The sequence below is a fragment of the Vibrio sp. LB10LO1 genome, from assembly GCF_010092875.1.
In the GTDB taxonomy this organism is placed as follows: Bacteria; Pseudomonadota; Gammaproteobacteria; order Enterobacterales; family Vibrionaceae; genus Vibrio; species Vibrio campbellii.
The window spans coordinates 57,672-114,495 of the sequence record NZ_JAADJW010000007.1 but is presented as its reverse complement, the minus strand read 5'-3'; the positions used below and the strand labels follow the sequence as shown (position 1 = coordinate 114,495).

At 44.8% G+C, this 56,824-nt stretch carries 59 protein-coding genes, 1 pseudogene and 1 riboswitch (2 of these 61 only partly in view); of the genes and pseudogenes, 27 read left to right on the top strand and 33 right to left on the bottom strand.

The genetic code is table 11. The features are described 5' to 3' along the window. The 5 genes from GXP65_RS07200 to GXP65_RS07180 form a co-directional block, all read right to left on the bottom strand. Positions 1-2,207, bottom strand: partial view of a carboxypeptidase-like regulatory domain-containing protein gene (locus tag GXP65_RS07200; protein WP_240334977.1) — the 5' portion only. 190 nt of this gene lie to the left of the window's left edge; 2,207 of the gene's 2,397 nt are visible here — the first part of the coding sequence; its start codon is at positions 2,205-2,207; its stop codon lies beyond the left edge, outside the window. 76 nt (positions 2,208-2,283) lie between these two features. Continuing rightward, on the bottom strand, positions 2,284-2,976 hold the full coding sequence (locus GXP65_RS07195; RefSeq protein WP_162092390.1) for a molecular chaperone: 693 nt from the start codon (positions 2,974-2,976) through the stop codon (positions 2,284-2,286). Further along, a complete protein-coding gene (locus tag GXP65_RS07190; RefSeq protein WP_162092389.1) occupies positions 2,973-3,407 on the bottom strand; it encodes a DUF4402 domain-containing protein in 435 nt (144 codons plus the stop codon). Before GXP65_RS07190 ends, GXP65_RS07195 begins: the two co-directional genes overlap by 4 nt. Positions 3,408-3,473: 66 nt before the next feature. Continuing rightward, positions 3,474-3,908: a DUF4402 domain-containing protein gene (locus GXP65_RS07185; RefSeq protein WP_005429677.1), complete on the bottom strand. Its 435-nt coding sequence runs from the start codon at positions 3,906-3,908 to the stop codon at positions 3,474-3,476. Between the two features lie 537 nt (positions 3,909-4,445). Then, positions 4,446-5,156 (bottom strand): lipoate--protein ligase, encoded by a 711-nt coding sequence (locus GXP65_RS07180; protein ID WP_162092388.1) that lies wholly within the window; start codon positions 5,154-5,156, stop codon positions 4,446-4,448. A 242-nt stretch (positions 5,157-5,398) separates the two neighbouring features. On the opposite strand from GXP65_RS07180, the gene GXP65_RS07175 reads away from it, so the two are divergent. Beyond that, a complete protein-coding gene (locus GXP65_RS07175) occupies positions 5,399-5,863 on the top strand; it encodes a hypothetical protein (RefSeq protein ID WP_047476321.1) in 465 nt (154 codons plus the stop codon). Between the two features lie 79 nt (positions 5,864-5,942). Beyond that, a complete protein-coding gene (locus GXP65_RS07170; protein WP_038890766.1) occupies positions 5,943-6,269 on the top strand; it encodes a DUF4156 domain-containing protein in 327 nt (108 codons plus the stop codon). 104 nt (positions 6,270-6,373) lie between these two features. Here the strand turns inward: GXP65_RS07170 and GXP65_RS07165 are convergent, their stop codons facing one another. Together GXP65_RS07165 and GXP65_RS07160 are read right to left on the bottom strand one after the other, a co-directional pair. Next, a complete protein-coding gene (locus tag GXP65_RS07165; protein WP_038890765.1) occupies positions 6,374-7,402 on the bottom strand; it encodes a hypothetical protein in 1,029 nt (342 codons plus the stop codon). A 436-nt stretch (positions 7,403-7,838) separates the two neighbouring features. Next, positions 7,839-8,987: a PLP-dependent aminotransferase family protein gene (locus GXP65_RS07160; RefSeq protein ID WP_162092387.1), complete on the bottom strand. Its 1,149-nt coding sequence runs from the start codon at positions 8,985-8,987 to the stop codon at positions 7,839-7,841. A 132-nt stretch (positions 8,988-9,119) separates the two neighbouring features. Between GXP65_RS07160 and GXP65_RS07155 the strand changes: the two genes are divergently transcribed. Next, entirely contained in the window at positions 9,120-9,989 is an 870-nt protein-coding gene (locus GXP65_RS07155; RefSeq protein ID WP_012129906.1) for a helix-turn-helix domain-containing protein, read from the top strand. A 52-nt stretch (positions 9,990-10,041) separates the two neighbouring features. Here GXP65_RS07155 and GXP65_RS07150 read toward each other — a convergent pair whose 3' ends face one another. Then, positions 10,042-11,082: a DUF4382 domain-containing protein gene (locus GXP65_RS07150; protein WP_162092386.1), complete on the bottom strand. Its 1,041-nt coding sequence runs from the start codon at positions 11,080-11,082 to the stop codon at positions 10,042-10,044. A 247-nt stretch (positions 11,083-11,329) separates the two neighbouring features. Here GXP65_RS07150 and GXP65_RS07145 point away from each other — a divergent pair, with 247 nt between their 5' ends. Then, entirely contained in the window at positions 11,330-11,569 is a 240-nt protein-coding gene (locus GXP65_RS07145; RefSeq protein ID WP_162092385.1) for a YdcH family protein, read from the top strand. A 154-nt stretch (positions 11,570-11,723) separates the two neighbouring features. On the opposite strand, the gene GXP65_RS07140 is transcribed toward GXP65_RS07145, so the two are convergent. Beyond that, entirely contained in the window at positions 11,724-12,377 is a 654-nt protein-coding gene (locus tag GXP65_RS07140; protein ID WP_162092384.1) for a cupin domain-containing protein, read from the bottom strand. A 312-nt stretch (positions 12,378-12,689) separates the two neighbouring features. Here GXP65_RS07140 and GXP65_RS07135 point away from each other — a divergent pair, with 312 nt between their 5' ends. From GXP65_RS07135 to GXP65_RS07125, 3 genes are read left to right on the top strand one after another with little or no spacing between them, the layout of a single operon-like run. Continuing rightward, entirely contained in the window at positions 12,690-13,832 is a 1,143-nt protein-coding gene (locus GXP65_RS07135) for a membrane protein (protein WP_038865103.1), read from the top strand. Continuing rightward, positions 13,822-14,748 (top strand): zinc ABC transporter substrate-binding protein, encoded by a 927-nt coding sequence (locus GXP65_RS07130; RefSeq protein ID WP_162092383.1) that lies wholly within the window; start codon positions 13,822-13,824, stop codon positions 14,746-14,748. The genes GXP65_RS07135 and GXP65_RS07130 overlap by 11 nt, the downstream gene beginning before the upstream one ends. Before the next feature lie 3 nt (positions 14,749-14,751). Next, positions 14,752-15,546, top strand: a complete 795-nt coding sequence (locus tag GXP65_RS07125; protein ID WP_162092382.1) for a metal ABC transporter permease — start codon at positions 14,752-14,754, stop codon at positions 15,544-15,546. Between the two features lie 124 nt (positions 15,547-15,670). Here the strand turns inward: GXP65_RS07125 and GXP65_RS07120 are convergent, their stop codons facing one another. Together GXP65_RS07120 and GXP65_RS07115 are read right to left on the bottom strand one after the other, a co-directional pair. Further along, positions 15,671-17,017, bottom strand: a complete 1,347-nt coding sequence (locus GXP65_RS07120) for a DUF1501 domain-containing protein (RefSeq protein ID WP_045399137.1) — start codon at positions 17,015-17,017, stop codon at positions 15,671-15,673. A 5-nt stretch (positions 17,018-17,022) separates the two neighbouring features. Beyond that, positions 17,023-18,507, bottom strand: coding sequence for a DUF1800 family protein (locus GXP65_RS07115; protein WP_162092381.1), 1,485 nt, complete (start codon positions 18,505-18,507; stop codon positions 17,023-17,025). Between the two features lie 438 nt (positions 18,508-18,945). Here GXP65_RS07115 and GXP65_RS07110 point away from each other — a divergent pair, with 438 nt between their 5' ends. Further along, positions 18,946-19,665 (top strand): beta-ketoacyl-ACP reductase, encoded by a 720-nt coding sequence (locus GXP65_RS07110; protein ID WP_045399130.1) that lies wholly within the window; start codon positions 18,946-18,948, stop codon positions 19,663-19,665. Between the two features lie 211 nt (positions 19,666-19,876). Then, the gene (locus GXP65_RS07105) at positions 19,877-21,535 is read left to right on the top strand and encodes a P-loop NTPase fold protein (protein WP_162092380.1); all 1,659 of its coding nucleotides are present in this window, start codon (positions 19,877-19,879) and stop codon (positions 21,533-21,535) included. Between the two features lie 312 nt (positions 21,536-21,847). Here GXP65_RS07105 and GXP65_RS07100 read toward each other — a convergent pair whose 3' ends face one another. Then, positions 21,848-22,486: a TetR family transcriptional regulator gene (locus GXP65_RS07100; protein ID WP_162092379.1), complete on the bottom strand. Its 639-nt coding sequence runs from the start codon at positions 22,484-22,486 to the stop codon at positions 21,848-21,850. 88 nt (positions 22,487-22,574) lie between these two features. Between GXP65_RS07100 and GXP65_RS07095 the strand changes: the two genes are divergently transcribed. Beyond that, entirely contained in the window at positions 22,575-22,904 is a 330-nt protein-coding gene (locus tag GXP65_RS07095; protein ID WP_162860255.1) for a darcynin family protein, read from the top strand. A 379-nt stretch (positions 22,905-23,283) separates the two neighbouring features. Here GXP65_RS07095 and GXP65_RS07090 read toward each other — a convergent pair whose 3' ends face one another. Beyond that, entirely contained in the window at positions 23,284-24,489 is a 1,206-nt protein-coding gene (locus GXP65_RS07090; protein ID WP_162092378.1) for a DUF3103 domain-containing protein, read from the bottom strand. 437 nt (positions 24,490-24,926) lie between these two features. Next, a pseudogene (locus GXP65_RS07085) lies at positions 24,927-25,148 on the bottom strand (HAD-IA family hydrolase); the annotation flags it as partial. A 498-nt stretch (positions 25,149-25,646) separates the two neighbouring features. Here GXP65_RS07085 and GXP65_RS07080 point away from each other — a divergent pair. The 3 genes from GXP65_RS07080 (at position 25,647) to GXP65_RS25015 (ending at position 26,585) form a co-directional block, all read left to right on the top strand. Continuing rightward, positions 25,647-25,859 carry a cold-shock protein gene (locus GXP65_RS07080; RefSeq protein ID WP_038865127.1) on the top strand — a complete coding sequence of 71 codons (213 nt, stop codon included), beginning with the start codon at positions 25,647-25,649 and terminating at the stop codon, positions 25,857-25,859. 119 nt (positions 25,860-25,978) lie between these two features. Beyond that, entirely contained in the window at positions 25,979-26,179 is a 201-nt protein-coding gene (locus GXP65_RS07075) for a hypothetical protein (protein WP_038882393.1), read from the top strand. A 250-nt stretch (positions 26,180-26,429) separates the two neighbouring features. Further along, positions 26,430-26,585 carry a hypothetical protein gene (locus tag GXP65_RS25015; RefSeq protein ID WP_162860254.1) on the top strand — a complete coding sequence of 52 codons (156 nt, stop codon included), beginning with the start codon at positions 26,430-26,432 and terminating at the stop codon, positions 26,583-26,585. A gap of 234 nt (positions 26,586-26,819) precedes the next feature. On the opposite strand, the gene GXP65_RS07070 is transcribed toward GXP65_RS25015, so the two are convergent. Together GXP65_RS07070 and GXP65_RS07065 are read right to left on the bottom strand one after the other, a co-directional pair. After that, a complete protein-coding gene (locus GXP65_RS07070) occupies positions 26,820-27,029 on the bottom strand; it encodes a hypothetical protein (RefSeq protein ID WP_162092377.1) in 210 nt (69 codons plus the stop codon). 1,015 nt (positions 27,030-28,044) lie between these two features. Next, positions 28,045-28,578, bottom strand: a complete 534-nt coding sequence (locus GXP65_RS07065) for a dihydrofolate reductase family protein (protein WP_162092376.1) — start codon at positions 28,576-28,578, stop codon at positions 28,045-28,047. A gap of 99 nt (positions 28,579-28,677) precedes the next feature. On the opposite strand from GXP65_RS07065, the gene GXP65_RS07060 reads away from it, so the two are divergent. Both GXP65_RS07060 and yghU read left to right on the top strand, forming a co-directional pair. Continuing rightward, positions 28,678-29,244 (top strand): TetR/AcrR family transcriptional regulator, encoded by a 567-nt coding sequence (locus tag GXP65_RS07060; protein WP_162092375.1) that lies wholly within the window; start codon positions 28,678-28,680, stop codon positions 29,242-29,244. Positions 29,245-29,459: 215 nt separating this feature from the next. Continuing rightward, on the top strand, positions 29,460-30,320 hold the full coding sequence (yghU, locus tag GXP65_RS07055; protein WP_122020409.1) for a glutathione-dependent disulfide-bond oxidoreductase: 861 nt from the start codon (positions 29,460-29,462) through the stop codon (positions 30,318-30,320). 326 nt (positions 30,321-30,646) lie between these two features. Here yghU and GXP65_RS07050 read toward each other — a convergent pair whose 3' ends face one another. Next, positions 30,647-32,254, bottom strand: a complete 1,608-nt coding sequence (locus GXP65_RS07050; RefSeq protein ID WP_038890747.1) for a BCCT family transporter — start codon at positions 32,252-32,254, stop codon at positions 30,647-30,649. Between the two features lie 477 nt (positions 32,255-32,731). On the opposite strand from GXP65_RS07050, the gene GXP65_RS07045 reads away from it, so the two are divergent. From GXP65_RS07045 to GXP65_RS07035, 3 genes are all read left to right on the top strand, one after another. Next, a complete protein-coding gene (locus GXP65_RS07045; protein ID WP_005426354.1) occupies positions 32,732-33,901 on the top strand; it encodes a D-alanyl-D-alanine carboxypeptidase family protein in 1,170 nt (389 codons plus the stop codon). A gap of 104 nt (positions 33,902-34,005) precedes the next feature. After that, positions 34,006-34,413 carry an SPOR domain-containing protein gene (locus tag GXP65_RS07040; protein ID WP_005531883.1) on the top strand — a complete coding sequence of 136 codons (408 nt, stop codon included), beginning with the start codon at positions 34,006-34,008 and terminating at the stop codon, positions 34,411-34,413. Positions 34,414-34,612: 199 nt separating this feature from the next. Then, on the top strand, positions 34,613-35,317 hold the full coding sequence (locus GXP65_RS07035) for a class I SAM-dependent methyltransferase (protein WP_162092374.1): 705 nt from the start codon (positions 34,613-34,615) through the stop codon (positions 35,315-35,317). Between the two features lie 80 nt (positions 35,318-35,397). Here the strand turns inward: GXP65_RS07035 and GXP65_RS07030 are convergent, their stop codons facing one another. The 3 genes from GXP65_RS07030 to GXP65_RS07020 all read right to left on the bottom strand — a co-directional run bounded on the left by GXP65_RS07030 (position 35,398) and on the right by GXP65_RS07020 (position 37,496). Then, entirely contained in the window at positions 35,398-35,871 is a 474-nt protein-coding gene (locus GXP65_RS07030) for a peroxiredoxin (protein WP_005531886.1), read from the bottom strand. A gap of 137 nt (positions 35,872-36,008) precedes the next feature. After that, complete coding sequence (locus GXP65_RS07025; RefSeq protein WP_050910765.1) at positions 36,009-36,998, bottom strand: efflux RND transporter periplasmic adaptor subunit; 990 nt, start codon at positions 36,996-36,998, stop codon at positions 36,009-36,011. 3 nt (positions 36,999-37,001) lie between these two features. Further along, positions 37,002-37,496: a hypothetical protein gene (locus tag GXP65_RS07020; protein WP_005426361.1), complete on the bottom strand. Its 495-nt coding sequence runs from the start codon at positions 37,494-37,496 to the stop codon at positions 37,002-37,004. A gap of 168 nt (positions 37,497-37,664) precedes the next feature. On the opposite strand from GXP65_RS07020, the gene GXP65_RS07015 reads away from it, so the two are divergent. Together GXP65_RS07015 and GXP65_RS07010 are read left to right on the top strand one after the other, a co-directional pair. Then, positions 37,665-38,588 carry a LysR family transcriptional regulator gene (locus GXP65_RS07015; protein ID WP_103411765.1) on the top strand — a complete coding sequence of 308 codons (924 nt, stop codon included), beginning with the start codon at positions 37,665-37,667 and terminating at the stop codon, positions 38,586-38,588. A 154-nt stretch (positions 38,589-38,742) separates the two neighbouring features. Further along, positions 38,743-40,374, top strand: a complete 1,632-nt coding sequence (locus GXP65_RS07010) for a diguanylate cyclase (RefSeq protein ID WP_162092433.1) — start codon at positions 38,743-38,745, stop codon at positions 40,372-40,374. Between the two features lie 151 nt (positions 40,375-40,525). On the opposite strand, the gene GXP65_RS07005 is transcribed toward GXP65_RS07010, so the two are convergent. From GXP65_RS07005 to GXP65_RS06990, 4 genes are all read right to left on the bottom strand, one after another. Further along, positions 40,526-41,530: an adenosine deaminase gene (locus tag GXP65_RS07005; RefSeq protein ID WP_162092373.1), complete on the bottom strand. Its 1,005-nt coding sequence runs from the start codon at positions 41,528-41,530 to the stop codon at positions 40,526-40,528. Positions 41,531-41,630: 100 nt separating this feature from the next. Further along, positions 41,631-41,730: riboswitch (purine riboswitch) on the bottom strand. A 363-nt stretch (positions 41,731-42,093) separates the two neighbouring features. Further along, positions 42,094-42,234 carry a hypothetical protein gene (locus GXP65_RS07000; protein WP_005426350.1) on the bottom strand — a complete coding sequence of 47 codons (141 nt, stop codon included), beginning with the start codon at positions 42,232-42,234 and terminating at the stop codon, positions 42,094-42,096. A gap of 63 nt (positions 42,235-42,297) precedes the next feature. Continuing rightward, positions 42,298-42,507 (bottom strand): hypothetical protein, encoded by a 210-nt coding sequence (locus GXP65_RS25220; protein WP_005452681.1) that lies wholly within the window; start codon positions 42,505-42,507, stop codon positions 42,298-42,300. A 293-nt stretch (positions 42,508-42,800) separates the two neighbouring features. Further along, positions 42,801-43,013, bottom strand: coding sequence for a cold-shock protein (locus GXP65_RS06990; RefSeq protein WP_005426339.1), 213 nt, complete (start codon positions 43,011-43,013; stop codon positions 42,801-42,803). A 320-nt stretch (positions 43,014-43,333) separates the two neighbouring features. On the opposite strand from GXP65_RS06990, the gene GXP65_RS06985 reads away from it, so the two are divergent. Beyond that, a complete protein-coding gene (locus GXP65_RS06985) occupies positions 43,334-44,182 on the top strand; it encodes a pirin family protein (RefSeq protein WP_162092372.1) in 849 nt (282 codons plus the stop codon). Positions 44,183-44,424: 242 nt separating this feature from the next. Here GXP65_RS06985 and GXP65_RS06980 read toward each other — a convergent pair whose 3' ends face one another. Continuing rightward, complete coding sequence (locus GXP65_RS06980; protein WP_005531894.1) at positions 44,425-45,273, bottom strand: patatin family protein; 849 nt, start codon at positions 45,271-45,273, stop codon at positions 44,425-44,427. 179 nt (positions 45,274-45,452) lie between these two features. On the opposite strand from GXP65_RS06980, the gene GXP65_RS06975 reads away from it, so the two are divergent. From GXP65_RS06975 to GXP65_RS06950, 6 genes are all read left to right on the top strand, one after another. After that, positions 45,453-45,911, top strand: coding sequence for a transcriptional repressor (locus GXP65_RS06975; RefSeq protein ID WP_038889736.1), 459 nt, complete (start codon positions 45,453-45,455; stop codon positions 45,909-45,911). A gap of 103 nt (positions 45,912-46,014) precedes the next feature. Further along, a complete protein-coding gene (locus tag GXP65_RS06970) occupies positions 46,015-47,349 on the top strand; it encodes a dihydroorotase (protein ID WP_162092371.1) in 1,335 nt (444 codons plus the stop codon). Positions 47,350-47,497: 148 nt separating this feature from the next. Further along, positions 47,498-48,058 (top strand): carbonate dehydratase, encoded by a 561-nt coding sequence (locus GXP65_RS06965; protein ID WP_162092370.1) that lies wholly within the window; start codon positions 47,498-47,500, stop codon positions 48,056-48,058. Beyond that, complete coding sequence (locus tag GXP65_RS06960; protein WP_162092369.1) at positions 48,048-49,052, top strand: GTP-binding protein; 1,005 nt, start codon at positions 48,048-48,050, stop codon at positions 49,050-49,052. Before GXP65_RS06965 ends, GXP65_RS06960 begins: the two co-directional genes overlap by 11 nt. A gap of 209 nt (positions 49,053-49,261) precedes the next feature. Continuing rightward, complete coding sequence (gene dmeF, locus GXP65_RS06955; protein ID WP_045419060.1) at positions 49,262-50,170, top strand: CDF family Co(II)/Ni(II) efflux transporter DmeF; 909 nt, start codon at positions 49,262-49,264, stop codon at positions 50,168-50,170. Beyond that, entirely contained in the window at positions 50,170-50,586 is a 417-nt protein-coding gene (locus tag GXP65_RS06950; protein ID WP_012129855.1) for a MarR family transcriptional regulator, read from the top strand. The genes dmeF and GXP65_RS06950 overlap by 1 nt, the downstream gene beginning before the upstream one ends. A gap of 77 nt (positions 50,587-50,663) precedes the next feature. Here the strand turns inward: GXP65_RS06950 and GXP65_RS25405 are convergent, their stop codons facing one another. From GXP65_RS25405 to ugpB, 8 genes are all read right to left on the bottom strand, one after another. Beyond that, complete coding sequence (locus GXP65_RS25405; protein ID WP_005426395.1) at positions 50,664-50,792, bottom strand: hypothetical protein; 129 nt, start codon at positions 50,790-50,792, stop codon at positions 50,664-50,666. Continuing rightward, positions 50,792-50,920, bottom strand: coding sequence for a hypothetical protein (locus GXP65_RS25400; RefSeq protein ID WP_005426337.1), 129 nt, complete (start codon positions 50,918-50,920; stop codon positions 50,792-50,794). Before GXP65_RS25400 ends, GXP65_RS25405 begins: the two co-directional genes overlap by 1 nt. 55 nt (positions 50,921-50,975) lie before the next feature. After that, positions 50,976-51,311, bottom strand: coding sequence for a hypothetical protein (locus GXP65_RS06945; RefSeq protein ID WP_005426383.1), 336 nt, complete (start codon positions 51,309-51,311; stop codon positions 50,976-50,978). A gap of 575 nt (positions 51,312-51,886) precedes the next feature. Beyond that, complete coding sequence (locus GXP65_RS06940; RefSeq protein WP_045380095.1) at positions 51,887-52,696, bottom strand: HAD-IIB family hydrolase; 810 nt, start codon at positions 52,694-52,696, stop codon at positions 51,887-51,889. After that, a complete protein-coding gene (locus GXP65_RS06935; RefSeq protein ID WP_162092368.1) occupies positions 52,689-53,846 on the bottom strand; it encodes a sn-glycerol-3-phosphate import ATP-binding protein UgpC in 1,158 nt (385 codons plus the stop codon). The genes GXP65_RS06940 and GXP65_RS06935 overlap by 8 nt, the downstream gene beginning before the upstream one ends. Then, positions 53,847-54,695 carry a sn-glycerol-3-phosphate ABC transporter permease UgpE gene (ugpE, locus tag GXP65_RS06930; RefSeq protein WP_005426342.1) on the bottom strand — a complete coding sequence of 283 codons (849 nt, stop codon included), beginning with the start codon at positions 54,693-54,695 and terminating at the stop codon, positions 53,847-53,849. Continuing rightward, complete coding sequence (gene ugpA / locus GXP65_RS06925; protein WP_038889730.1) at positions 54,695-55,576, bottom strand: sn-glycerol-3-phosphate ABC transporter permease UgpA; 882 nt, start codon at positions 55,574-55,576, stop codon at positions 54,695-54,697. Before ugpA ends, ugpE begins: the two co-directional genes overlap by 1 nt. Positions 55,577-55,703: 127 nt before the next feature. After that, on the bottom strand, positions 55,704-56,824 hold the 3' portion of the coding sequence (gene ugpB, locus GXP65_RS06920) for a sn-glycerol-3-phosphate ABC transporter substrate-binding protein UgpB (protein WP_162092367.1). It continues 187 nt past the right edge of the window; 1,121 of the gene's 1,308 nt are visible here — the last part of the coding sequence; its start codon lies beyond the right edge, outside the window; its stop codon occupies positions 55,704-55,706.

The following is a 56,824-nucleotide window of genomic DNA, read 5'->3' as shown; positions in this document are numbered from 1 at the left end:
TTAAAGTGCACGTAGCTGTTGCTTTCGAGTTGGCCTTCTATCAGGCCATCAACGCCAAAAGAGGCGATCAAAACCACGGATATTTGTGTTATCCCTGCTTGGCGCGTATTGACGAGAATGGGGTTGTGCTGTGTGGTTAAGTTAAGGTCTAGTGCACTTTCATCAACATAGATGGAGAGATTATCGTGGGCAGGAACTTGGTGAAAAACAAACTCGCCGTTTTCATCGCTCTTGGCGAATTGATCGAGCACGCGCAAACTCACATTCGGGATTACGTTGCCTTGTTGGTCGACGACGGTACCAACGAGTTTTGCGAAACTGTATTTGCTCCAATCTAATAGCTCGGCAATGTTGTCGTCGAAATGGCTGCGAGCCGCGGCTTCCGTCGTAAGCTCGACACCGTAATGTTCATGATTGCCAAACAGTTTGATTTTGAAGTTTGAGTTCACCCGAGCTTCGACCGTTGCGGACAATTCGAGATCAGTATTGTTATAGCTGGCAGACAGGTTCGACATAACTTCCTCGAAGTACTGCCCGTGGTTGAGCCAGCAATCGGTACAAATATTTCGTAATGAAGCTTCAGTCTGCTCGAGAGAGCCGGATTTATCCCATGCCCCTTTCACACGCCATGAGGTATCTGAAAAGCCATTTTTGGCGAGTTCGATAGTGTGTAAGAAGTCGTCGACATTCTCTTTCTTATCGTGGGTGTAATTAGATTCATAGCGGAGAAAAAGATTACGAGCGACTTTCATACTGACTTGAGGCGAGATTTTATAGCCACCGTCTTCATGCCTTAGATCCAGATAGGCATTATAGTAAGCGCCTGAATAGCTGTATTTTAAGGCGTCGTACAAGTCGGAATTCCGTGTGAAATTCACAGACTTGTTGAGCTCCAAGCTTAACGATTGGGCGCGGCCAAACTGCATATCTAGCTCAATAGGGAAGCGCTGTAATTCAGGAATCCAACCTACTTGCATCGCCAGCCAGTGGCTCGGAAGATACCGTGTTTGGAAAGCCAGCAGCGTGTCGTGCTCCGCGATCAACGCGGTGGTTCCAAAGGTTAGGTAGTCATCTATGCCATACTCGATGATACCCGCTCCAACTTTGGCGCCTTCAAAGTCGACGATGGCATCTACTCCCCACTTTCCTTTCGGAAGGAAACCGCCATCCAAGCCTGCGATAACGACTTCCTCTTGCTGCCAAACGCCTTTCGCCAAGTAATAGCGAAACGTGATTGTGTCACCTGGCGCGATATTGTTTTCTTCGATGACAAAGCGCCCAAAATCATCAGAGCGATAGGAGCTTTGATAAATCCCGTTGACCAACACATCGATGTTGATGTTTGGCTGCGTTGTTCGTTCAAGTTGCAGATCGCCAAATTTAGGTGTTGTTTCATGATTGGTGTAGTGAAACCCATTTTCTAGAATCACAGGGTTGGAGTAGAGGCCGCCATCTAGTAACACATGCCCGAGTTCAACTTGATTACTATTGTTTGGTGGGGCGAGCGTGAAGTTGTAGTAAGCCACAGGTTGATCTTCCCGTGAGTCAATAGACAGCTGACCTATCCAGTTCTCAGTGCTCATCAGCGAGTCAGAGAGAAGGTATCCTCCTTCCTTGTTATCGCTCTCATATGACGCGGTTGCGGAAAGGCGTGTGGAGAACCCCAACGTTGATAGCGGCCTGACCGCGGGTTGTCTTGCCAGTTTTTCAAGTTGTTTGGCTTTTTCGCGGGAGTCGCGTTTTAGCTTTTGAATTTCCTCTTCCAGCTCTGAGGGAGACTTATAGCCCTTGTCGATGATGAGTTGATAGTCTTCGATGTACCAACGAGCTTTAACGGGTAAGCAATCGTTCAGGCTACGCCAGTGGATGAGCCATTCCTGTTCATAATTGATAACCTGAATGGGCTGTTGTGGCGAGTTAGACCGGTAACACACACTGTGGGCCAGATCGATAATGAAGGCCGGAGTCTCTCGAGCCATGTCCTGTGGCAAGTGAATTTCACATCGTTGTTGAACACAATCTCCATGCATTTCTAATAAGTAAGCAATACTGCTCTCGATAGGCAGGTAGGGTTCCTCCTCATCGTCCATCATGACACGATAAAAACTGTCTCCCACATTGCCTAACCGAACTTCAATGTGCGCAGGATACAAGGATAACTGCGATGGTTCGTTGGCGAATAACGGAAAAGAGAGGGCGAAGAGCATCGACAAACACAGCCCAATGTAACGTAGTCTCATTCTGGTTAGATTGGGCTCGGTGCGTGAATCGATGTAAGGCAGATTACAAGGTACATTCGTGTAGTGATTGATCGTCTTGTGTGATCAGAACTTTAGTCTTAGCCGGTAGCGATCTCACAAGCTCTGATTGTCTAAGTAGTACCAACTTTTCTTGAAGGGTTTCAGTGTTTAGCATGGCGTTAAACTGATATTTGCCTTTATTTTGAATGCGTAGCTCGCCGCTTTCGCACTGGAAGGACACATCTTGTTTTATCTCGCCGCGTTGTGCATATACAGGGATATAGCTGTTCACTCTGAAGTCGAGATTAAAAGAGGGGCCCGTGTTTTGTGAGTCTGTGGTTTGGCCTTGGGCCAACGTGATCGGAGAGAACCACAAATACGCTCTATATTCACCATTGTCTTTATCTGCTGGTAAGGCGCTGAATCTCAGGCGAATGGTGCGTCGTTGGTTTGGCTTTAATTCACGAATGACAGGTGGAGATACTTTAATCCACTCCGCAATATCTTCCGTTTGCGCGATGTTTTGATCAGTGCGGGTGACACCTCTCAAAGTGATAGGGCGATAAACTGGTTTGATTTCAAGTCGAATGGGTTTGTCCGAGCTGTTTTCAACGATAATCTTCTCTGTCACTGACTGATCTGCATTCAGCACCAAGCGGGTCGGAGCAATCAACAGTTGCGCATGAATAGGTAGCGAAATGATCACTGTTGTCAGCAGTAGAATTAGGTTCTTCATCGATAATTAACCTCAAAAGGAATGGTGCCAGAGTAGTTGCCAGCTGGAATTTTTGCGCCTATCCGAATCTTTGCGCCGATACATAACAATTTGCTTCTTCCATTGCTGTTTATTTTTGTGCGCCCGCGTTTAGATAAACCGCACCCGTAAAAAATTCGACGTATCTTAATTTTTCGAGATGTCTTGTCATGATTAAGATATTGGTTATTAGGTACGGTGACGGTAATTTTTTTCCCTGGTTCACCTTCAACATAAAAGCGGACAACATACAGTTGATTATGGGCAGGGCTAGAAACCGCATTTTGTCCTCGTCCAGATAAATATGTTCCTGGAAAAGAGATACCCATATTTTCTGGTACGATCGTCAATGCCAAGCAACTTTTGGGGGTAAATAAAAATAACCCTAAATAAAAAGTGACTTTTAATGGCATGATATTCTTATACTAATAATGGCGGCACTATATTATTGCCGCCATTTCATTAAACGATACTATTGATTACTGGTAAGTAACATCAACTGGAACGCTTGCAGAGTACGTACCGGCAACAAGTGTCGCTGTTGATACTTCTGCAGTACCGCCAATTTTAAGCTCTGCTGTGCCGCCTGTTAGCGTCAGTGTAGGAGAGAAATCAAAGGTCGCTGCAACGTTGTTTGCACCATTCACAAGGTTAGTACCAGCGATAGCAACATCAACGACTTCACCGGCACCGCCGTCGATAGTGAAGGTCGCAGCGCCAGCGTCGCCTTGAGCAATCACAACATCTGTCGTACGGTCTGAAGTGATAATACCGAAGTCAAGATTCGACGTTCTGGTCATAGTGATCGCTTGTTTTACTTCTAGAGTCGCGTCAAAAGTATCGCTCACGGCAAAAGCGTTCATTGATGAAAGGGTGAGAGCAGATAGCGCAGTAATTTTTACAAATGTATTCATTTATTTACCTATTATGTTTTAGTGTGAGTAAAATATTTCTTATATATGAGACAAATAACATTGGGGTTGGAATATTTGTCAGGTAAATAAAATACATACAAAGCATAATTTGTAAAAATGTTTCTATGATTAAATAGTTTATATATAAATAACTTGAACAATGGTCACATAAGCTATTAGTGGTTACTAATTAAGTAAATCTTATATTGTGGTTAAAATTGGTTTTTACGAATTAACCATATAAATACTGTGCAGTTATTGGTTGCATAAAAATAAGGTGAATATTATTCAATATAAATATTACCAACCTTTAATGAAGAGGATGTTAATGTAGGTTTTAATAATTAAGAGATAGCAATTGAGAAATAATTAAATCTAATCTCTGTTATAACATTACATACTTATAATATGATGCTGGTGGCAAATAGGGCTCAGCTCGTATGGTGATATAAGGAAAATCGCTATTTGATACGCAGTGTGGGAAAGACTTATCTGTGCGCTTAGCTCCCAAAAGAGATGGGAGCTTGTGAAGACAGGTTAGTCTTGCTTAGCATGATCTAAGAAAGCTTGAGTGATGAGTTGGAACAAGGCATCCACACTCGGTCTTTGTTCAATGTGGTTAAATAGGGGAGTGTGGACATCACCGCGAATATGGTCGGCATGGCCACACAATTGATTGCACAGTTTTACCGGCTCAACGATTTTCTCGACATCAGCATCAATAAGAATGCAGGCTTGAGAAAGCACAACTTGTCCGCCGCCTTTCTTCAGTAATACGCGCTGTGCTGTCCCCACTACTTTTTGTCCACCGATATTTAGGTTGTAGTCGCCATCACAGTAGGAATTTGGTGTTGCATGTACGTCGACATTTACATCAAGCTGCTCAAAGAAGACGGTGAGCACGGAGCACAAATCAAGGTATGCTTTCTTAATGTCGTATGGCTGATCTTCTGGCCAATGGTAAATATGTGAGAGATTAATGATCCCCGGGACTTGCGGGACTGGTGCGCCCCCGGTTTTTCTTGAGAAGAGCTTCCAGTTTGTGTCTTCAAGGCCTTGTTCAAGCTCGTCCGAAATAGGCCACTTCTTTCCTGCCGGAAGAACCAGTGTTGGGCTTTTCACCTGCCATAACAATAGCACCTGAGAGAGTTGATCCGTTTGCACGAGTTTGATCAACTCATCTTCCTTACTGAAGACATCCTCGACTTCAATGGATTGATAGCGGATCAGTTTATTTTTGGAAGCCAAATTCAGTCCCTCTTTTTCATCTACTCTTCAGTTTTACTCCAATTTGCTCACAAAATCCAATGGCGCTCTAATTTTTGTGCATTTATTAATTGTGTTTTAAAACATGAGGTTAATAGAGGTTTTTGCTATTCCTCTGATAATTGAGACGATTTGTTTTAACTGCAATTGTTGCGCGCGCAACGATTGTTGTGTAACCTTTGTCTCGTACCGTTACTATTACATCTAAAAAAGAGAATATCGCTATGAAAAAGACACTCAGCCTCGTTCACCGAATCAGCTCTATGACTGCATATATGTTTATTATGAGCTTTTTCACCAGTACCGTATTTGTTGAACTTTTTGGTGATCAGCAGGCGATTGTTGCGGTGAAAACCTATATCTCGTATGCGATTTGGGCGGTAGTACCTTTGATGGCAGCGGCAGGAATCACAGGAGCTAAGATGGCGCCTAAAGTAAAAAAAGGCCCTATCGCTGCTAAGAAAAAACGCATGCCTTTTGTCGCCATGAACGGTGTTTTAATTCTGGTTCCTGCGGCGATTTACCTTCAGCATCTTGCTCAGCTTGGGCAGTTTGATGCCACTTTCTATGTGATACAAATCGTTGAGCTGCTTGCAGGCTTCACCAACTTGACCTTAATGACACTGAACATTCGTGACGCAAGAGCACTAAAACAACCAAGAAAAACGGTGAAATCAACGGTTATGTAAAGCATAAAAAATTTTTGTTGTTCATTGCTTAAACGATAAATAGAATCCGCAGTCTATTTAATTCTAAGGCGATGAAATTATGAAAAAGTTAATGACTGCTGCAGCATTAGCAACGTTATTAACTGGCTGCGTGACCTTCCCAACACAAGAGTCCGAGCAAGTGAAAGTGATTTGGGATGATGTAAATGCAATCGCAAACTGCCAGCACCTCGGCACCGTGATGGGCTCAGAAGGCCATTTTTACGACTACTGGCTGCACGCAGATAAAGACATGGTTTGGGGAACACTCAACCAAATGCGCATCAAAGCAGCAGAGTTAGGTGCGGATACGCTTTACTTGTATCAACCGCTAGGATTCTCTAGCTCAGTGACTATGTTCGCTAACGCATACCAGTGTAAAAACTAAAGGAAAAGCAGACGTGATAGTCTGCTTTTTTGTTTTGATATGTAATGTTATCTCTATCTGACGCAGTTATTGCCTAGTGCTATTCGGCTTAATGTAGCTACTGCCTAATTTAGCCCTGCAGTCGCCATCGCAACAGAATCCGTAAAGGATAGAGTGAAGGCTTCATCGGTGTTAAGCACTTTTGCAGGGAACTCTAAGCTCAATTTCATCTCTGGCGCCACTTCAGATTTAATACTCGTAATGAACTTACGTGTTTCACCCGGAGAGATATTCATCTCTGTGCCGCTATCTGGGCCAAGCTCGGCAATACCGATGGTCGTCAGTCCGTTCCCTTCGCTATCGACGAGGCTGAGTAGCGACTCCGATTTATAAATCAACTCACCTTTATCGGTCTGATACGCTCTAAACGTATTGAAGTTCGGCTGTAATTCACCGTCAGCAGCTAGGTTAGTCACAGAGAAGGTGACGTTAGAGCCATCAAACTTCTCGACTCTTACCAGTACGTTAGCATCTTGATAGCGTGCGGCCGCCGCTGCGGCTGCCATCTCTCGTTGTCTTTCTTTCTCACGTTCTATTTCTGCCGCATGCGCTTTTTCGGCTTCAATCCTCGCTTCTGCCATCGCGTACGACTTATCAACCATGGCCAATAGAGCAGGAATAGAGTAGGCGGATAGACCTTCTAAGTGGTCAAAATCAATCTTGGCGTTGGTCGTTAGCTTGTTGGTCGAGAACTGACAATGTCCGTCGATAAGGCTAACAAACGCGACTTCAAACGTGTTTTGTAACTTGCTTACCTCTACGCCGGCTTTCTCGATGTTTTCGCGCACTTGCTGGATTTCTTCTAGTGACTTCTTCGGCAGCAAGCCGTTTGGAGAAACATCGTTAGAAACAGAAACCAGCGCTTCTGTGACGAATGGGTTGTTCTTTGCTGGAACAACGGTCGTGACTAGGTTGGATTGCGTGATGTCTTCACCCAGCAGCACGGTCATTTTTTGAGACACGGCGGTTTTGTTACCTGCTAGTACGTCGCTACAGTTTGGTGAATTGCTCGCATGTGCTACTTGCATGGCAGCGAGTGAAAGTACGGTGGACAAGCCTGTGACAACAAGTCCTTTCGATGGTCGAATGTTCATCCTGATAAACCCCTCTGTAATATGATGCGCTAAGCCGACGTGTATAAGTCCAATCACGGATTGGTGTAGCGACATTCAGAATGGTTGTAGTTGCGTCCTTGCGGCGTTCATCTTCACAGACTGCTTTGCTGATGGTTTCAGCGCAACTTTTGATAGTGATAAGCCCTCATGATCAAAAGTGTTTGAATTCGCAGATGATGCGACAAGGTCGATGCCTTTTTTCTGAAAGATAGACGTAACTTTTCAAGGCTTCAAATGCGTGATCAAGATCTCTTTTTTGCGATCGTTAGAGGATCAAGCGAAAACAGACACTTAACGTAGAGAGTTGATTTTGAGAGAAAAAAATAAATTTTTTGGGGAACTTTTTGAAACGCTGCCTTCGAGACTTAATTCGCATCTCAAAGGCAGGTATTTGGATTCTAAGGTGTAATTTATATTACAGCGCGTTCAGTACGGCAGCTAAACGAGCCACGGCAACTTTGAGCTCTTCAGGCGTTGCGTTGGTGAAGTTGAGGCGCAGCGCTGCTTTTACTTCTGATCCTTCTGGATAGAACACTGGGCTAGGTACAACAGCCACACCGTTCGCAAGCAATGATTTTGCCAGTTCAAAGGTATCGCATTCTGGAATTTCCACCCATACGAACATGCCACCATCAACAGGCTTCAATACACAATTGCTAGGAAGCTGTTTTTCTAGCTCGGCGTACATGACATCGTAACGCGACTTGTAGAGCTCACAAATGGTGCTGATGTGGGTTTCAAAGTTATCGTGTTGAAGCAGACCGTGCAACAGTGCTTGCATTGGTACGCTGGAATGCAGGTCGGCACCCTGTTTGATTTTAATCAACGGTTCTAGATAACTGCTTTTACCCGTCACCACACCAATGCGAAGACCCGGAGAAGCGATCTTAGAGAATGAACGTAGAACGATAGAATGCTGAGGACAGAAATCAGAGACAAGCGGCAGTGCTTCACCAGAGAAACGCAACTCACGGTAAGGTGCGTCTTCAATAAAAGCGACGTTGTATTGAATACAAAGCTCTGCAACTTTCTGACGCGTTTCTAGCGCCCAGCACACCCCTGTTGGGTTATGGAAATCGGGTACAGCGTAGAACATCTTCGGCTTTTGTTCTGCAAAGCATTGCTCTAGCTCTTCTAGGTTTGGACCAAATTCTGTTTGAGAGACAGTCACGATGTCCGCCTGAACCAAACCAAACACCTGCATTGCGCCAAGGTAGCTTGGCGCCTCCATCACGACTTTATCACCAGGGTTTACATAAGCACGTGCAATCAGATCTAGGCCTTGCTGAGAGCCTGTGGTGATCATTGCGGCGTGTGTTTCAGGCAGTTTGAAGTAGCCGTTTAGGAACTCCAGCAGTGGCGCGTAGCCTGCCGTTGAGCCGTATTGAAAAACTTCAGGCATGTTTGCCAAGTTTTCTAGAGTCGGCTTCATTAAGTCGATAGGGAAGGTCTTTTCATCGGGCAAACCGCCAGCAAGCGAGATGACGTTTTTATCGCTAGCGGCAGCGAGGATCTCTCGAATGTACGATGACTTTACTTGTTGTAGTGACTGTGCGATTTCCATGCGTTGTGCTTCTCGTATTTTTTTTTATTTTGGTTTTAGTTGAAAGATATTATATGGGAATTGCTAAACTTGGTGTGTCCATTTATGCTGTTAAACATGTCCATTTATGCTATTTAAGTAAAACGCCCACTTATGAGCCAGCAACAGGTTTCCAGAATCAATGATGTGTTGTTCTACATTCATCAAGACATCGGTAGAGAATTATCCGCCAAAGAGCTGGCTGATGTAGCAGCGTATTCTGAGCAGCACTTCCACCGTATTTTTAAAGACGTCGTTGGCGAGTCAATTCACCAATACGTTCGTCGCACTCGAATGGAATACGCCGCAAACCAGTTGATGTTTGATACCAAATCATCGGTATTGGAGATTGCTAATAAGTGTGGTTTCAGCTCGGTGTCTTCGTTCAGCCGAGCGTTCAAAGCCACGTTTGATATGTCACCCGGCGCTTGGCGTAAGCACGATTTGCAAGTCGCTGAGAAGCCATACCTCAAAGACCCAGAAGTGGCGGCGGGTTACCATCGAGTCGCGAAGCGTACCTTACCGGAGCCAAAGATAGTTGAAGTGCCACAACGCTTTGCTGCTTACGTTCGTCATGAAGGCTACAACCGTTCTATTCGCAATGCTTGGTTGGTGCTAAAAGCTTGGGCGAACTCAGAGCATCGTGACTTTTCCACCCAATACGGTTTACATCATTCTAATCCTGCTTGGGTTGAGTTAGATAAATGCCGCTACGTTGCTTGTATGGCAATTGATAAGCCGCTTAAGTATCGTGGCGTTGTGAATCAAATGACCATTCCGGGTGGCTTACATGCGGTATTTCGACTTACTGGGGTGTATGGTGAATTACTGCCGCAGATCAGTATGGTATTAGAGAAATGGCTGCCTAACTCGGGCTTCAAACAACGCTCGACGCCAGCCTACGTGCATTACCATAAAAATCATTTCCTCAATCATGAAGAGGCGTTCGAGTTAGATTTCTATTTACCGATCAGCTTCTTTTAACGAAAACAGCAAAGCCATAAAGTAGGCTTTGCTGCTTTAAGCTGGGAAGGGGTTATAAATCAGCGTTGGTATCGCTGCCTGCAGAAACACTCAATCCACTTGTGGACGTGTAGATACTGAATGTTTCACCATCAACAATGCCCTCTTCGGAGTCATCGTTAGCGGTACAGGTGTAACCAACCGAGTAAGTGCCTGGTTCTACATAGCCAAACTCATATTGGTAAGTCGCCCCTTCATCTTCGGTAACGACATTAGCCGAAGCGATAGGTGATTGAGCTTCGGTCGTTGCGAAGGTTCCCATGTCGGATTCTGCAATGTCACCTTCATAGAGATACACTGCATGAGCATAACCGTTGCCTGATGGGGTGTCGGTTTCACAGCCTTGGTAGGTTGTGAGTGCAACGTTACCCTCGATTTCACCAGTCGTGACAGTATTGATCAAGGTGACCGACGTGCGCTGAATGGTGTAGCCTTCATCTTTGCCTGTTGCGTCTTTCAAACCTCGGCGTAAGTCAAACTCGACCACGTAGTCATTGTTGTCCGAGTTAACTGCGAATGCGTTATTAAAGAACAATACGCCAGCATTTGGTTCAGATCCGACACCTTGAGGGCATCTACCTTCGCCTTTCACGGTCAGTGGCACTTCGTTTCCTGTGGCTTCTTCAACGACGTAAGATGGGTAATCAGGGTGGTCACCGTCATTTGCAAAAACACACAGTTGATAGTCACCAGTTGGAATGACTTCATCTTCAACCAGTTCTTGTGCATCACTACCTTGGAAATCCAAGAGGTTTACACTCAGTGGCAGTGGCTCTTCACCATCTGGCAAAAGGTCACCGTTTTCATCCACGTAGTTACCGTCTTCATCCGTTTTGTAAACTTCGAAGATTTGAGGTTCACCTTCACCGTCCCCGACAGGAAGAAAGGCAACTTTGCTGTAAGTGACAACAACTTCAGAAACATCATCAATCGGGGCATCAGAAACAGAAAGCGTGACTGGTGTTGTGGTGCTGACTGTATCGCTATCAGAGTTACACCCGGCAAGAGCAAAAACAACGGCAGCGCCTACCAAGCTGTATTTCAGAGAGTTCATTGTTATTTCCTTTGTGATAGAAAGCTCTATAAATGTAGCTTAAAACCGCTGAATGAAATGAACATCACGTTAACATCAAGCTAACAATGGTCAATTTGAGTACGAGAGTCTTAAGTTTCTAAAGTGTCGGTCAAAATGTGCTCAAATCGACAATTTCCCTTTGGCTGAAATGCTATGGTGGCTTTAAGCGTTGCTTAGGAATTAAGCAGCTTATTTAACTAAAATGTACTCAGCCAAAGAGGTCTCTATGTTAGGTGAAAATCACTCATTAACTCATGAATTCCCAGAACATTTGGATACCATCACTCAACTGACGGCAAACGACAGCGCGTTTGCTGAAAATGCAAAAAGCTACAACCAGCTCGACAAAGAAATCCGCGAACTCGAATTGCAAGGAAACCCAATCGACGACCATGAAATGAACACACTCAAACACAACAGAGCGGAGCTAAAAGACTGGCTCTCCTCAAAAATTATGAGCGCATAATTTAACGGTTATGTTTCATGGATAGCGGCTCGATGATTCGAGCCGTTTTTGTGCTTGGCCTCGATTACTTGATAAGAATGGCTTAGCTAATTTATGGTTTAGTTAACTTACGGCTCAGCTAATTCACGGCTTAGCTAACTAATTCAAGGTTTAGTTAACTTGCAGGTAAGTGGCCAGTCTTCACCCAAATCACCGTTTCTTCGTCTACGAAAGGGAAATGCTCACTCATATGAGGGCTACGCAGCCAAGTGTAAGTGGGGTATTCGCCAAACTCGTCTTTGAACTCTCCAGATAACACAAAGATCTCTTCACCACCAAAGTGGCGGTGTGGCTGAAACTTTTCGCCCTTCGGCCACTTTATTAATGCGACATGCTCGTGCCCGAACTTGTGCAGTGGCATCACTTTTAGCCCGCCAATACCCGCTAACCACTCTGCTTGGTTCGTATTGATACGTACGGTCTCTAGATCATTGGGAGCAAATTGATTGAGTTTCACTAAGATAACGCAGCCTTCTTTGCTGAACGGAGCATGGTGACTGCCGGGTGGATTACGAAGGTAAGTCCCCTCTGGGTAATCACCATCTTCATCAGAAAATACGCCCTCTAGCACCAGTATTTCCTCGCCATATGGGTGAGCGTGTGTTGCGAACTGTGAATTGGGCTCGTACTTGACCACGCTGGTGGTATGTCCGGACTCTTTCGCCTCTCTTTCCAATGGTTTACGCCATACGCCGGCGGCAGGGCTAGCAATCCAATCTTGTTGATGGGTTTTAATCACTAAACGTTGTGAGAAGTCCATGTTGAGCATTTTGTGTTTCCAGTCCTGCCTCCGTATTGATTAAGTATATGCCGTTTCACCCATGCTAGCTTCACCCCTTCAAGCGAGTGAGTATCCCTTGTTTACCAACATCGAGCAGCCAAAAAGAGAGCGGGGCAATGATGATCATACAGAGCTTAAAGTGTGGCGAAATCTCATTAACCTTATGATTGCTATTGATAATTTGCATAGAATCTAAATTTACAAATTGTTACATACCTTTTTTTCTTTAGGTTTTGTTATGTTATAACATCTGCGAAATATTAAGTGGTGTTATAACATAACAAAATAAGGAAAAACGTAGTGAATAAGAAATTGGTCTCTTTAGCGGTTGGTAGCTTGTTTGTTTCCCCAGTTTTTGCCGATACGCTGTCGAACCCTCAGATCGGCGTGGTATTAGACGGTTACTACCAAGATGGCCAGCGTCATAACTCAGAGCGTGAAGAAGGCTTTGGCCTGGGTCATACTGAGCTGAACATGTCTGCAAACATCGATGATAAATTCCACGGCGCACTGACGGCGGTTCTAGAAAGCCACGGTGATGAAACCGAACTGATGCTTGAAGAAGCATTCATCGAGACTCTAGCTCTTCCATACGGTTTAAATGTGCGTGCAGGTCGATTTCTTTCTGATTTTGGTTACTTAAACAACCAGCATATGCATACCGACAGTTTCGTAGAGCGTCCAATCGCTTACCGTACTTTCCTTGGCTCGCATTACTACGATGATGGTGTGCGCGCAAACATCGTGCTACCCACTGATCTTTACGTGAAGTTTGGTGTAGAAGCGCTAAGCGGTAGCAAGATGTCTTCTGTTGAAGATGGCTCTGAAGTGGGTGTTTACACGACAACGTTGAAACTGGGTGACGACTTTTCTGAGTCTTCAAGCTGGCAGTTTGGCCTAAGTTACCTACGTAACGAAAACGGCAAAGTGACAGAGTTTGAAGATCACGACCACGGTCATGCAGACGAGCATGGACACGATCATAGTCATGGTGCAGCGGTAACTGGCGCTAACCTTTACGGCGCAGACTTTGTATGGAAGTGGGCCCCAGACGGCAACTACAAATACAGCAACTTCACACTATCTGCGGAATACATGCTGCTAGACGGTGTGGTAGACAGTAAGTTCAAAGACGATGCAGAATCACCAGATAACCTAAGCGCTTACTACGTGTCAGGTGTTTACCGTTTCAACCCAAGCTGGTCTGCAGGTCTACGTTACGGTGAAGCAGAAAGCTACGATGGCCACGCACACGGTGACCACATGCACTTCACGGCTCTAAAAGACAAAGAAATGGATGCGATGATCGCATGGGATTCTTCTCACTTCGGTACAATCCGAGCGCAATACTCTCGTATCGACAACCAAGACAGCGAGACAGACAACGTATTCACTCTGCAATACGTGATGACATTTGGAGCGCACGGTGCACATGCGTTCTAAGCTTGCGCTCAGTAAATGCAGTGTAGCGATGATGGCGGCGGGGGCTGCCATCATCTCTTCGCCTGCTTTGGCGCTGAACATCTTCGTCTGCGAGCCTGAATGGAAAGCCTTTCTTGAAAGCCATGCGCCAAATGCCACCATCTATTCTGCGACCACTGCCAAGCAAGATCCTCATTACGTACAAGCTCGCCCTTCTTTGATTGCAAAGATGCGCCAAGCCGACATGGCCATGTGTTCTGGCGCGGAGTTAGAAGTAGGGTGGTTACCTATGCTGCAAGTTCGCAGTAGCAATGGTGCGGTACAAAACGGTTCACAAAGCATGATCTACGCGACCGATTTCGTGCGCATGTTAGACACTCATGATCATGTCGACCGCAGCATGGGAGACATACATGCGCACGGAAACCCACATGTGCAGTTTGCGGCGAATGACATGATCCCACTGTCACGGACGATCACTGAACGCTTGAAAACCATCGATCCAGATAACGCGCAAGCCTACCAACTTAACGGCATGAAGTTCCGAGCTCAGTGGCGTAAAAAGCTGAATGAGTGGCACGAGAAAGCGGCACCGTTAAAAGGCAAACAAGTTGTCGGTTATCACGCTACCTATCGTTATCTGTACGATTGGCTTGGCATGGAGCAAATCGCTGATCTTGAACCGAAGCCGGGAATCTCGCCAACCACCTCTCATCTGCAGTCATTAACCAAGTTAGAGGCCAATAGCTTTGATGCGATTGTATTCTCATCGCACCAAGATAAACGCCCCGCGAACTGGTTACAGCAGCAGACAGACAAGCCTCTGATCCAGTTACCGCTCACGGTTTCTAACGGACAAAGTCTTGATGAAATGTACGACCAAGTCATCGACGAATTGCTACATGTGCTGGTGCAGCCCGATCCGGTGAAGAGCTAAACCATGACAGAGTATGCATGGTTATCCCCCGCGGTGCTGTGTGGTCTGATCGCGTTAGTCGGTAACGTCGTGCTTGGTCAACAAGTACTAAAACGCCAAATCATCTTCATTGATTTGGCGGTGGCACAAGTTGCCGCATTGGGGGCTGTACTCAGTCATTATTGGCTGAACCAATACGCGCTCTTCTCGGGTTCCTTCTTCGGCGAGATGGTCGGCCCTTGGGTGATGTCGTTATTGCTGTGTGGTTTGATTGCCTTAATGGAGAAGCGTTACCAACAGCATTTGGAGCCGATGATCGGCAGCTTGTTTGTGGTCTCCGCCTCATTGGCGATCTTACTCGTAAGTAAAGATCCGCATGGTGCAGACTTTATTCAAGGCATTCTTAACGGGCAGTTATTGTGGTCGACATGGGATGATGTGTGGCCTTTGGCATTAATCACCGCAGCGATGCTGCTGTTGGTTTGGCTAAAACCTGAATTTATGCAGGGTAGTGGCTTTTACCTGATCTTTGCTATCTTGATGCCAATAACGGTCAAGCTCACGGGCATCTATTTAGAGTTTGCTCTGTTAGTGATTCCGGCTTTGTGTGCCGCGGCGTTAAAAGGAACGAGATTCTTCATTGCGAGCATCAGTATCGGCTTTGTGGGGATTTTGTCTGGCATTGCGGCGTCAGCTCGGTACGACTTACCGAGCGGAGCGAGCATTGTGATTACTCTATTTATCGCGGGTATGCTGTTTAATTTCTTGGTTCAGCCTTGGCTGCATAAATTGCCCTCCGTTAATGAAGAGACAGCGTGACCATTCTCTGAGTGATAAAAAGGCTCCGCGTGAACGGAGCCTTTTGTTTAGCACTGCTTTTTCTTATTAGTAACCATGTAGACTATTAATAGATTACTTAGTTACTTATATATCTCCCTCTATATTAGCAAGATTTGAACAGAGGGAGAGTCTGAGGTTGGATTGAATCTGTCAAAGTGTTATCCAGCGCAGGGAATAATTGATTAATTCCCGTTTCAGATAGCCCCAACCATGCCATTAAACTCGCATGAAGCTGATCGGAAGAGATGGTTGGAATCACACGCCCACGCGAGAGCAAGTAAGGGCTTGTCTCAGATAAGTCTGGATATTCACCCACGATCGCTTTTCCTGCTACACCGCCGCCCATCACCAATGCGTGGCTTGCCCAGCCGTGGTCCGTACCATCCGTACCGTTTGGAATCAAAGTACGACCAAATTCCGAATGGGTGAACGTCGTTACCTGATCAAACAAGCCATTGTTTTCCAAAGCCAATTGGAACGCGGCCATCGCTTCTGCCAACTCTTGCAGCAAACCCGTTTGACGGCTAATTTGAGCCGAGTGCGTATCGAACCCACCTAACTTACAACTAAAGTACTGCGCAGGATGCTGGAACTGATCTTTATGCAGCAGCAGTTTAAATACCGCTTTTAGTTGATTACCGATGCGTGTTTCTGGGAACACCTCAGTAATCTCGGCATTCAAAATCGCGCTGAACTCCTGATACATTCTGGTCGAGTCCACCGCAACACCAGCATAATGAGACTGAAATACATTGCCGTAACTGCCCGTGTTTTGCAGTTGATCAAACAGATCTCGCGAACGTTGATCATTAAAAATATCGCTCGGTGGTTGAGAGCCGACCGAATTAGATTGCGCCTCGATACAGTTGGTCCACACTTGCGTGCCGCCAATATCAAACATTGGTGATAGCTCATTTAGACTGCGCAGCATAGTGCCGAGCTCAGTGGAAGTCTTCGCGCCAAAGCCCTCTTTTGACAGAGACTTAGTCGCGTGAGACTGAACCATAGTGGATTGGTGAGAGTGGCTGAACAAATGAGCAGGGCGAGTGCTCTCACCATAAATCACATTGTTTACGCGCTGTGTCAGTGGACCTAGGTTCACAACAGGTACAAGGTTAGCATTATCCCAATAGGTCTTGAGCGCAGCCATGGCAGGGTTTAATGCCAGTTTTGCGTCATCATTGACCGCATCTAAATGAATACAGCTCGCCTCATCCAAAGCTAAGCTGCCACGTAGTGCTCGATATTGGCTGTTCGCCGGTGCGGCAGTAGGGATCAGCATATTGTAGCCATCGTTACCGCCCGCAAGGTCAATACCCACTACGGCGCGATAACCGTTTTTGCATTGATTGAAAGAGTCTGCAAGGGCAGGAAAAGCAGCAAGGTTAAGTGCAGAAACCCCAACACCAGCGGAACCTGCTTGTAAAAAACGACGTCGTGTTAAGTTCATGATGATTACCCCTGTGTGATGAATTCTGGTGAAAGCAGTGCGTTCATAACGAGATTCTTAATCTCTTTGCGCCATTTAGATTGGCGACTTGGGCACTGGGCGAGGTAATCGAGATAGCATTGACGAGCTTGCTCACTCATTTGATAAGCAAACAAGTGCTCGTTGAGGTAATCCACTACGCCTTCGTCATCAAAAGCAAGGTATCGGGTGAACAGCACTTCATCCATGTACCAATCTTTGGCCTCTTCCTCGAAACGAGCGACAAGCTCTCGGAACTGAATCCCATATTGGTAGATATCATGCCATTGGTACACATTGAATTCTGGTGCCACTAGACCATTAAAATCAGGGTGGTTTGGCACATCATCAGGTTGGTAATAATAAAACACAGAAGGTGCCGACAGCGGCAACGTTCGGTTATACCAATTGAACTGTTTTGGCCACATCAATACGCCGTCGCGTCGCTTCACTTGTAGCGCGCGCATCGCATGGGTAAACACAGAAAGCGGATCACGCAATTTACCCACCGTGCTGCCAGAGCGAAGCGCGTCTTTATCCGTTAGAATCGCGATTATTAAGGCTTGCATGTCGCCATCAGAACGTTTGAACGCACGGCGCACACGGCGAATATAACCTGCTCTTGGATTGCTGGTCACAAGTTTGTTGATGAAGAACTTAGTCACAAAGGTGTAGAGCGTGTTTTGGTTCATCAAATGCTCGATCACCGCTTCCAGCTCTTCTTCTGCACCGACACCGCCAGGGAAGGTTTTACCAAGAATGGGCTTCTCACCCATATCGTGTTCGCCACGCGGTTCCATTGGTTGGCTGTACTTATCGTCACCGCGAATATCGATGAACTTCCAACCCGTAAACACACGCGCAAGTTGCTCGATGTCTTCTTGAGTGTAAGACGCCACTTCGTTACCTTCGGCATCCAAACGCACTTCACCGTTGTTACGCAGCTTAACTGGGCCAAGCGTGAACAACTGCAACAGTTCACGTGCGTAGTTTTCATCTGGGGCAGTGAGATCGTTAGAAACGTTATTCACAAAAGTCAGGTACTCACCCATGATTGGCGATTTCGACACAAAGCGAATCACATCGCGGAAGTTTCCGAAGGCATTATCGAGCAACCCGTCGAAGTAATTACACATGTAGCGACGCTTAGAAGCCGCTTTAAACGCCGGATCTTTCACGCTGACCACGAACAGTTGAGACAGGGTATAAGCAATACGCTGACGCAAGATATCATCGCCTTCAACCGTCATGCGTGTCCAGCTGCTGGCGTAATACAAGCCTTGTCCTAAGTCCGGTACGTTGAGCTCATCTTGCTCAAAATGCTTTAACCAAGAAGACGGTGTAATAAGTGTTTGTTGAGCGATCCAGTTTTCAATGCTTCCCGATTGAACAAGATCATTAATGTCACGTTGGGATGGCCCGAACGTGCACTGTTGCAGCGTTCTTGCTGCATCTATGTAAGCCTGATTCATTTTATCTCCCGTAGGTTTTGTTATCTTTCTCAGGTAAGGCGTCCTTTGCTACGTCCATATTTAAAAGCACGCCGTATCTTTAAATCGTAATCGAGAATTTTGATAACAAGAATGTAATACCCACAGGTTTATTGTGACTTTGCTGCATAATCTAAGAATTAGTTTCATGAGCTCTAAATGAAAGGCGAGTTATTCAACAAACAGCGCACTTATTACACCGCCATATCGACAGAACGGTGACGGAAACCCGTTATTTTGCAAACCATCATCAAGTTGTCTTGATTAGTTCACATCCGGCTCCCAGACTGTTCCTATAGTTTGAAGTAAATATGAAAGACCCTGCGTATGAGAAGCGCAGCTGTAACGCGGCTAGGCATAAAAACAAAAAACGCTAGGGAAAAAGCGAATTTGTAATCTCAACATTTAAGGAAGACCAAGATGAAAGCGGAAAAAGTAGCAGTTGTTACTGGTGCGGCTCGTGGTATTGGCCAAGCAATTTGTGAGCAATTACTGGAGGATGGATTCCACGTAGTCGGGCTAGACATATCGCCTGTGGAATGGAGCCAGTCGGCGCAGCTAAGCAATTATCAAGTCAACTTGTGCGATGCAGCAGCCGTCAGCGAAGTGGTAGACAGTATCGTAAAGCAGCATGGAAGAATCGATGCGCTGGTTAACAACGCCGGTATCACGCGTGATGCCTTGTTGCCAGATATGCTAGAGCAAGATTGGGACAGCGTTATCGACGTAAACCTAAAAGCGGTGTTCTTGCTTACTCAACGCGTCGCGCCAGTGATGCTAGAGCAGGGCACAGGCAGCATTGTCAGCATCTCTTCTATTGTGGGTACGGATGGCAACATCGGCCAGAGTAATTACGGCGCAAGTAAAGGCGGTGTCATCTCGATGAGCAAAGGCTGGGCGAAAGAGTTATCAAGAAAGGGCGCGCAGATCCGCGTCAATTGCGTTGCACCAGGCTTTATCGCCACCGATATGACCAAGAACCTACCAGAAAAAGTGATTCAAATGATGGAGGGCAAAACCCCATTAGGTCGAATGGGTTCAGTGCAAGACATCGCCAATGGCGTCTCCTTCTTAACCTCCGACAAGAGCGCCTACATCACAGGCCAAGTACTCAAGATTGACGGTGGGTTAGTGCTTTAACCTTCAACACTCAGCCTCAAATAACAAACGCCCTTTACTTATGTGAAGGGCGTTTTTGTTGGGGGGAGTCAATTGAGTTACTGGCTAACAGTTGCCCCGAAATGAGTTTAGCCACTCACTGTGGAAGTTATTTCAACCTTCATTTGACCTAGTTTTTGTAATGTGATTTGCTAAATCAAATCTACATTAGGTATTGGGCTTAAGGTATTAAATGAGTAACTTAGCAAAACAAATTAATGATGTGTTTGAGAACTGTTCCCTTGCGCCAATTGTTCTGTTGGATGGTGCTTGGGGAGTTGGCAAAACTCATTTTATAACTAATGAATACAGCAGGCACTCAGATCAAGATTGCTTACTAATATCGGTTTTAGGTATCCAATCGTTACAGCAGTTTCACGAGAAGCTAATAGGAAAATACTTGTCTTTAGCTAGCGAGTCTGAATCCGACACCGCAGCAAAAACAGTGAGTATATTCTCAAAAGCTGTTAGTACAATTGGTGATGTTACAAGATCCAATCAATTGATTGAGTCACTATCTGGCTTAGTGAAACAATCCATAATTTCAAAAATTAACGATGTGACTATTATTGTTGATGATCTTGAACGTATTGAAGATCGTTCTCTAGCTTCCCTTATACTTGGGGAGCTATATGACATGTGCAATTCCGAAAGCGGCATTAAAGCAATAGTGGTTATGAATGATTCGAAGTCATCAGTCAGTAAATCTCTTATCGAAAAGGTAATTTGCTGGAAATTCAAGTATGAGGTCTCTAGTGAAAATGCATTCGATATCGCTTTCGGTACTTTAGATGTTTCTCCTGACATTCAACGTTTTATGATTAAACGATTAGATGAGATACAGCCTTTGAACTTACGAGTACTTATTAGGCTATGTGACAGGATGAAACAGGTATCTAGAATGCTAGACTCTATGGAGGATGAAATTGATGTCGAGAGTTCTAAGCAAACGCTTTTCCATAAAATGCTATGCCTCTCTTTTTTGCATCATCAACAAGATCAAAATTTGGATGAAATAGTTAAACATATCAATGCCATACGCATGAATGATGAGCAAGATGAACGCCATCCATTTTATAGGCAATACATCTTTCATAACGAAAGCACTTCATTCATTGAGTTTACACTTGGCTGTTTATCGAGACCATTGCAAGATTCTGATCTTCATAATCTTCATCCTAAAACCAATGAATTATCAGATTTCATTCATGCGAAAGGATTAAGTCGATATTCTGATGAAGAGCTTGAAGTAAAAATATCAGCTTTAATTGATTATGTGTCGAATGAAACTAGCCCATCGCTGAGCTTATGGTATAGCGCTGTTAATTTCCTTGCCTATTTATACTCATTAAATGCATCTAACGACCAACGATTGTCTAATATCGTCAACATAGCTCAAGAAAGGCTTGAGTTCATAACACCATCAGAAGAAAAACATTTTTCCACTTTTTCTTTTAATTCTGGTTTACCAAAACATATCGATGAGTTGAGATCATATTTCAAGGAAAAAGAGAGTAAAGATAATCATACTCAACTTATCGAAGAGATAGTTACATCAAAATGGAGCGAAGTTGACAGAAAAGCATATACGCATGCAACTAATCGTCAGGAACCACTGACTTTAAAGGCGGATGCCTGGCTTGATGCTATTGGCAAATGGGATCATCATGACCTAGAGCTATTTTGGGATTTCTGTATGGAGGTTGATCGAGTCAGTAGCCTCGACCACTTTTTTGGCAAAGACAATAGAGAGCAATTACCAATTCTACTGAAGTCACAGCTAGATTCGATGACTCCGTGCTTACGTAAGGGATTACTTACAAGAATTTATAATTTGTTGTCCGAAAGTTAAGATTTCGTGGGTTGGGGTCTAATTGGTAGCTTGAATGTTTTGAGTTACAAAAGGTTATTCGACACATTATGCCTATTGAATATCGTAACAAGTTTTTGTCCAAAGACGTGTTGGAAACAGCGAACACCAGGTCATAAATATCTCGTTTCGATATGTGTTATTATTTATATAATATTATCCCTGTAAACTCTGTTTATTGTATTGTATTCTCTCGCCCACTTTCTCAATTTCTGGAAGTGTTTTATTTCACTTTGCCATAGCATAAAGGTTATCCAAGAATCTTTGTGTTCTCTTCACACTAACCGATAATTATCAAAGTGTTCTTAATTTGTATGAGTTAATTTGCGTTTTAAGCATATTGGCTATTGCTTTGCTGTAATGCACGACTTCTTCCTCTGTTCTACTTTCTTCAGAAAATTGTTTACCAAAGCTGGTAACAATTCTTACTAATAGATCTTCGATGAATTCTAACGATTCCGAGCAAGAGTTAGGCATCAACTCATTGATAAATGGTTTAATATTTATCCTAGTGTTGGCCTTAGCAACGTAAAAATCTTCGGTCTTTCGGTAGAATGGTGATGCATCAACCAATGCTTTGCGAATGTCAGACTCATCGCATTCCGATTGTATAAAGGAACGGATAGCAGTATCTAACCTTTCTAATGGTGCTATTTCGTTGTCTTCTAATATGCTTTGAATAAGTTGCTGGTTTTTTTTCCACTCATTAATTTGCAATTGGAATAAGATAGAAGCTTTATTAGGAAAATATTGATAAAGGGACCCAATACTAATTCCAGCTCTTTCTGCCACTCTTAATGTCGTAAATCGTCTGATACCCTCCTCTGTCAAAACCTGAGTAGCCGCTTCCAATATCGCGGAAAACAATGTCTTAGAACGCCCTTGTTTTGGGGTTTTTCTGCAATTAATACAACCATTTACACTTTTGCTCATTAGCTTGCCCCTGAATGCGAATATCAAATTCGAGCATTTAATCGTATTCTATCTTTACAGCAATAACCAGAAGTTTGAGAGAAAATACATGGCTAGGATTTATACTTTTTTTTTCCATTTGAGTGCTCGAAAAGAGTGGCTACAACTGAGTCGTAATGATCGTAACTCTTATTTTTCACAACTAAATCACGACGTATTCGCAAAGTATCCAGGTGTGCATATTCGGTTATTTGACGCAGAGGCATTCACCGCATGTTGTAGCGATATTGTGATGTTCGAAACTGAAGATATACAAAGTTACTATTTTCTTGTTGAAGAGTTGAGAGACAGCAAAGTATATACAAAGCCCTATTTTGACGTTATTTCAATTTTTCCTGCTATCGAAAATGGATTTCTTGAGTTTGAAGGTGCTAATTGATAAAGGCTTCGATTGAATCTAATCTCGGTATCAGTTTCTCTGCCACGAATATGTTCAGAACTGTTACATTTGGTACTTTCATACTTGAAACTGTCCATAGTCGCTCATATCAGCCATCGTCAGAGGCGATGGTTGTTTGTAATTTTGAGTACTAAAAGTTATCCGTTACAAGCTAATTTAGTAAAAGCACTGACAAAGTTTTGTCCAAAACCTTCATAGACTGAATTTATACCTGTTGTGATCACCAAACACTGAAATCGATGATAAAAAGCCCTTCCTATTTCTAGAAAGGGCCTGTTTCTTTCGTTCTACCTATCTAGGTCGGCCGCAGTTCAGTACAGAACAGCGAGTCCTACTGGCCAAAGTGATGAACCTAAAGTTACTCAGTAGGCAATATGGTGACTGGGGTGAAAGATGCCACCGCATTACCACCTGCGCCAGGGCGGTCAACATAAGGGGTTTTCTGCAGTAGCGTGTAGTACACGTCTACAAAGTCATCATCGTTAACCAAGATATTGTTTGGAATCAACTCAATGATTTTGCTGGTGATCTGAGGGATGATCACATAACCCTGCACCTCTGGATCAGGGATCATCTTCAGTACTTCTTCTGCGGCTTTGACCAGCAGTTTTGCAAGCTCTTTATAGTTCGTGCCGTCATCGTGCTCCATCAGAATAATGTCTGCTGCGCCCCAGCGGTAACGAGGCCAAAAAATGATGGTTTGATTTGGGTAATAGGTTTGCTTGTCGTAATCCAGATAAGGCATTTCAACCAGATCAATCTGCGGTTCTAAACGGCTGGCATCAACACCCGTTACGATCGCGTAGATTTCGGCTTTACCTGAGATCCAAGGTTCTCTATCCACGGCTAAACGAATCTTCGTAAGCTGAGTCGTGTTCAGTTCTTCCGGTTCTGATTCGGATATAGAGTGACGAGCCTTGCCGATTAGAGGCTGTTTTTGAGGGTTGTCGACACTGTTTTTACCTTCGGCATTAATTTGGGTAGTCATGCCAAGCTGATTCAGCTCTGCTTGCATCGCCATCAGGCCCGCTTTGAGCTCTTTGGCGCCATCACTGTCAATCACGAAGACAGGGACATCCGGCATTTGGTAGACGTCTAACTCATGAACTTGCCCGTACACGTCGTACGCTTCAATGTATTGCCAATCGGCATCATTACCAGATGGTTCGAATGCGAACAGCGGGCTCTTACCATCCTTCCAAGCGTCAATCATGGTTTCATCAGCCATACGGATTTCAAGAACGGAGTCACTGAAGTTATTGATACCTTTCATCTTGCGATAGCTAAGATCGGCTTTTTGCATCTCTCTAGAGAAGGTCGAGTAGGGCTGAGCTGAATTCAGCTTGTCTATCGGCATCGATAAACTTTTTTCGGTGATCTGAGCTTTCAAAGAAGACTCAAGATCGGCGTAGCTGGCACTGATCTGCAATGCTAACGATTGTTTTTGCTCAGCGACGTTGGTTGAGGTTAATGACGAGGTAGTTGTGTTGATGCTGTCTGCATAGGAATGGAAGCCAACCACCGTGGTAGCAAGCGCCATACTGATCGAGAATGATGGTCTCATAAAAAGTCCTTATTTTAATTTTTATCACTAATAGAGTATTTACCCTACAAGGATCAACCTATCAATTTCGTGAATGTGTGGAAAACATCGCTTGGATTTTTTGTTTCAGTGTGCAGCACAAGATCTCAATTTGATTAAATTTTATAAAATTTATTGAGTGTTAGCTTGATATTTCATAGTTTATAAATTGGTAAATAAGGAATTTGTGGCGTTATTAACTGCTGAATCTGTCTGTGTATCAGTTATCGGAATCGTTTTATGAAGCCGCTAGACAATAAGAGCCATTGTGGTTTTTGATCACCGTTAGGTGCCCAAAGCCTTGCACGATAAGGTCTGCATCTTTTAGTTCATCTTCTCTATGGCTAGTGGGTAGTGCGACCGTAAAGCACTTTTTCTGCTGTTTGTTTTCGTTGTTCGATTTCTGTTGCTGTCATTGCTTGGAACTCTTCTGGCGTCGCTCCGAACTCGTTACCTGATACAGATAGACCAACCGTCCACATGCCTGCGTTTAGTCCTTCGTGAATACCAGCGACGGCATCGTCAACCTTCACGCAATTGCTGACGCGTGTTACGCCCAAATCAATAACGTTCTTTAGTGCCATCCATGGGCCTGGGCGAGAGCCTGCTGCAATTTCATCGCTCGCAACCACACAATCTGGCGCAGATATCATCGTGGAGTTGGGAAGCTAGTGCTCCCAACAAGGACTCCGAATACATTAGCGCAAACCAACTCCGTTATGACTTATTTGTAGTTGCAATAACGGGGCGGACCATGCATTTTTGTGGGACAACAATATTGGGTTGTGGGTATGCGATTTCTTCATCAGAAGCTAGAAACATTCACTTTTCCGATATCGAATATTAGCGTTGTTACGATTGTGCGAATGATTCTCGCACATTTAGAGCAAGAGATTAATTTTTACCTTTCAAGTTATTGAATTTATAGGGAATAAAATTTAATGAAGAAATGCATATCTATTATTTTTACTTGGTGTATAGTGTCGGCAGCTCAAACGGTGAGTTATTGATAATATATTTAGTTCAAGATCTTCTCAGTTTTTTCGATTAAGTTCGTCATATCTATCCTGCGATACCTTATTCTTTATTCCTTATTTAGTAGCTTTCTTTTTAACTTAATCAATGTATCGAGATATATTATGTCAAATAAAACAACTGGCTCAGTAAAATGGTTTAACGAATCTAAAGGTTTTGGATTTATCACTCCTGATAACGGCGGTTCTGACCTGTTTGTTCACTTCAAATCAATTGTTAGTGAAGGCTTCAAAACATTATCTGAAGGCCAAAAGGTTTCTTTTGTTGTTGAGCAAGGTAACAAAGGCCCTCAAGCGGGTAACGTTACGTTAGTGTAAGACATTTCTAAAAAGTCTCTTCTGTCGAGGAGACTTTTTTACTTTACGTTTAATAAAGATCCCGAAGGTTCGAAATACGAATAAAAATAAATATTGGGATCGATAAGGTAAGAAGTAACATGAGAAAACCAGTAAGAAAATCAAGCAAGAAAACACAGAAAAACAACTTCGAAGAACGGTTCGCTGCTATGGTAAAAGAATACCAAGAAGCGAAAGAAATTCTCGAGTCTATGACTGAAGGTTCATCAGAATATTTAGCACAGAAAAAAGCATGCGATAAACTTTTTGCAAACGCTGAACGATACATCAATAAAAAATAATGAATTGAAATGGCTTTATTCTAACCTGAATAAAATTAACTAAAATTATTTTGCTTAGAATCACTACATTTTTAAAAGCCTGAGCCTAGTTTTCTGCAATCGTTGGTTCAATCTGTGTTGATCTCATTTAGAAAAATCATTGAATTACTGTTGCCCACTTATGTTCTGACTTGTGTAGTATCATTGTTGTTTTCATAGCCAATATGAACGCGGTGCGAAATTCAGTAACCCACCAAAAATAGGATGATATATGAGCAAGCTACCTAAACCGACACAAAAGCAGAAGCAATTTAGTATTAATCCGAAAGGGAAAGGGGTTAAGCGGATACCGGAAGAGTTGAAAACAATGGGTGTTCGCAAACGCATAGAAGAGATTGAGGAACAAAAAGAATGGGATAAGGAGTAGGGATTATGAGCTCAAGAAACCTCTCTGAACTTATCAATACGACACTCCTCTTACACTCCGAAAAGCTGAGCAACTTGGACCGAGACATGCTTACAGGTTTACGAGATCAACTTAATCGTGAGCAAGCTTTGTCAGACAAACAAGTTAAACTGTGTCAAAGGCTACTACGAAAAACGAATCAAACCTGTGTATTTATTCATGACGTTCCAAACGAATCATGATTGCTAGCAAACGTCAGTCTTCACTGCTATCTACCCAGCCATCATCAAGCGTCATTCGACTTAGCATCTGATCCATTAAATCTTTAATCTCAATTCGCATTGCGCCCTCTGGCGCATGATGCTCAGCTGAGCGCTTGGCGTTCGTTAGACTTTTCATGAAGATAGCTTCGCTATCTATCACGGCGTGTTTCGCGTTGAAGTAAGTGACCTGATAGGTCGGCATGGTACTATTCCTTTTGTGGGGACGTGGTGATGTGACGCTTTCAATATAGCATTGTTTCACGCTTAAACGTTCGAACTGACTTGGTTTCTTGCCAAAAGTTGACTAGGCAAACAACTGATTATCAAGGAGTATGGACGGAAAATACCCATCACACAATGGTTATTACCTCGCCCCACAAGCCTGCGCACGACGAGTATGTTTCATCGCTTCCCTCTGTTTAAGCAACTTAACGTTCCATTTGCCATAATATTACGTGTGTCCCAGACATGTCGTGGTTGTTATCCCCAAAGCTTGTCTGTTGAAAAGCATCGTCTTTCTATGAGCTATCTTGTGCTTTTGGCGTTTCTAAGCTCAGAGGTGAACCATTCGGTGTTTTACGCATCTTATTCGTACACAACTATCTTATTCAGCTCTGACTCCAATTCAGTCATCGGTAATACTAACTTTTCTTGCTAAAAAGGTAGAAAAGTTTCTTGAGAAGGAAATAAAGAAAGTTGAGCGCCATCTATCAATAGATGAAGAGATTAAGGATAACTTAGAGGAGCTTGGTGGTCTAAATATGGATAAGCTAACGAAATCAATGGATTAATGAAAAGCACTTAAACTAGTACTAATTAGAATAGATAAGCTTGGAGATGATTATGGGAACGATAATTGGGTTACTGATTTTGGCTCTGATCGATGTGCAGATAAAGCGTAATAGCGGGTTGCGTTTGCATCAATGGATCGCAAAAAAATACAGTGATTATCAAAAAAACAAAAAACACCTTTATGACTTACCAATGCCACTGAATTGATTTGAGCCGTGTTTCTATTAGAAAAATGCTCAAAAATAAAATCCAGACTGGTAGGTTTACAGAGGACATTTTTGTGGTCGAGTACTTACTATACTTGCTCTAATTTGTAGCAGTTCTAACTCAAAAATGTCCTAAAATGAGTTCCATCGAACATAGCTATTGAAGACAAAAATCGCCCTTAACGTTGTCGTCAAGAGCTTGATTCACTCACCCCCAAACTACCTTTGACGCACGTAAGTCGTTTTCACTAACGTATCTAAAATAACCTCGCTTTTCGTCACTTTGAAGTTGAGTGGTTGTCCCAAATCCCCAAACAGAGGTGCGCCGCCACCAAGTAGGATAGGGAAGCGCGTGATCACCATTTCATCAATAAGATCTTCTTTTAGGAAGTTCTGAATAGTCACACCACCGTCGATGTAAAGCTCGTTAAAACCTTTTGCATTTAGGTCAGAAAGCACATCTTTTAGCTCACCTTTTACTAAAAAGACTTTGTCTTCGTAGCCTTGTGGTACTTCCGCCATGGTGTTGCTGAGTACGAACACCGGTTTGCAGTATGGCCAATCGCAATCAAAGCTCAGCACTGCATCCAAGGTATTGCGTCCCATCACCAATCCATCAATGCGTTCCATCAGTGAGAAGAAGCCAGTATCAATATTGTCTGGGTTTGGTACTGAATGTAGCCAGTCGAGTTTGCCCTGTTTATCTGCGATGTAACCGTCCAGACTGGTTGCAATAAATACGATATTTGCCATGAGTACCTCATTAAAATGTTGGTGCTTGAGCCAAGTTAAAGGTTAGGTTAAAATTAATTCTACAATGTAGAATAATGCTGAGCTTATCGGGAAGATCAAATGTCTGTCAACGAAAAGAAACGCGGAAGACCGGCCGCCAAGCAGCCGCAGCTAAGCGCAGAAGGCATCTTAGAATCGGCCAAGCTATTGATGAAAAAGGATGGAAAGGTACCAAGCATTCGCTCGTTAGCGACGCAATTAAATGTCGATCCTATGGCGATCTATCACTACTTCAAAAATAAGAATGCCTTGCTTGAAGCGTTAACCAAATCGCTGGTGGAGGAAATTTATCAACCTCAAATGAATGAAGATTGGCAAGGTGAACTCAAAAGCTTGTCTGTTAGCTACATTGCACTGCTACGTGAGTACAACGGGTTGTTGCAAACCATGTTGAGCATGACATCTCATGGCCCTGCGCAAGTATTCACCGAGCGCTATCAATTGATCGTTCAGCCTTTGGGCTTATCCCAGCAAGTAGAAAAAGACAGCTTAGATCTATTGGCGGATTACCTGCACGGTTTTGCGCTATCGATAAGCTGCTGCCACGATGCTAGCTTGATCAAAACAGAGATGATGGATGGGCCGCTGGCTCTGATCTGTTCTTCATTATTGGCATCTAGAACCTAGCTCACATTAACGCGCTGTTTTTGCTTATATCGTGAAAGAAATTCCCATAACCAAAGGTTCTAACTAAAAGAGATGGCAGGACTTTTATTTGGCGAATTCGACCTAATATCTTGGGTATGTCCAAAGCCGATGGCGAAGGGACGATTTTAATGATGCTTGCTGGCGCGCTAGAGCCGTCAGTTTGAAGATGCATTCAAACGCAATAAGGGATAACAATGACTAACGAATACATTCCACCAAAAGTTTGGACAAACGATAACGAAAACGGCGGTCAGTGGGCGAGTATCAACCGTCCGGATTCTGGTGCTCGTCATGAGCAAGAACTTCCAGTTGGTGAGCACCCATTCCAGCTTTACTCAATGGGTACACCAAACGGTCAGAAAGTGACGATCATGTTTGAGGAGCTTTTGGCGGCAGGCGTAACAGAAGCAGAATACGACGCATACCTGATTAAGATTGGAGACGGCGACCAATTTGGCTCTGGTTTTGTGTCCGTCAACCCGAACTCGAAAATTCCGGCTTTGGTTGACCGTTCAGGTGCAGAGCCAGTGAACGTTTTTGAATCGGGTAACATCTTGTTCTATCTAGCCGAGAAGTTTGGTCACTTCCTACCAACAGAAGGTGCGAAGCGTGCAGAGGTAATGAACTGGCTATTCTGGTTGCAAGGTTCTGCACCATACCTAGGGGGTGGTTTTGGTCACTTCTACGCATACGCGCCAGAGAAGTTTGAGTACCCAATTAACCGTTTCACGATGGAAACAAAACGTCAGCTAGACGTACTAGACAAGCGTCTTGCGGATAATGAATTTCTAGGCGGTGACGAGTACAGCATCGCTGATATTGCAACGTGGCCTTGGTACGGCAACCTTGTGCTGGGTCGTGCTTACGATGCGGCTGAATTTTTAGACGTAGCAAGCTACAAAAACGTTGTGCGTTGGGCGAAAGCGATTGATGAGCGTGAAGCAGTGCAGCGTGGTCGTATCGTTAACCGTGCATGGGGTGAAGAGTGGGAGCAAGTGGCAGAGCGTCACAGCGCTGCAGACATTGATGCGGCACTGGCGAAGAAGCCAGAATAATCTCGCTTTCTCAGTAAACAAAAAGGAATGCTTCGGCATTCCTTTTTTGATCGTTTCAAAGTGAAACCACGTAGTAATTGGTGTCATAGACCTGACGTTGTTCCAGTGGTGAGTTAGTATCCCTTAACCAATAACTCATTGCTTTATTTGCCCCGACTCTTTTTTGTTTGGGGCTTTTTTATGTCCTAAGTTCAGGTCTTGAGTGTTGGTTGAGTACCTGCTGAGCGTGGTTAGCAAGATACAAAAAACGAGCGCCTAATAGACGCTCGTTTGTTATCTCAACCTTCGATGAGCCGTATTGTTATACGTTTCTGCTCAAGGATGAATTAGGCGACAGACGCGTTCTGCGCCGCATTTTGATAGGCAGGTAACTCAGACCTTAACCCTTTAATTAGGCTCACACACATCACTAACAGCACCAACGTGAATGGCAAACCTGTCGCGACAACGCCAGATTGCAACGCTTGCAGTGCCTCTTTACCACCAATCCAGAGCATAACGGCAGCGATAGAGCCTTCAATACATGCCCAGAAAATACGTTGTGGCACTGGTGCATCAATCTTACCGCCGGCAGTGATGCTATCGATAACTAATGAGCCAGAATCTGATGAGGTGATGAAGAACACCAAAATCAGGACGATAGAAAGCACAGAGATGATCGAGCTAAACGGCATCGCGTCATAAACGTGGAATAGAGTAAGCGAGATATCCGTTAATCCATTGGCACCCAGTTCGCCGACTTTGTTCACTACTTGATCAAGGGCGATACCACCGAAGACTGCCATCCAAACCAGTGTAACGGTAGTTGGAATGACGATAACCGCGAAGATGAATTCGCGAACGGTACGACCTTTCGATACGCGCGCGATGAACATTCCCACAAATGGTGACCAAGATACCCACCATGCCCAGTAGAATACTGTCCAGCCATGCATCCATTCTGTGTCTTCACGACCGGCAGGGTTACTTAGCGGTAAAATATTCTGTGCGTACGCGACAGCGGTATCCCAAATGGATGTTGTCGCAATATCGAAGCTAATAAACATCACAAAAGCCAGCAGCGCGAACGCAACCGCCATATTGATGTTACTTAGTAGTTTGACACCTCCATCGATACCTCGAATCACAGACAGCACTGCAATAAAAGTAACGAAGGCGATAACAATCATTTGCGTACCAATGCCACCTTCTAAACCAAATACATGGTTAATACCGCTGGTGGCTTGTTGCGCGCCTAAGCCCAGAGAAGTCGCGAGACCAAATAGCGTTGCGAGTACCGCCAGAATATCGATAACGTGGCCTAACCAACCCCATGCGCGATCGCCAAAGATCGGATAAAACGCAGAACGCAGAGAAAGCGGTAAACCTTTATTGAATGCGAAGAAGGCCAGCGAGAGTGCAACAATGGCGTAAATCGCCCAACCGTGGATGCCCCAGTGGAACATGGTGGCGGCCATCGCGAGTGATTTCGCTTCTTCCGTGTAAGGTTCTACATTGAGAGGGGTACCAAACCAATTGGTAAAGTATGCCGTTGGTTCTGAAACACTCCAGAACAACAAGCCGATACCCATACCCGCAGCGAAAAGCATCGATAACCAAGAGACGGTTGAATGTTCCGCAACGGCGTCTTTACCGCCGATTCTGATCTTACCCAGAGGAGATAAAAGAATCGCGATAGCGAATAAGATAAAGAAGTTTGCTGACCACATAAAGAACGAGTCGAAGTCTGAAATGATGCTGTTCTTTAAACCATTTAAGGCGTCACGAGCAGTAGCAGGGTCAACAATGAGAAGAGAAGCAAGACAGAGAAGAACAAGACCAGCACTAATTCCGAATACTGGATTGTGGATATCAAATCCCCATTTTTGAACGTTATCTTGACCAACCTGATAGTCGGTAGTGTCGATACTATATTTTTTTAGTGCATTATCCATAAATACAACATATACGCTTTTTTAAATGTGCCCTTCTTGAACAAGAAAAACACTAAAACCGCCCTCCAATTATTTTGAGTTCAAATTAAAAAATGCGACGCGATCATAGTGTTTTGTGTAAAACAATGCAACTCAAAGGGTTTTTTAGGCGTTATTTCGATATTTGGCAGGCTTTTATATGAAAAATGCAACGATGTGTAATGTTTTGATGTGTAAGTATTGCTGGGGTGTTGTCTGTGCATGGCTTGCTCAATTGGGGTTGTCTTAGTCAGCTCGGCAATGAGTGAACAATGGAAGCGAGTCGCAAGTCATGATTTCACCGAATTGGCGAACGAATAAGCACAAACTTCAACCGACTTCGCATTCTTTTCGACAAATATCGAGTAAACGTAACCAATCGTAACAGAGGTGCTGTAACTGAACAGCGTTTCCATATACTCGACTTAGTTTGTAAGTTGTAAGCCACAGAATGCTGCTATGAGAAAAAACACTTTATTCAATGCTACGTTAGCGACCACCTTGACTGCTGTTTCTGCGTTTAGTTTTGCTGCTCCTACCGTTGTTCCTAATGCCCCAGAGCTGAGCTCTCGTGGTTATGTTTTAATGGATTACCACACTGGCACTGTGCTGGTGGAACGTGATGCCGACAAGCGCCTCAACCCGGCAAGTCTGACTAAGCTGATGACGGCTTATGTTGCGGGCCAAGAGGTTAAGTCAGGTAACATCAGCCTAGACGATGAAGTGGTGATAAGCCGCAACGCCTGGGCGAAAAACTTCCCAGATTCGTCAAAGATGTTTATCGAGGTAGGGACGTCAGTTTCACTTTCTGATCTTTACCGAGGTCTGATTGTTCAATCGGGTAACGATGCCAGTGTCGCCATCGCAGAACATGTTGCGGGTAGTGAAGCTGGCTTTGTTGGTTTGATGAATAGTTGGGCGAACCAACTTGGTTTGTCTAACTCTGCCTTTACCAACCCACATGGTTTGGACAGTGATGGTCTGTATTCAACCCCGCGTGACATCGCAACGCTAGGCCGTGCGATCATTCGTGATCTGCCAGATATCTACCCGTTATACAGCGAAACGTCGTTTACCTATAACGGCATTACCCAATACAACCGTAACGGCTTGCTACGTGATCGCAGCATGAGTGTTGATGGCATGAAGACGGGTTACACCAGCGGTGCAGGTTACAGCTTGGCGACTTCTGCAACCAACGGAGACATGCGTTTAGTCGCGGTTGTGATGGGCGCGAAAAGCCCGAGCGTACGTGAATCAGAGAGTAAACAACTTCTGAGCTACGGTTTCCGTTTCTTCGATACGGTTGTTCCGACACAAGCGGGTAAAGAAGTGGCAACGGCACGTGTTTGGATGGGTAACCAAGACGAATTAAAAGTGGGTGTTGACCGCGATATCTACCTAACACTACCAAAAGGTGACGTGAACAAGCTGGAAGCGGAAGTGGAATACAACGGCGACCTGATGGCACCGATTCAACAAAATCAAGTAGTTGGTAAGGTGCTGTACAAAGTTGACGGTGACGTGGTGAAAGAAGCGGAACTGGTTGCGCTAGAGCCTGTTGATGAAGGCGGTATCTTTAAGCGCTTGATGGACTGGTTCAAACGTCTTGTGGCAAGCTGGTTCTAACCAATACTCCCAATATTAAATTTACTAAGGCGGCCGAAATGGTCGCCTTTTTGTTTTGAGCACTCATCAAGAGAACCATTCAGAACAAAAAAACGGAGTTACGCGTGCGAAAGATTCTATCTTTGACTTTGGCTATGTCACTTACTGGCTGTGTCATGCCACAGCATCAACCTGTCGAAACTGGACAGTGTGTGGGGGTGATGTCATCGCAAGATGCTTATGGCTACCTCAACCCTAACCACTACACCATGCAGGTGTTGGCGTTGAAGAAAGAGAAGGATGTGAAAGAGTACATTCGTTACATCGACCCGAAACATCCGGTTTGGGTGAACTGGAAGAACAGCCGTGGTACTCGCTGGTATACCGTAACCGTCGGGGATTTTAAGACTAAGCAGGATGCCTACAATGCGCTGTCTTCATTGCCAAGCCGTGTTAAACAATCTTCTCCCTTCGTCATGACATTTGCAGAAATGCAGCGCAAGCAAGAAACCAGCGTAGTACGAATGCGCTAGAGCAGTTTCTTATCGTTTCTATAAGCGCTTTATTGTTATGTATCGAGCCTTTGCAATCAGTTGGAAAGGCTCAACCTAACCACTAATCACAAATCTTCTTCAATGTAAGCGTAAGATCACTGATCTGACGTGCTTTTTACTTTACTTGTTTTCGAGTATTTTCTAGTCTTCGCATCCCACTTTTCCTGTCGGAGTCACCATGAAGCAAGAGATGTACACCACCTACGCAAAGCAATATGATTTAGCGGCGCAAGATAACTTGTACAACGCGCACTTTGAGCGTCCAAATACCCTTGAACTTGTCGGTGATGTGGCTGGCAAAAAGGTGCTGGACTTAGGCTGTGGTTCAGGTATTTACGCGCAAATTCTTTTGGAGCGCGGTGCCACTTCCGTGACTTGTATCGACGCTGCGCAAGAGATGATTGATATCGTTAAAGACAAGCTTGGTGACTCGGTCAACGCTTATGCTCAGAACTTGGCACTTGGTTTGCCTGAAGAGGCGAATGCTCAGTATGACTTGGTGATTTGTCCATTGATGGTGCATTACATTGAAGACCTTCGTCCCTTGTTCAATGATATTCAGCGTGTGTTGAAGCCTGGAGGTCAGTTTGTATTCTCAACTCATCATCCATTCGCCGATTTTGAATGTTCTGCATCGGATAATTACTTTGAGAAAGAGCGAATCGAAGATGTGTGGGACACGATTGGAAAGCCGGTTTCTGTCGCATTCTACCGCCGCTCTTTGCAAGACATTACGGACGCAATTACGGGCAGTAACATGGCGATGCTGGCTGTCTCAGAGGGTAAAGTGAATGAGAAGAGTCGTGAAATCTCGCAGGAGCACTACCAACGCTTGGCGACGTACCCTAACTTTATCTTTATCAAGTGTGTCGCGTTGAGCTAATACCGCTCGGGACTCTCACCGTATTCAGATAGAAAAAACGGAAGCACATCGGCTTCCGTTTTGTGATCTTAGCTTTGCGTTTAAAGTGCAGCGAGGATGGTTTCTGCTTTGCTCGCTTCAAACGTTTTTGGTTCTTCAACGTTCAACGTGGTCACGACACCGTTGTCGATGATCATTGCGTAACGTTGTGAACGAACGCCACCAAAACCGCCAGTATCCATCTCTAGACCCAGTGCTTTGGTAAAGCTTGCGTCGCCGTCGCCCAGCATGAGCAGCTCAGACGCGTTCTGTGCCTCGCCCCAAGCTTGCATGACGAATGCATCGTTAACAGATACACAAGCAATCAGGTCCACGCCTTTCGCCTTTAGCTGGTCTGCCAGTACAACATAACCCGGAAGATGCGCTTCTGAACACGTCGGAGTAAATGCACCTGGTACCGCAAATAGAACCACTTTCTTGTCTGCAAACAGCTCTGTTACTTGATGATTTACCATACCATCGGCAGTCAGTTCGCTTAGCGTCGCAGCAGGCAATGCTTGACCTTGTTGAATCATGATTTTCTTCCTTTTGTGTATGCGTTATTTCGCTCACTCAGTCTAGCGCCAAAACGACCACCTAACCACAGACGAAATGTAAGGGCTTAATAGGCTTCATAAAAACAAACCGCCTGAGTCGGCGGTTTGTATGTTGGTTACATGGCGTTTAGGTATGACTTATAAGAGTGAAGTCGAACCGTTGCCGCGCCAATCACGTCGATAAAGCCAAACAAGCTGTGGGGCTTATTCGCGGCAATCCAAGCCGAACCTGTTGCGCCGATAGGAATGGATTTACCTTCTGGTTCGAAGATCTCTAAGATCACGGTTCGTCCATGGCTGCTGGTGTTCGCGCCTACGTGCTGGCGAACACTTTGCGGTCCTTGTAATGGTGATACCGATGATTCTCCGGTACCAGCGGTGATACTGTGGACACGAGCGCGGAACACTTCGCCCGGGTAAGCATCAACATAGAACTCAGCGAACTGTCCTTTTTCTACATAGCGATAGGTTTGGTCTGGAATGCGCATCTCCAAGAACTTACGAGAGGTATCGTAGATGTGCATGTTGCCCACACGGCTACCATCGGCGACGTTCACCACCGCGACTTGACCATCGTAAGGGGCTCGAACCGTCTTGCGGCTTTGCTCGAATTCGGTCTTTTTTAAATCCGCATGCAGAGATTTTAGTGACGCCTGTGCGACGCGCAGCTGCGATTCGTAGTATTCGATATCACGGCCTTTGAAGATCTCTGGCGACGTTTTCCCGCGCACGATATCGCGCTTTAACTGAGCTACGTTCTCTTCTTGTTGCACGATGCTCGCTTTGATTTTTTCTACATCGGCCAAGGAAGTGGTATCGACGAGGGTGTAAATCACATCGCCTTTCTTTACCTCTTGGTTATGGTCAACATAGATATGGTCAATCTGCTCGCGAAGCAGTGGAGAAAGAACCGAGTGCGGTGCTTTAACCGTTGATGAGTAAGTGAGATCAACAGGGGCCCAAAGACGCGAGAGAATACCTAGAACCACTAGGATGAAAACTCCGCCTGAGATAATCCAAAATGCACTTTTGAACGTCCACTTTATCGCACCAGTCGAGACCAAAATCCACATGATCAGAATGTACGGAATCATTACCTCTTTCATGGCTTACTCCTCCGTCGCTTTGGTTGGTTTCTGAGGTTCAAAAGAGCGATGACTATTGCGAATGATGTTACTTAGTGAGTTACCGATGTGCTCCCAGTTGGCAAACGCAATGATTAACGCCAGAACCCACCATGCTTTATGGATGAACAAGCCACAAAGGGAGAGGGCAAAGACTAATTGGATGTGAGAGCTTTTCTTCTCTTGAGCTCGATGTACCGCAACTTCGTGGATCTGCCACAGCAAATAGATGACAAAAAGGGCAAGCGCTATGGTAACGGAGAACAGATAACCGCTGAAGTATTCAGAATTGAAGATCACCATCATGGTGTCGTTGGGCGTGTTGGTAAATAAGCTCATATCAATGTCTTTCGAATTGATCGTGCCCATGGGTGCAAGCAAGTAAGCGCCACCGAGCATGAGAGCCATGAAAAGTGAGAACTTTAATAGCACCATAAAAATCGCAAAGATGACGCGACCTATGGCTTTTATGACGTTCATAGTTATACCTTTTGTCGATGTGTGAGGGTAAAACGTTGAGCGTGTGATTGTTGTTTTGTCTTTTGTAATCACATGCGCGGAATTGTATGAAAAAACGTCATAAGTTGAGTTATATATGATATAAGTTAATCTCATATCATTATAAAATTTCCCGAGAACACATAATCTATGAAGCACTCAGATTACAGTCTTATTCCGACCTTTGTGGCAATTGTCGAAGAGAAGAGTTACACCAAAGCGGCGCAACGACTGGGTGTCAGCCAATCTGCGGTTAGCCAAGCGGTGGTAAGGCTTCGTGAAGTGTTTAAGGATGCGTTATTTGTCCGTGAAAGTCATGGTGTCTCTCCAACTGCGTTTGCCATTGATATCTATCCTACTTTGGCGAGTGCGGTAGAAAGCATTGCTTATATGTTGCCTGAGCATTCTCGATTTAACCCTGCCGAGTGCGATAAGCGTTTTGTGATCTCTTCCCTTAGTGTATTCAGTTTTACCCTGTTGCCTGAACTCGCTGCACTGCTTAGCGAAAAGGCGCCTAAGGCCAATACGAGAATAGAGCCGCTTTTCACCATGGATTTAACCAGCCTATTAAGAACACAACAGTGTGATTTGGTGATTGAAGCGCAAACCAATTTGCATCCGCATTTGCGTTCTAAAGTGTTGATGTCAGATAAGTTAACGGTTGTATGTCGTAAAGAGCACCCACGTTTAAAAGGGAAAACCATCAGCGTTGAAGAGTACCTCAATGAAAAACACGTCACCTTATCTCAGTTTGATCAAAAAAATGGTTATTTGCTTGGTCGAGGTATTAAGAATGAGCAGATCTTAGGGCAACGCCAAGTGGCTTGGCAGGCAGGAAGCATTATCGAGATACTTCCTCTGATTCAACGTTGTGATTATCTCGCACTCATGCCACAAACGCTCTTGGAGCAATACCAAAAACTTTATAACTTGAGAGAGCTAGAGGCGGAATTTATGAAAGATCCGATTGATGTCGCGATGTATTGGCATCCGTCTCGTACTAATGACCCAAGCCATCAATGGTTACGCGAACAATGTTTATTAGCTGCTGAGAATTTTACTAAGAATCATTAGATTACAGTAATAATTCTGTCGATACCGTATGGAATTACCTTAAATTACAAACTAAACTGTACGCATATCCCCTAAAGTCATAAGGGCATTTGTGCGGAACGGTTGGTTTTTCTTTACCAGTATCAGAACCAAGTTTGTTGTCATCTACTCTTTGATGACGATATGTTTCGTATTGATTTTATTTAGCGTCCTGTACTTTAAAGAGCAACAACGTGTATTTGATGTTGCACTACAAAACTCACTTCAGGTCTCAAACCTTCATTCAGATGTGATTAGCCAAGAGCTACAAAGAAGTATTGCTTCGTTACGAACCATCAGTGGTCATGAAAGAGTCAGACAAGGGGACGTGCCTTTTATTATTGAAGAGCTGAAATGGCTTCAAAGCATACTAGGGCAGGCGGTGATTAATACGAGCTTTGTAGACCAAGATTGGAATCTTACTGACTATCAAGGCCGTAAAACCCAAATCACCCAGCCAGATATCAAGGATGATGTGCAATGGAAACTGGCTAGCCATCACGTGACTAAGCCGCACATTGGTTTGGTTACCGGAGAGCCATTGATTGCACTTGGTGTCCCTGTCTTTAATTCGAAGCAAGATTGGCGCGGTATTGTTGCGGTGTCGATATCAATAAACCATCTCAGAAACAGACTTTCAGAAGTCAAACTTGGTAATAGCAGTTATGCATGGATTGCCGACAATTTTGGCAATGTGGTCTCTCACCCCGACAAGTCACTCATTATTGATGCGAACATTTTCGATGTCGACCATATTGGTTTTAAGGGTTTTGGTGACATTGCCTTTCAAACAAAACAACACGAAGTGGGGTATGGCCACTACTTTAATGAAAAGCTTGGTGAATCTATGATTGTCACTTTTGCAGGGATAGATTGTTTGCCTGGTTGGACGCTGTTTGTCACTACCAAAGAGTCAGACATTTTCCTTGATATTAAAGCGCTGGTCGAGGATGTGACCATAACTTCATCACTGGTGTTGATTGTTTTCTTTCCTATCATCATCTATCTGACTAACTCTGTAACGCGGCCGATTTTACAGCTTACCGACGGAGTGAGAAACTCGGTGAACAATCACTACACTCAGTTTGCGGAACAAAGCTCGAAAGATGAAATTGGGCAGCTATCGAAGGCATTTAAAAACACCATTGATGAGATTCAACAGCATAATCGAAATCTGGAAGCGGTGGTTGCGCAAAGAACGAATGAGCTTAACGACGCCAATCATGATTTGGAGCTGTCGGTGAAGTTATTAAATGAAAACAATCAAAAGCTAACATGGCTCGCGATGAATGATCCTCTGACAAACTTATTCAACCGGCGGGCTTTAATTAACCTGGTGCATCAAGAGTTGGCCAACAAGACGATGCTTTTTGATACCACTTGTTTGATTCTGATCGATCTTGATTTCTTTAAAGCGGTTAATGACACATTTGGGCATGATGTGGGTGATCAAGTGTTAATGCATATGGCTAATTTCCTGAGTAAAAGTGCGAGAAAGCAAGATCTTATTGCCAGATGGGGTGGGGAAGAGTTTGTGATTCTGTTGAGAGAAACATCGAGTGAACAGGGCAAGCAAATCGCCATCAATTTGCAAGAGAAGATGAAGCAGGAAAACTTCTCGCCCGTAACAAGCATGACGTTTAGTGCTGGTGTCGCGACATTAGAAGCAGGGCAAAGCTTTGATGAACTGGTTGCCAATGCCGATAAGGCACTTTACGAAGCGAAGAAATCGGGAAGAAACTGCGTGAAAAGTTGTGTATCGGCATAAAAGTTGTGTTGATATAAAAGCGCATATATCTGAGCAGATCTACGCTCTTTCTTGAAGACGAATATCATGCTCTACGGGAGAGAAAAAGGGCTGATAACCAGCCCTAGTTTACTATGCCACTTCACTTATCAATCAGTGACTTGTTTATCAATCAGTGATTTGCTAAGTAATCAGCGACTTGAGCACGGTATTTGGCTTTCAGCGCCTCGCTAATGAAGCTCGCGTTAATCGCATTGTTCGTGAACTGAGCGAGTTCTGACTTTGTCATTGGGTGAGCATTACTGACCGCCATGAAGTTATCCGTCATGTAACCACCAAAGTACGCAGGGTCGTCCGAGTTAATCGTCACCGCTACGCCTTTACGCAACAAGTCGACAATGTTGTGCTGTTCCATTTCATCAAATACACACAGCTTAATGTTCGATAATGGGCAAACCGTCAGGGGCATTTTGCTTTCGATCAGGGCATCCATTAATGATTCATCCTCAACGCAGCGAACTCCATGGTCAACACGGCTGACACTGAGCATCTCGACAGAGTCGACAATGTTTTGTGCCGGGCCTTCTTCACCAGCGTGTGCAACGGTCAATAAGCCAGCGTCTTTGGCTTGTTGGAAAGCACGTTTGAACTTCTCTGGTGGGTGACCAAGCTCTGAAGAATCCAAACCGACACCGATGATTTTGTCTTGATGCTTGATGATTGATTGCAGCGTTTCAATCGCGCTCTCTTCCGATAGATGACGTAAGAAGCACGCAATGATTTGAGACGTTATACCTAGCTGTTCGTTACCATCTTGCATAGCACGGTGAATACCATTGATGACCGTCTCAAACTCAATGCCGCGATCGGTATGGGTCTGTGGGTCAAAGAAGATCTCAGTATGGATAACGTTGTCGGCTTTGCAGCGCTCTAGGTATGCCCACGTCAAATCATAGAAATCTTGTTCCGTACGCAGCGCGTTGGCGCCTTGATAATAGATATCTAGGAAAGACTGCAAATCTTCGAACTCGTATGCTTTGCGCAGTTCCTGTGGTGACTCGTAAGGAATGTCGATATTGTTGCGTTGTGCCAGTTCGAACAACAGCTCTGGCTCTAGCGAACCTTCGATATGTAAGTGTAACTCTACCTTTGGAAGACCTTGAATAAATGCGTTCATAATAAACTCCCACTTTTTCTTATGGTTGTTGTGGATGCAATTACTCTAAGGATAGGTATAGATTGAGAAAAATCGAACGCTATTACAAAGAGTAAGATCCACAGTGATCTCAACTCTTCGTAATCAGCACTTTGCGGGAGCTGGTAGAGACCCCCAAACCATATCATTGGGGTTATACGAAGCAAACGGCGCGATTATACGCAAAAATTGAAGGTTGACCAGAGTCGTTGATGAAATTGTACTATCTAAGGGATAAGGGATAAGGGATAAGGGATAAGGGATAAGGGATAAGGGATAAGGGATAAGGGATAAGGGATAAGGGATAAGGGATAAATAACGTTGCAGTGATTTCATCGCATGATGGTTTCGTTGTCAGCACACACCTTGCTGATTTTCGAACGTTCAGTGGCTAAAACTGAATATCATCACGCGAGAAACATTTAGAGTCATATCGAGTTTATTGTGCGTTGCTCATTGTGAACTGAGAAGTGGGGTGGCGATACCTTGCACATCGATACTTTAGATTGAGAGGAGTAAAGAAAAGGAATTGGAAGGAAATGTAATTACAGCTCGAACATTTTATCAAATTCTCTTTGCTCCATGATGTCCTCAATTCGGCGGCGCGTTCTTTGTTTAATCGCAGCTGCGTTTTGTTCGGACTCTTTCTTTTCTTGCTCAATCTGCTTCTTGCTTTTGTTTGCCATGTTTTTCACCTTGGGAATTTCTTCCTAAATTTCCGCATCATTCATTAATGCACGAAAATTGATTTATTTAATAATAAAACTTCCTAGCTTTGAACCTGAGTCACACAGAATGTCACCAGAGTAGGTTTTCTCACAGTATTTAAAATCAATGAGATAGCAAGCGGATTGGAGTTTTGGCAATATATGGCGCCTCAAAATATCACTGTTAAGTTGATGAATTTTGGCGTTCCAAGAGATGTCGGGTTGTTTTAAACGGAATTCAATCTCTATCATTTATTCTCCTGTTTTTTAGTGATCTTTTCTTTATTCAATAATTGGTACCAGTGTCTTTGGCGACCTGTTCTTTTAGACATAATTTTTCCTAATTTTAAGTAAGTGAAATACCAACGATGGCTATCGTATTTGATAGATATAACATTCCAACGATAGATATCGTGTCCGCAGCCCATTTATTTTAGGCAGCAGAAAACCGAGCAAGAATACTTGCGGGTTGTTAAGTGTGAGGAATTTTTGAAGGGGGAGAGAGTTTGGTGCAGCGAGGAAATGCTGCACCAAGAAAAGCTATCTTATAGAGGAGTAACTTCAGTCGCTTGAGGACCTTTTTTACCATCTTCTACATTGAAGCTTACTTTCTGACCTTCAGTCAAAGTTTTGAAACCGTCAGCAACGATAGCGTTGAAGTGTACGAATACATCTTGGCCGCCGTTGTCTTGAGTTAGGAAACCAAAACCTTTAGTTTCGTTGAACCATTTTACTGAACCAGTTACTTTACCAGACATAAAAACCTCTGAAATTAAACAATAATATACGAATTGTGGTGGATCTTTTTTAAGCTATTGAATGTGCAATCAAGAGGAAGTTTTACGCAGGAGTCTGAACCGAGAGTTCAGGGTGTTACTGAGAGGGAACTTAAACTAAATGTAGCATTAACAGCTCTTTTCTAGAGCCAGCCGCCACTATACAGTGTGTTTAAAAAATAGCTACATTTATTTTTCATTTTTTTCGTTCGAAAAAACTGATGGAGTGGAACAATTTCATCCCCTCATGATTTTTATCCGTCTTCCTACAATGAATCCATACCAATAAGGGAGGCAATATTATGAGTACAGTGAGAGAGATTCGTCAGATCATTCCATCGCACGCAACAGCAGATGGGGATGGAGTGAAAATTCGTCGCGTAGCCGGATTCAACAATAAGAGCTTTTCACCATTCTTGATGGTGGATGAATTGAAATCAGACCAACGAGCAGACTATGTTGGCGGTTTTCCTCCTCATCCACATCGTGGTATTGAAACACTGACCTATATGCTGACTGGGCACTTCCAGCATCGTGATCACATGAACAACGTTGGTGAGCTCCGTTCCGGCGGCGCGCAATGGATGGCGGCAGGCCGTGGTGTGATTCACAGTGAAATGCCAATCATGGAAGACGGTGAACTACATGGTTTCCAAATTTGGATTAACCAACCAGCGCGAGACAAGATGTCTCCGGCGCAGTATCACGATTTCCAGCCGGAAACCATTACCGAGCATCGTGCAGAGGCTCATGGTTTAGTCCGTGTTATCTCTGGTGAATTGAACATTGGTGATGAGGTAATTCAAGGCCCATTGAGCCGAACGGGTGTGCCGGTGACGGTTGCCGATTGGCGAGCTCATTCAGGCGCCGCGCTCAATCTTATGACGCCTAAACATCATAATATGATGGCCTATGTTTACAAAGGCAGCATCAAAGCGGGTGAACGTGTTGTCACGCAAGGCGAGATGGCATTGCTTTCTCAAGGAGAATGGGTGGCGCTACAAGCCAATGAAACCAGTGGAGTGTTGCTCTTTATTGGCGAACCGATTAATGAACCTGTCGTTCATTATGGCCCGTTTGTGATGAACAGCATCGACGAGGTTGAACAAGCGATTCAAGACTACAATTCTGGCGTGTTTGAAACCTACTAAGGCGTTTAATGCCTGATAGCTAGTACCGAGTCTTGAAAATGATGCTCTAGGTTTGAGTACGAGAGGAAAACTCGAAGTGATTTGGAGCCCGTTAATTGGGCTTATACGCAAGCAAAGACGATATCCACTGCCATCGAATTTGCATCAGCCACACCGACATGGTGTGGCTTTTTTTGTTGTTCAGGTTTTATGACCGAGAATCGGTGATTGAGTGAAGCTCGCTTTTTGGGTTGGGCAAGCGTTTAGCTTTGTTCCCAGCGTTCGATGGCGTGCTGACCATATTCCACACCCAGTTCATAAGCTTCACGCAAAGGCTCAGGGGATCGGCTTAAACGCTTTAACTTAAAGCCTTCTGGTGGGCAGATTTGAATGATCTCAACGCCTGCTGGTGGATTGTTTATTAATTCCAAACTCTGGTTGTATCGGACATGACGCGTAAGCATTGGCTCGATCAATGCTGGATGATCTTTCAGTAAACGAGAAGTGAGCTTTTCAAACTTAGGTTTGGATTTGCGATAACTGGCCGGTTGACTCCGTAGTACCATGATTTTTGTCGCGCCGCGTTTGATGGCTTCAGCAACAGGAATGGCATCCGCTACACCACCGTCTACGTACCTTACGCCATCTAATGGCACACCATTGCGGTACATAATTGGTAACGCGCTACTGGCTTTCATGGTCTCCGCCAACATTTCTACGGAAGGTGTTAGGTATTCTGGTTGTCCGTTGTCTTGTCGTGTGACGCCTAAAAAGAACGGTCGAGGATCGGCAGAAAGCACGGCTCGATCAATGCCTAATTCTTTGAGCGTGACGTCCCACATCCAATCTAAATCCATCATATCGCCACCGCGCACGAGTTGCGTGGGGGAGATAAACTCTTTGCGTAAGCTGTAATCGAGGTAGATCTTGAGGTTTCTGCCCGGCATTTTTGCAAGGTAAGCCGCTAAGTTACTAGCGCCTGCCGAGACGCCCCAAAAACTGTCAAAAGGGGAGAAGTCTTGTTCCATAAAGTGATCGAGTATGCCGCAGGAGAATACCCCGCGCATCGCGCCGCCTTCTACAATCAGCGCTCGAGAGCCAACTTGTTCCATCCTAGCCATCCGTTTTGATTATTTTGATTTGGGATACGAGTTAATTAGAGTAACGGATCTAATGCCCATACCCAAGTTGTGTTCGCTTGATCGTCACCTTGATGAATCTTTGATTTATGTTATAACATAACAATTGTTGAAAAATTAAACGGTAGCGTGTGTCTTGTGTGGGGGGGAGAATGAGCGATATTGACGCCATTATTAAGCATGTAGAGGTCAGCTTTAGAGCTCAAGGAAAGCAGTTAACTTCTCAGAGGAAACTGGTGTTGCAAGCGCTGGTTCATGCCGATAAAGCGCTTTCTGCTTATGAGCTCGTGGATTATTGCAAAGCTCACTTCGATAAGAATATTCAGGCGATGTCAGTTTATCGGATCTTGGATTTTCTTGAAGGCGAGCATTTAGCCCACAAGCTTAAAGTTTCCAATAAATACATCGTCTGCTCCCATATCCTCTGCGAGCACGAACACGGCGTTCCTCAATTTCTCATCTGTTCCAAATGCAACAAAATCAGCGAGCAAGCCATCGATCCAACCTTGATTCACGGTCTGCAATCCCATGCAAAAGAAGAAGGTTTCACCGTTGTCAGCCCTCAATTAGAGATCAATTGTGTTTGTGATGACTGCGCGAAATCCAAGTAAATATAGTTGTTTTTGAATGTCCTCTATCTGCGTATTCATCACCACTCAATGACGTTTATCCCTTCCCACTACTAGCATTATCAGCAAGGAGTTCTGAACCGCTATGCCTGCAACACTGATTAAAAACTCCCTTGTCGTCAACGAAGGAACCATTACCGAGACCGATTTACGAATTGTCGGTCAGCGAATTGACACTATCTCAGCCAACATCGCGGCGAAACCGGAAGATACGGTGATTGATGCGAAAGGGTGCTATTTGATTCCCGGTATGATTGATGACCAAGTGCACTTTCGTGAGCCGGGGTTGACGCACAAAGGTTCGATAGCGACAGAATCCCGGGCAGCGGTTGCCGGCGGTATTACAAGCTATATGGAAATGCCGAACGTTAGCCCTGCAACGACCACCATTGAGGCGCTAGAACGTAAATTCTCTATTGCCGAGCAGAGCTCCCTCGCGAACTACTCTTTCTACCTTGGTGCGACCGAAGACAACCTTGAGCAAATCAAACTGCTTGATCCGAAGAAGTACTGCGGCGTGAAAGTGTTTATGGGTGCCTCTACGGGCGATTTGTTGGTCGAAGCGCCTCAAGCCTTAGATGAAATTTTCCGTGATTCACCAGTGTTGATTGTGACGCACTGTGAGAGTGGGCCTGTGATTACGCAAAACAAACAGCGACTACTTAAAGAGAAGTCGGCATTCACCATTGAAGATCATCCGTTACTGCGTGATGACGAAGCGTGTTATGCGTCTTCCTCTTATGCGGTAGAGCTGGCCAAGAAGCACAACAGTCAGTTGCATGTTCTGCACATCACAACAGCAAAAGAGTTGGCACTGTTTGAGGCTGGTTCTATCGAGAACAAAAACATTACCGCTGAAGTATGCGTTCATCACCTGTGGTTTAGCAATGAAGACTACGCAGAGCGTGGTAACCAAATCAAATGTAACCCAGCGGTGAAATACCCAAGTGACCGCGAAGCCATTCTAAAAGCGCTGAGTACTGGCCAAATTGACATTATCGCCACTGATCACGCACCTCACACATGGGAAGAAAAACAGGTGCCTTATGAGCAAGCGCCAGCGGGCTTACCTTTGGTGCAGCACGCACTGCTGTCTTTGTTTGATCAAGTTGCTCGCGGGTACATGACGATGGAGCAAGTGGTAGAGAAAACGGCTCACAACCCAGCGATTCGTTATGGCGTTCATGAGCGCGGTTTTATCCGTGAAGGCTACTTTGCTGATTTGGTTCTTGTTGATGCCGCAGCACCAACGCCAGTGACGAACGAGAACAGTTTGTACCATTGTGGTTGGTCGCCATTTGCTGGCCATCAGTTCTCGGCTCAAATTAAGAATACATGGGTCAATGGCGGCCTAGTGTATGCCAACCAACAAGTGAATGAGCAGGCTGCACACGCCATGCGATTGGTATTTGATCGCTAGGATTCACGTTTTTCAAAAACTTAGATTATTTGAAAGCTCAGTTTATTTTCGAAAGCTTACATTTATCCGCTTTCTTTGGGCTTTATTTGTAGAAGTATAGTTGTCGTAGCTTGAGTGTCTTTGAGGCACCGAATAAAGAGAAATCAATATGTTAAGAAGAAATCCTACTGGTCACATGCCGGAAGTATCGGAAACGGCGTTCATCGATCCGACGGCGATCATCTGTGGCAAAGTGATCATTGAAGATAACGTTTTTATTGGTCCTTACGCGGTGATTCGTGCCGATGAAGTGAACGAGCAAGGCGACATGGAAGCCATCGTCATCAAGCGCGATACCAACATTCAAGATGGTGTTGTCATCCACTCAAAAGCAGGTGCTGCCGTGACTATTGGAGAGCGTTCGTCGATTGCGCACCGTTCTATTATTCATGGCCCATGTGAAGTCAGTGATGATGTGTTCATCGGTTTTAACTCGGTGGTGTTTAATGCTGTGATTGGGAAGGGTTGTGTGATTCGCCATAACTGTGTGGTGGACGGACTAGATTTGCCAGAGAACTTCCATGTTCCGCCGATGAGCAATATCGGCGCCGACTTTGATTTGAACAGCATCTCGAAAGTGCCACCTGAGTACTCGGCGTTTTCAGAGTCTGTGGTTTCGGCAAACCACGAGCTGGTGCAAGGCTACAGGAGAATTGCCAATGAGCTCTGACAACCAACCCATACTTGGTGTTCCTACTAACATCATTACTGGGTTTCTGGGCGTAGGAAAGACCTCTGCGATTTTGAATTTGATGGCGAACAAGCCAGAGAACGAGCGCTGGGCGGTATTAGTGAATGAGTTTGGTGAAATTGGCGTTGATGGCAGCTTAGTTCAGGGGCAGCAAAGCGAACAGCAGCAAGTGTTTATTCGTGAAGTACCCGGCGGCTGCATGTGCTGCGCGGCGGGGTTGCCAATGCAAATCGCCTTAAACCAACTGCTTAATGAAGCGAAGCCAGATCGTCTGCTGATTGAGCCCACTGGGCTTGGTCACCCGAAAGAAGTGTTGCAAGTGTTGTCGACAGATCACTATCGCCAAGTGCTTTCGCTACAAAAGAACATCACTTTGGTCGACGCGCGTAAGCTTGCGGATGTGCGCTATACACAGCATGACACGTTCAACCAACAGATTGCGATTGCCGATACAGTGGTGGGTAACAAGCTCGATCTGTATCAAGAGGGTGATACCCAGAAGCTAGAAGCTTACGTGGCGGAAGTTGGGCGCCCGAATACAAAGGTGGCTTTTGCTCAGCATGGTGTGATTCCGTTTGCCGAATTTGAAGGTGAGACCACCATTCATGAGCATCCGCCGCACCATCACCATCATCACGTAAGTGACAAGCCGTTGGCTTCAGATATGCCAATGCCTGAGACTGGCATGCTCAAAGCGACCAATTCAGGCGAAGGTTTCCAGAGTGTCGGCTGGCGTTTTTCACCAGAGAAAGTGTTCGATCGCCGGAAGTTGATCCCTCTTCTGGTCGAGCTGGAAGTGGAGCGCATGAAAGCGGTGTTTATTACTGGCGATGGCATTTATGGCTACAACCTAACGCCTGATGGGCTACAGGAAGTGGAGTTGGATGACTGCGCGGAAAGCCGAATTGAACTGATTGCAGACAGCATCGATGAGCAATTTGAGGCACAGCTTCTGTCTTGTGAATTGGTTTAAGGCTAATAACAGCGGGCATTATCCTCATTAATGCCCGTGTTTCTTTCTCATCTCCCTCTGCGTTTTTTTCCTATTCCTATTCTTCATTAACACCACGATCATGATCTTTTGGTGATGTTGACTTTCCATATTGACATTGTTTGATTGTCAAATTAAATTAAAATCAAATAATTTGATAATCAAACTAAAATTGGAAGGTAAGTGTCTCAATGGCTGTATCGCAACACTCACATGATTTCGTTTCTCATAACCAGAAGGGTGAAAAACGCACGCTCTACGTATTGATCCTAACCGTGACCACCATGGTGGTGGAGATTGCTGCCGGAACCATGTTTGGCTCAATGGCATTGCTAGCAGATGGTTGGCATATGGGGACACACGCAGCGGCATTTTGTATCACCTTGTTTGCTTACCGCTACGCGAAACAAAACGCCCATAATGACCGCTTCTCATTTGGTACGGGTAAGGTGAGTGTGCTCGGCGGTTTTACCAGTGCGATTGCGTTAGGGATTGTGGCATTGATGATGATGGTCGAGTCGATTCATCGTCTCTTCAACCCAGAAAGCATTCAGTTTAACGAAGCCATTATGGTGGCGGTGATTGGTTTAGTGGTAAACCTTGCAAGCATGCTGCTTCTGCAAGATCACCATCATCATGGGCATGACCATCATGATCACCACGGACACGATCACGAACATCATCACGACCACAACTTAACCGCAGCGTATTTCCACGTACTGGCGGATACGTTGACGTCTCTGTTGGCGATTGTCGCGTTGATTGTCGGTAAGTTTTACGGTTGGATTTGGTTGGATGCCATGATGGGGATCGTTGGTGCCGTTGTGATTGGTAAATGGACTTTGGGTTTAATGAAGCAAACAGCGCCAGTGTTGTTGGATGAGAGCATCAACAAGTCTTACCGAGATGAGATTACAGAGACGCTTGCACCTTATGCTGAGATTGTTGATTTACACATCTGGAAGGTGAGTGGTCACCATTACTCTGCGGCAATTGCGCTAAAAAATCACAGTGACAAAACGCTGGATGAATTTAAGCAATTATTGAGTAAATTTGATAAGATTCACCACCTAACTTTGGAAGTTCAAACGACTGAGTGATGCGCGAATTAGAAAAGCTGAATCAAACGCTTACCGAGTTCTATGACAAAATGTCTTCTTGGGAGCAATCTGTAGTAAAAGGCACGGGTTATTCACTGGCTCAAATCCACACGATTGAAGTGTTAGGTGGGCATGGTGCGTTGCGTATGAAAGAACTGGCGGAGAAGCTCGGTATTACAACAGGCACGTTAACGGTTCAAATTGAGAAACTGGTAAAAGCGGAGCTTATTGAGCGTTGTCCGCATCCAGAAGATCGCCGCGCAATTGTAGTGAAGCTCACTCCTGCTGGTGAGGAGATTCACCGTCATCACAATCAGCTGCATTTAGATTTGGTGCAAGACTTAACGCGTAATATCGACCCGGATCATCAGGCGATTTTGTTTGCTTGCTTACAGAAGATGAACAGAGAATTTTGATTGCGCTTTTCGTTTCTACACTCAGATATTGAGTCTCGAATAGCAAAAAAGTAGAGCACCGAAATGCTCTACTTTTTTTATAAGCTCGATAGAATCTGTTCGATTGGCAGCTGTGTAAACGCATACGTAATGCCAACACAGAATGCAGCGCCGGTAACGCCCATGGCGACAGTCGTTGCGAGTAGCAGAAGGGTAATCTTAGGCATTAGAGATTAAACTCCTTCTTAAAGGTTGGGTAAATGACACCATTTGCTTCTTGGTAGGATTTAAAGCCATAACCAAACGCAAATGCTGCCACCACAATGGCAAATGCCGCAATGTTTCTTCCTTTCATCCTTAAACTCTCTACCAATCGTTTTTCTATTGCTTAATGAATTCGGGTTCTTCAATTACTGGGTAAAACACACAAACAGTACCCATGCTGTTGTTAGCACAAGTAGCGGTGTGAATACTTTCTGAATTGAAGCGCCATCGGTTAGGTCATAAATCACGATCGATTCTTTATAGAATGCGCGTTTGAATGAACCAAAGCTGATTTCATTTTTAACGTCAGATTGCTCATAGTGATGACGTGCTGAGTCTGCCATTTGAGACTCTAGATCTTGCATCTCGTATTCTTTGTTAAAAAATGCATCCCACGCCGAAATACGTGCAATAGCTTTTGGTGAACGATTGCACTTCAGTTTTTCTAGACGCTTAGCGTATGCAGCTTGATATTTATCCACGATGATTTCCTACATGAATAGACTGTAATGTTGAACACAGCGTTAAATGCTCTGCTCAGTGGTTGTAAAAATTAGAAAATGAGAATCAAAAGGGAATTTTTACATGAGTAGGAAAGTGGCCAGATGAGGAAGTACGGCATTTGATTGTTAAAGAGCTCAAGGAAGGTTATCCCTTGTGTTGCGGATAATATGGGCTGCTTCTGGATGCGACAAACAAAAATAATTAGTGAGGACAACAAGCAATTTTTGTTGCGGACTTGGCCATTCTGAGCATCGAGACTCGTTTAACATGAATAAATACTAGGTATAGCAAGGGCTTGAGAGGTATTTAGATATGGAAGTTTTTTAAGCACTTACGGTGAATAAAGTTCATAACTGCTAATTATAAATACATCAAAAAGCGATATTATTTTTCTCGTTGGAGTGCTTAATAAAGATTGAGAGTTTGATTTTCTCGTGCAATCCGCCGCAGTCTTTACTCCTTCTTTGCACTCAATCCGAATATATTTCCCCCCTCCATGGTGATATTTGGATTGAGTGTCTTTTTTTAGTTATTTAGCGTCTTCTTTAGCTTGTTACTGTCTTTTCGCTTTGACGATAAGATTTGCTAACTGTGCAAACCCAAAGCCACCATTTTCCTCAGTCAAAAAGCTTGGTTGATGGTTCAGTTTCGCCAGTAAAGGGCGAATGTTGTTCACGCCAAAGGTTGTTGGCAACCATTCAAACATGCCTTCATCATTCAATGAATCACCCACATATGTGATGTGCCCTAAGCTCGGCAACTCGCCATTATTGAACTGCCTAATGTAGGCTTCACCACTAGTGCGCTTACTATGATTGCCCACCCACGCATTGATGTGAATTGAACTCAATGTTGCATTGACGGGGTGAGATTCCACATTCAAATTCACGATGCGATTGAGGATTTCCATTGTTGTAGAAGGAGGAACCGGCGCTCTATCTTGTGCGATGTTCACCGCCACGTCGCAGTAGCGAAAGCTCTGATCGTGGCTGAAGTCGACATCAGGATACTCTGCCAAAATGCCCGCAATGCTTTCTTGCAATGCATACTGTTCTTTGCGCATCACTTCTGCCGGACGGGCAAAGGTGGTGTTGAATCCTGTCGCGTCTTTTCTCATCCAAAACGCGCCATTTTCACCAATTACACCATGCAGTGACCACATCTTTGCCATTTGGTCACACCAACCAGCGCAGGCGCCTGTGACTGCGACCACTTTTACGCCCACACGCTCTAGCTCGGCTAGCGCAACTAATGTCTCTGGTGGCAGTTTACCTTGCCAAGTCAACGTGTCGTCCACGTCGGTCAGCAGCCATTCGATCTGTTTCAGGCTCTCCAAGTTGAGCTCTGATAACGGGTTAGGCATTCACCACTCCTTGATTGTTTACTTGAGGATTTATTGCTTGGGTTTCGTCACTGCCGTCTTGCAATGATTCCGCTGGGGCCAGTGTACACTCGATGCGTTTTTCTGTGTTGGCATCAAAAAGGTGAACATGCTTTGGTTTGATATCCAGACCAAGTTTATCGCCAATTTGAATTGGCGTATGTCCCTCAACACGAACAACCAGTTTTTGTGAATCACCGCCTTCTGTGCGGCAGTAAAGCAGCAAGTCAGCACCAAGCGATTCAATCAATTCGACTTCTACTTGCAACCATGGGTTATCTTGGCTGATTTGTAAATGCTCCGGGCGAAGACCTAGCTTCACTTCCCCTAAATCCAAGTTTGTCGTGGATGCAGGAAGCAGCGCGTCACCGATAGTGATACCGTCAACGCTAACATTGCCATCTAAGATGTTCATGGATGGTGAGCCAATAAAGGTCGCGACGAACAGAGAAGCAGGGTTATCGTAAATCTCTAGCGGTGTACCAACTTGTTCGACATTGCCTTTGTTCAAGACAACAAGCTTGTCTGCAAGCGTCATTGCTTCCACTTGGTCGTGAGTAACGTAAACTGACGTGGTACCAAGGCGACGTTGCAGCTTCTTAATTTCCAAACGCATTTGAACACGCAGTTTGGCGTCTAGGTTAGACAGAGGCTCGTCAAACAAGAACACCTTTGGTTCACGCACAATTGCGCGTCCCATCGCGACACGTTGACGTTGTCCGCCAGAAAGCTGTCCCGGTTTACGGTCGAGTAGATGATCCAACTCCAGCATCTTTGCTGCTTCGTGAACCAATCGTTCGATTTCCGCTTTCGGTGTTTTGCGGTTGCGCAGACCATAAGCCATGTTGTTGTACACCGTCATGTGTGGGTACAGGGCGTAGTTCTGGAAAACCATGGCAATGTCGCGCTCGCCAGGTTCTAGGTCATTGACGATTGTGGTGTCGATTTTGAGCTCACCAGAGCTGATTTCTTCTAGGCCCGCAATCATGCGAAGTAGGGTGGATTTACCACAGCCACTTGGGCCAACGAGCACGACCATTTCACCGTCGCAGATATCAAGATTGAGTTTTTGGATCGCCTGATAGCCGTTCGGATAACATTTAGCGATATTTGAAAGAGTTAACGTGGACATTTATTTCTCCGAATCTACCAGACCTTTAACAAAGGCTTTTTGCATTGCAATTACCACAATCACGGGTGGCAACATGGCGATAATGGTGGTGGCCATAATTTTGTTCCATTCGATCACACCATCAACCACTCCGAGCATCTGTTTAATGCCCATCACGATGGTGTAGTACTGCACATCAGTGGTGATCAGCAGTGGCCACAAATATTGGTTCCAGCCGTAAATGAAAGTGATGACGAACAGTGCCGCGATGTTGGTACGCGACAGAGGCAACAAGATATCGAAGAAGAACTTAATCGGTCCTGCGCCATCAATTCGTGCTGCTTCCACTAACTCATTCGGTACCGTTAAGAAGAACTGACGGAACAAGAAAGTCGCTGTCGCACTGGCAATCAGCGGAATGGTTAAGCCGTAAAATGAGTTGAGCATGTTGAGGTTTGTAATCACCTCAAACGTCGGCATGATGCGAACTTCAACGGGTAACATCAGCGTGAAGAAGATCATCCAGAACGCCAGCATTCGTCCCGGAAAACGAAAGAACACCACTGCATAGGCAGACATGATGGAAATGCTCAACTTACCGATGGTAATGCACATCGCCATAATGAAAGAGTTCAGAAGCATACTGCCAATCGGCAAAGTATTGTTGTTGTACTGAGTGTCGTTACTCAACAAGTCAGTAAATACGCTAAAACCCAAATCTCCAAACCAAAGTGGAGTGCCAGTAGCGAATGCGCTGTTCTCATGGGTCGTTGCTACGATTGCAATCCAAACCGGAAGCGCAATCGAAATGATGCCAAGAATCAAAATGACATGGCAAAACAGATTGAAAAACGGTCTTCTTTCTACCATCAGTACGCCACCTTCTTCTCAACATACTTAAATTGAATCACAGTCAGGGAAGCAACCAAGATCATCAGGATCACCGACTGCGCGGCCGATGAACCTAAATCCAGTCCGATAAAGCCATCGTTATAGACTTTGTAAACCAAGGTCGAGGTACTGTTACTCGGGCCGCCTTGTGTCATCGCGTGAATGATGGCGAACGTATCAAAGAACGCATAAACAAAGTTCACGACCAACAAGAAAAAGCTGGTTGGAGAAATCAGCGGGAAGCTAATGGTGATAAAGCGTTTGATCGGACCGCTACCATCAATAGCAGCGGCTTCGTGCAGAGACTTGGGTACCGATTGAAGCGCCGCAAGGAAGAACAGGAAGTTGTAGCTGATTTGCTTCCAAGTCGAGGTGATGATCACCATCCACATTGCATGGGTGCCATTGAGCGTTGGGTTCCAGTCTACACCAAACAGATGCAATAACTCAGTCATCACACCGATGGTTGGGTCGAATAGGAATAACCACAGCGAACCCGCGACAACCGGAGCGACCGCATAAGGCCAAATCAAGAATGTGCGGTACATGGTTGCACCGCGGATGATTTGCTCGGCAAAAGCGGAAAGGATAAGCGCACTGACCAACGCGAGCACCGCAACGCTGATGCTAAATTGCAGCGTGGTCATTAACGAATCTAGGTACAGTGGATCATGGAAGAGCTTTTCAAAGTTCTCCAAACCCACAAACTCACGGCTCATACCGAAAGCATCTTCAAGTTGTGAAGATTGGAAAATGGCTTGTCCTGCCGGCCAGATGAAGAACACCAAGGTGATCAACAACTGAGGTGCAATCAACGCAACCGGAAGCCATTTGTGTTTAAAAACAACAGGTGAGGACATACAAATACCAAAGTAAAACAGGCAAGGTGTGTGAACGAATTCCCCACCCAAAGTGGGCGGGGAGAGTGCGTATCTGAGTGGTTATGTGAATAAGACTCAGCGCACTATTGTTCGTTATGAATCTTCGTTACTTCTGCGTGCGCTCAAAGCGACGTAATTGCTCGTCACCGCGACGAACCGCATTGTTTAGCGCAGCTTGCGCCGTTGCTTTGCCTGCCCACACTGCTTCCAACTCTTCATTGATGATGTCACGTGTTTGCAGGAAGTTACCGAAGCGAATGCCTTTCGAGTTTTCTGTAGGCTCTGTCGAGGTCATTTGCAGAACGGCTGTATCTGTGCCTGGGTTCTTAGCGTAGAAGCCTTGCTCTTTCGTTAGATCGTAAGCCGCTTTAGTGATTGGTAGGTAACCCGTGAACTGGTGCCAATCTGCTTGAACTTCTGCACTAGAAAGGTAAGAGAAGAACTTCGCTACGCCTTTGTATTCCTCGTTTGAATGGCCACGAAGAACCCAAAGTGATGCGCCACCGATGATGGTGTTTTGTGGCTTCGCTACCAACTCAGAATCGTAAGGCAGTTGCGCTACGCCGATATCAACGTCTTTCATGTTCTCTTGGATGCCAGCCAGACCAGCGGAAGAACCCATGGTCATTGCACACTCTTGGGTGTAGAACAGTGGCATACCATCAGATTGGCGACCGCCGTACTTGAAGATGCCTTCTTTCGACCACTTGCCCATTTGGTCAATGTGTCGAACGAAGGCCGAATCATTGAACTTGAATTCTGTGTTTAGGCCAGTAAAGCCGTTGTTGTTATTGGCCACAGGAACGTTGTTACGCGCACCGAAGTTCTCGATCTGCGTCCATGATTGCCATGTTGTGCTGAAACCACACTTTGCGCCGGACGCCAGTAGTTTGCGAGACACTTCTTCCATCTCTTTCCACGTTTTAGGCGGGTTTGTGATGCCTGCTTTCTCAAACATATTTTTGTTGTAGTAAAGCACTGGTGTAGAGCTGTTAAATGGCAGTGAAAGCATGTTGCCGTCGTTGGTGGTGTAGTAACCCGTTACTGCCGCAAGGTAATCATCTGGACTGAACGGCTCTTTGGTGTCGTTCATCAATTGGTAAACTGGATAAATCGCTTTTTCTGCACCCATCATGGTGGCTGTACCGACTTCGAACACTTGCACGATTGCAGGTTGTTCTTTTGCACGAAACGCAGCGATAGCACTTGTCATGGTTTCTGCGTAAC

Coding starts and splice junctions, on each gene's coding strand:
- GXP65_RS07195 (WP_162092390.1), bottom strand. CDS start 2,976: ATGAAGAACCTAATTCTACTGCTGACAACAGTGATCATTTCGCTACCT.
- GXP65_RS07190 (WP_162092389.1), bottom strand. CDS start 3,407: ATGCCATTAAAAGTCACTTTTTATTTAGGGTTATTTTTATTTACCCCC.
- GXP65_RS07185 (WP_005429677.1), bottom strand. CDS start 3,908: ATGAATACATTTGTAAAAATTACTGCGCTATCTGCTCTCACCCTTTCA.
- GXP65_RS07175 (WP_047476321.1), top strand. CDS start 5,399: ATGAAAAAGACACTCAGCCTCGTTCACCGAATCAGCTCTATGACTGCA.
- GXP65_RS07170 (WP_038890766.1), top strand. CDS start 5,943: ATGAAAAAGTTAATGACTGCTGCAGCATTAGCAACGTTATTAACTGGC.
- GXP65_RS07165 (WP_038890765.1), bottom strand. CDS start 7,402: ATGAACATTCGACCATCGAAAGGACTTGTTGTCACAGGCTTGTCCACC.
- GXP65_RS07160 (WP_162092387.1), bottom strand. CDS start 8,987: ATGGAAATCGCACAGTCACTACAACAAGTAAAGTCATCGTACATTCGA.
- GXP65_RS07155 (WP_012129906.1), top strand. CDS start 9,120: ATGAGCCAGCAACAGGTTTCCAGAATCAATGATGTGTTGTTCTACATT.
- GXP65_RS07150 (WP_162092386.1), bottom strand. CDS start 11,082: ATGAACTCTCTGAAATACAGCTTGGTAGGCGCTGCCGTTGTTTTTGCT.
- GXP65_RS07145 (WP_162092385.1), top strand. CDS start 11,330: ATGTTAGGTGAAAATCACTCATTAACTCATGAATTCCCAGAACATTTG.
- GXP65_RS07140 (WP_162092384.1), bottom strand. CDS start 12,377: ATGCTCAACATGGACTTCTCACAACGTTTAGTGATTAAAACCCATCAA.
- GXP65_RS07130 (WP_162092383.1), top strand. CDS start 13,822: ATGCGTTCTAAGCTTGCGCTCAGTAAATGCAGTGTAGCGATGATGGCG.
- GXP65_RS07125 (WP_162092382.1), top strand. CDS start 14,752: ATGACAGAGTATGCATGGTTATCCCCCGCGGTGCTGTGTGGTCTGATC.
- GXP65_RS07120 (WP_045399137.1), bottom strand. CDS start 17,017: ATGAACTTAACACGACGTCGTTTTTTACAAGCAGGTTCCGCTGGTGTT.
- GXP65_RS07115 (WP_162092381.1), bottom strand. CDS start 18,507: ATGAATCAGGCTTACATAGATGCAGCAAGAACGCTGCAACAGTGCACG.
- GXP65_RS07110 (WP_045399130.1), top strand. CDS start 18,946: ATGAAAGCGGAAAAAGTAGCAGTTGTTACTGGTGCGGCTCGTGGTATT.
- GXP65_RS07105 (WP_162092380.1), top strand. CDS start 19,877: ATGAGTAACTTAGCAAAACAAATTAATGATGTGTTTGAGAACTGTTCC.
- GXP65_RS07100 (WP_162092379.1), bottom strand. CDS start 22,486: ATGAGCAAAAGTGTAAATGGTTGTATTAATTGCAGAAAAACCCCAAAA.
- GXP65_RS07095 (WP_162860255.1), top strand. CDS start 22,575: ATGGCTAGGATTTATACTTTTTTTTTCCATTTGAGTGCTCGAAAAGAG.
- GXP65_RS07090 (WP_162092378.1), bottom strand. CDS start 24,489: ATGAGACCATCATTCTCGATCAGTATGGCGCTTGCTACCACGGTGGTT.
- GXP65_RS07080 (WP_038865127.1), top strand. CDS start 25,647: ATGTCAAATAAAACAACTGGCTCAGTAAAATGGTTTAACGAATCTAAA.
- GXP65_RS07075 (WP_038882393.1), top strand. CDS start 25,979: ATGAGAAAACCAGTAAGAAAATCAAGCAAGAAAACACAGAAAAACAAC.
- GXP65_RS25015 (WP_162860254.1), top strand. CDS start 26,430: ATGAGCAAGCTACCTAAACCGACACAAAAGCAGAAGCAATTTAGTATT.
- GXP65_RS07070 (WP_162092377.1), bottom strand. CDS start 27,029: ATGCCGACCTATCAGGTCACTTACTTCAACGCGAAACACGCCGTGATA.
- GXP65_RS07065 (WP_162092376.1), bottom strand. CDS start 28,578: ATGGCAAATATCGTATTTATTGCAACCAGTCTGGACGGTTACATCGCA.
- GXP65_RS07060 (WP_162092375.1), top strand. CDS start 28,678: ATGTCTGTCAACGAAAAGAAACGCGGAAGACCGGCCGCCAAGCAGCCG.
- yghU (WP_122020409.1), top strand. CDS start 29,460: ATGACTAACGAATACATTCCACCAAAAGTTTGGACAAACGATAACGAA.
- GXP65_RS07050 (WP_038890747.1), bottom strand. CDS start 32,254: ATGGATAATGCACTAAAAAAATATAGTATCGACACTACCGACTATCAG.
- GXP65_RS07045 (WP_005426354.1), top strand. CDS start 32,732: ATGAGAAAAAACACTTTATTCAATGCTACGTTAGCGACCACCTTGACT.
- GXP65_RS07035 (WP_162092374.1), top strand. CDS start 34,613: ATGAAGCAAGAGATGTACACCACCTACGCAAAGCAATATGATTTAGCG.
- GXP65_RS07030 (WP_005531886.1), bottom strand. CDS start 35,871: ATGATTCAACAAGGTCAAGCATTGCCTGCTGCGACGCTAAGCGAACTG.
- GXP65_RS07025 (WP_050910765.1), bottom strand. CDS start 36,998: ATGAAAGAGGTAATGATTCCGTACATTCTGATCATGTGGATTTTGGTC.
- GXP65_RS07020 (WP_005426361.1), bottom strand. CDS start 37,496: ATGAACGTCATAAAAGCCATAGGTCGCGTCATCTTTGCGATTTTTATG.
- GXP65_RS07015 (WP_103411765.1), top strand. CDS start 37,665: ATGAAGCACTCAGATTACAGTCTTATTCCGACCTTTGTGGCAATTGTC.
- GXP65_RS07010 (WP_162092433.1), top strand. CDS start 38,743: ATGACGATATGTTTCGTATTGATTTTATTTAGCGTCCTGTACTTTAAA.
- GXP65_RS07005 (WP_162092373.1), bottom strand. CDS start 41,530: ATGAACGCATTTATTCAAGGTCTTCCAAAGGTAGAGTTACACTTACAT.
- GXP65_RS07000 (WP_005426350.1), bottom strand. CDS start 42,234: ATGGCAAACAAAAGCAAGAAGCAGATTGAGCAAGAAAAGAAAGAGTCC.
- GXP65_RS25220 (WP_005452681.1), bottom strand. CDS start 42,507: ATGATAGAGATTGAATTCCGTTTAAAACAACCCGACATCTCTTGGAAC.
- GXP65_RS06990 (WP_005426339.1), bottom strand. CDS start 43,013: ATGTCTGGTAAAGTAACTGGTTCAGTAAAATGGTTCAACGAAACTAAA.
- GXP65_RS06985 (WP_162092372.1), top strand. CDS start 43,334: ATGAGTACAGTGAGAGAGATTCGTCAGATCATTCCATCGCACGCAACA.
- GXP65_RS06980 (WP_005531894.1), bottom strand. CDS start 45,273: ATGGAACAAGTTGGCTCTCGAGCGCTGATTGTAGAAGGCGGCGCGATG.
- GXP65_RS06975 (WP_038889736.1), top strand. CDS start 45,453: ATGAGCGATATTGACGCCATTATTAAGCATGTAGAGGTCAGCTTTAGA.
- GXP65_RS06970 (WP_162092371.1), top strand. CDS start 46,015: ATGCCTGCAACACTGATTAAAAACTCCCTTGTCGTCAACGAAGGAACC.
- GXP65_RS06965 (WP_162092370.1), top strand. CDS start 47,498: ATGTTAAGAAGAAATCCTACTGGTCACATGCCGGAAGTATCGGAAACG.
- GXP65_RS06960 (WP_162092369.1), top strand. CDS start 48,048: ATGAGCTCTGACAACCAACCCATACTTGGTGTTCCTACTAACATCATT.
- dmeF (WP_045419060.1), top strand. CDS start 49,262: ATGGCTGTATCGCAACACTCACATGATTTCGTTTCTCATAACCAGAAG.
- GXP65_RS06950 (WP_012129855.1), top strand. CDS start 50,170: ATGCGCGAATTAGAAAAGCTGAATCAAACGCTTACCGAGTTCTATGAC.
- GXP65_RS25405 (WP_005426395.1), bottom strand. CDS start 50,792: ATGCCTAAGATTACCCTTCTGCTACTCGCAACGACTGTCGCCATGGGC.
- GXP65_RS25400 (WP_005426337.1), bottom strand. CDS start 50,920: ATGAAAGGAAGAAACATTGCGGCATTTGCCATTGTGGTGGCAGCATTT.
- GXP65_RS06940 (WP_045380095.1), bottom strand. CDS start 52,696: ATGCCTAACCCGTTATCAGAGCTCAACTTGGAGAGCCTGAAACAGATC.
- GXP65_RS06935 (WP_162092368.1), bottom strand. CDS start 53,846: ATGTCCACGTTAACTCTTTCAAATATCGCTAAATGTTATCCGAACGGC.
- ugpE (WP_005426342.1), bottom strand. CDS start 54,695: ATGGTAGAAAGAAGACCGTTTTTCAATCTGTTTTGCCATGTCATTTTG.
- ugpA (WP_038889730.1), bottom strand. CDS start 55,576: ATGTCCTCACCTGTTGTTTTTAAACACAAATGGCTTCCGGTTGCGTTG.